Annotated in this window: 40 protein-coding genes and 2 tRNA genes; 25 read left to right on the top strand and 17 right to left on the bottom strand. The window is 63.9% G+C overall.

Annotation, left to right across the window (positions count from 1 at the left end; translation table 11 throughout):
- The coding region (locus AC2FMM_RS16895; protein ID WP_496797197.1) for an MFS transporter at positions 1-368 on the bottom strand (368 nt) is incomplete at its 3' end.
- Positions 369-504: 136 nt separating this feature from the next.
- On the opposite strand from AC2FMM_RS16895, the gene AC2FMM_RS16890 reads away from it, so the two are divergent.
- Positions 505-1,647, top strand: a complete 1,143-nt coding sequence (locus tag AC2FMM_RS16890; RefSeq protein ID WP_496797196.1) for a DUF3095 domain-containing protein — start codon at positions 505-507, stop codon at positions 1,645-1,647.
- Positions 1,648-1,654: 7 nt separating this feature from the next.
- Here the strand turns inward: AC2FMM_RS16890 and AC2FMM_RS16885 are convergent, their stop codons facing one another.
- Both AC2FMM_RS16885 and AC2FMM_RS16880 read right to left on the bottom strand, forming a co-directional pair.
- Positions 1,655-2,422 (bottom strand): HpcH/HpaI aldolase family protein, encoded by a 768-nt coding sequence (locus AC2FMM_RS16885; protein WP_496797195.1) that lies wholly within the window; start codon positions 2,420-2,422, stop codon positions 1,655-1,657.
- Positions 2,422-3,855, bottom strand: a complete 1,434-nt coding sequence (locus tag AC2FMM_RS16880) for a pyridoxal phosphate-dependent decarboxylase family protein (RefSeq protein ID WP_496797194.1) — start codon at positions 3,853-3,855, stop codon at positions 2,422-2,424. Before AC2FMM_RS16880 ends, AC2FMM_RS16885 begins: the two co-directional genes overlap by 1 nt.
- Before the next feature lie 167 nt (positions 3,856-4,022).
- Here AC2FMM_RS16880 and AC2FMM_RS16875 point away from each other — a divergent pair, with 167 nt between their 5' ends.
- Positions 4,023-4,721 (top strand): fumarylacetoacetate hydrolase family protein, encoded by a 699-nt coding sequence (locus AC2FMM_RS16875; RefSeq protein ID WP_496797193.1) that lies wholly within the window; start codon positions 4,023-4,025, stop codon positions 4,719-4,721.
- A 25-nt stretch (positions 4,722-4,746) separates the two neighbouring features.
- Here the strand turns inward: AC2FMM_RS16875 and AC2FMM_RS16870 are convergent, their stop codons facing one another.
- On the bottom strand, positions 4,747-5,991 hold the full coding sequence (locus tag AC2FMM_RS16870) for a winged helix-turn-helix domain-containing protein (RefSeq protein WP_496797192.1): 1,245 nt from the start codon (positions 5,989-5,991) through the stop codon (positions 4,747-4,749).
- Positions 5,966-6,991: a LacI family DNA-binding transcriptional regulator gene (locus AC2FMM_RS16865; RefSeq protein ID WP_496687741.1), complete on the bottom strand. Its 1,026-nt coding sequence runs from the start codon at positions 6,989-6,991 to the stop codon at positions 5,966-5,968. Before AC2FMM_RS16865 ends, AC2FMM_RS16870 begins: the two co-directional genes overlap by 26 nt.
- A 114-nt stretch (positions 6,992-7,105) precedes the next feature.
- Here AC2FMM_RS16865 and AC2FMM_RS16860 point away from each other — a divergent pair.
- Positions 7,106-7,182, top strand: a tRNA-Arg gene (locus AC2FMM_RS16860).
- Between the two features lie 421 nt (positions 7,183-7,603).
- On the opposite strand, the gene AC2FMM_RS16855 is transcribed toward AC2FMM_RS16860, so the two are convergent.
- Positions 7,604-7,690: transfer RNA gene (locus AC2FMM_RS16855), tRNA-Leu, on the bottom strand.
- Between the two features lie 211 nt (positions 7,691-7,901).
- On the opposite strand from AC2FMM_RS16855, the gene AC2FMM_RS16850 reads away from it, so the two are divergent.
- Complete coding sequence (locus AC2FMM_RS16850; RefSeq protein ID WP_496797191.1) at positions 7,902-8,885, top strand: complex I NDUFA9 subunit family protein; 984 nt, start codon at positions 7,902-7,904, stop codon at positions 8,883-8,885.
- Here the strand turns inward: AC2FMM_RS16850 and AC2FMM_RS16845 are convergent, their stop codons facing one another.
- On the bottom strand, positions 8,886-9,689 hold the full coding sequence (locus tag AC2FMM_RS16845; protein WP_496797190.1) for an undecaprenyl-diphosphate phosphatase: 804 nt from the start codon (positions 9,687-9,689) through the stop codon (positions 8,886-8,888).
- A gap of 228 nt (positions 9,690-9,917) precedes the next feature.
- On the opposite strand from AC2FMM_RS16845, the gene AC2FMM_RS16840 reads away from it, so the two are divergent.
- The 8 genes from AC2FMM_RS16840 to AC2FMM_RS16805 all read left to right on the top strand — a co-directional run bounded on the left by AC2FMM_RS16840 (position 9,918) and on the right by AC2FMM_RS16805 (position 22,139).
- A complete protein-coding gene (locus tag AC2FMM_RS16840; RefSeq protein ID WP_496797189.1) occupies positions 9,918-11,351 on the top strand; it encodes an NAD(P)-dependent oxidoreductase in 1,434 nt (477 codons plus the stop codon).
- 29 nt (positions 11,352-11,380) lie between these two features.
- A complete protein-coding gene (locus tag AC2FMM_RS16835; protein ID WP_496797188.1) occupies positions 11,381-11,818 on the top strand; it encodes a GFA family protein in 438 nt (145 codons plus the stop codon).
- Positions 11,815-16,347, top strand: a complete 4,533-nt coding sequence (gene gltB / locus AC2FMM_RS16830) for a glutamate synthase large subunit (RefSeq protein ID WP_496797187.1) — start codon at positions 11,815-11,817, stop codon at positions 16,345-16,347. Before AC2FMM_RS16835 ends, gltB begins: the two co-directional genes overlap by 4 nt.
- Positions 16,348-16,528: 181 nt before the next feature.
- The gene (locus AC2FMM_RS16825; protein ID WP_496797186.1) at positions 16,529-17,443 is read left to right on the top strand and encodes a Hint domain-containing protein; all 915 of its coding nucleotides are present in this window, start codon (positions 16,529-16,531) and stop codon (positions 17,441-17,443) included.
- A 43-nt stretch (positions 17,444-17,486) separates the two neighbouring features.
- Positions 17,487-18,227 carry a monofunctional biosynthetic peptidoglycan transglycosylase gene (gene mtgA, locus AC2FMM_RS16820; protein ID WP_496683186.1) on the top strand — a complete coding sequence of 247 codons (741 nt, stop codon included), beginning with the start codon at positions 17,487-17,489 and terminating at the stop codon, positions 18,225-18,227.
- Positions 18,228-18,285: 58 nt separating this feature from the next.
- Positions 18,286-18,951 (top strand): FtsZ-binding protein FzlA, encoded by a 666-nt coding sequence (gene fzlA, locus AC2FMM_RS16815; RefSeq protein WP_496683184.1) that lies wholly within the window; start codon positions 18,286-18,288, stop codon positions 18,949-18,951.
- 75 nt (positions 18,952-19,026) lie between these two features.
- Positions 19,027-20,064: a tRNA epoxyqueuosine(34) reductase QueG gene (gene queG, locus AC2FMM_RS16810; RefSeq protein ID WP_496712470.1), complete on the top strand. Its 1,038-nt coding sequence runs from the start codon at positions 19,027-19,029 to the stop codon at positions 20,062-20,064.
- A 71-nt stretch (positions 20,065-20,135) separates the two neighbouring features.
- Positions 20,136-22,139, top strand: a complete 2,004-nt coding sequence (locus tag AC2FMM_RS16805) for a hydantoinase/oxoprolinase N-terminal domain-containing protein (RefSeq protein ID WP_496797185.1) — start codon at positions 20,136-20,138, stop codon at positions 22,137-22,139.
- 3 nt (positions 22,140-22,142) lie between these two features.
- Here the strand turns inward: AC2FMM_RS16805 and msrA are convergent, their stop codons facing one another.
- Together msrA and msrB are read right to left on the bottom strand one after the other, a co-directional pair.
- A complete protein-coding gene (gene msrA / locus AC2FMM_RS16800; protein WP_496712468.1) occupies positions 22,143-22,655 on the bottom strand; it encodes a peptide-methionine (S)-S-oxide reductase MsrA in 513 nt (170 codons plus the stop codon).
- Positions 22,652-23,101 carry a peptide-methionine (R)-S-oxide reductase MsrB gene (gene msrB / locus AC2FMM_RS16795; protein ID WP_496683177.1) on the bottom strand — a complete coding sequence of 150 codons (450 nt, stop codon included), beginning with the start codon at positions 23,099-23,101 and terminating at the stop codon, positions 22,652-22,654. Before msrB ends, msrA begins: the two co-directional genes overlap by 4 nt.
- A gap of 144 nt (positions 23,102-23,245) precedes the next feature.
- Between msrB and AC2FMM_RS16790 the strand changes: the two genes are divergently transcribed.
- Complete coding sequence (locus tag AC2FMM_RS16790; RefSeq protein WP_496687720.1) at positions 23,246-23,767, top strand: glutathione peroxidase; 522 nt, start codon at positions 23,246-23,248, stop codon at positions 23,765-23,767.
- Here AC2FMM_RS16790 and AC2FMM_RS16785 read toward each other — a convergent pair.
- The 4 genes from AC2FMM_RS16785 to ade all read right to left on the bottom strand — a co-directional run bounded on the left by AC2FMM_RS16785 (position 23,743) and on the right by ade (position 28,444).
- Entirely contained in the window at positions 23,743-24,630 is an 888-nt protein-coding gene (locus AC2FMM_RS16785) for a DMT family transporter (protein ID WP_496742989.1), read from the bottom strand. The two genes, AC2FMM_RS16790 and AC2FMM_RS16785, sit on opposite strands and share 25 nt — an antisense overlap.
- Positions 24,631-24,763: 133 nt before the next feature.
- Positions 24,764-25,051 carry an HU family DNA-binding protein gene (locus tag AC2FMM_RS16780; RefSeq protein ID WP_005979685.1) on the bottom strand — a complete coding sequence of 96 codons (288 nt, stop codon included), beginning with the start codon at positions 25,049-25,051 and terminating at the stop codon, positions 24,764-24,766.
- 130 nt (positions 25,052-25,181) lie between these two features.
- Positions 25,182-26,645 carry an AMP nucleosidase gene (locus tag AC2FMM_RS16775; protein ID WP_496797184.1) on the bottom strand — a complete coding sequence of 488 codons (1,464 nt, stop codon included), beginning with the start codon at positions 26,643-26,645 and terminating at the stop codon, positions 25,182-25,184.
- Positions 26,642-28,444 carry an adenine deaminase gene (ade, locus tag AC2FMM_RS16770; RefSeq protein WP_496797183.1) on the bottom strand — a complete coding sequence of 601 codons (1,803 nt, stop codon included), beginning with the start codon at positions 28,442-28,444 and terminating at the stop codon, positions 26,642-26,644. The genes AC2FMM_RS16775 and ade overlap by 4 nt, the downstream gene beginning before the upstream one ends.
- 127 nt (positions 28,445-28,571) lie before the next feature.
- Here ade and AC2FMM_RS16765 point away from each other — a divergent pair, with 127 nt between their 5' ends.
- Entirely contained in the window at positions 28,572-28,997 is a 426-nt protein-coding gene (locus AC2FMM_RS16765; RefSeq protein ID WP_496797182.1) for a VOC family protein, read from the top strand.
- Positions 28,998-29,000: 3 nt separating this feature from the next.
- Here AC2FMM_RS16765 and AC2FMM_RS16760 read toward each other — a convergent pair whose 3' ends face one another.
- A complete protein-coding gene (locus AC2FMM_RS16760) occupies positions 29,001-29,885 on the bottom strand; it encodes a LysR substrate-binding domain-containing protein (RefSeq protein WP_496797181.1) in 885 nt (294 codons plus the stop codon).
- A 114-nt stretch (positions 29,886-29,999) separates the two neighbouring features.
- Here AC2FMM_RS16760 and AC2FMM_RS16755 point away from each other — a divergent pair, with 114 nt between their 5' ends.
- The 6 genes from AC2FMM_RS16755 (at position 30,000) to queF (ending at position 34,171) form a co-directional block, all read left to right on the top strand.
- On the top strand, positions 30,000-30,755 hold the full coding sequence (locus tag AC2FMM_RS16755; RefSeq protein ID WP_496797180.1) for a class II aldolase and adducin N-terminal domain-containing protein: 756 nt from the start codon (positions 30,000-30,002) through the stop codon (positions 30,753-30,755).
- Positions 30,756-30,766: 11 nt separating this feature from the next.
- A complete protein-coding gene (locus AC2FMM_RS16750; RefSeq protein WP_496797179.1) occupies positions 30,767-31,756 on the top strand; it encodes a sterol desaturase family protein in 990 nt (329 codons plus the stop codon).
- 172 nt (positions 31,757-31,928) lie between these two features.
- Positions 31,929-32,621: a 7-cyano-7-deazaguanine synthase QueC gene (gene queC / locus AC2FMM_RS16745; protein ID WP_496797178.1), complete on the top strand. Its 693-nt coding sequence runs from the start codon at positions 31,929-31,931 to the stop codon at positions 32,619-32,621.
- Positions 32,621-32,977 (top strand): 6-carboxytetrahydropterin synthase QueD, encoded by a 357-nt coding sequence (queD, locus tag AC2FMM_RS16740; protein ID WP_496797177.1) that lies wholly within the window; start codon positions 32,621-32,623, stop codon positions 32,975-32,977. The genes queC and queD overlap by 1 nt, the downstream gene beginning before the upstream one ends.
- Positions 32,974-33,693, top strand: a complete 720-nt coding sequence (gene queE / locus AC2FMM_RS16735; protein ID WP_496797176.1) for a 7-carboxy-7-deazaguanine synthase QueE — start codon at positions 32,974-32,976, stop codon at positions 33,691-33,693. Before queD ends, queE begins: the two co-directional genes overlap by 4 nt.
- A gap of 10 nt (positions 33,694-33,703) precedes the next feature.
- On the top strand, positions 33,704-34,171 hold the full coding sequence (gene queF / locus AC2FMM_RS16730) for a preQ(1) synthase (protein ID WP_068347314.1): 468 nt from the start codon (positions 33,704-33,706) through the stop codon (positions 34,169-34,171).
- Positions 34,172-34,176: 5 nt separating this feature from the next.
- Here queF and AC2FMM_RS16725 read toward each other — a convergent pair whose 3' ends face one another.
- Complete coding sequence (locus AC2FMM_RS16725; protein ID WP_496712454.1) at positions 34,177-35,121, bottom strand: GlxA family transcriptional regulator; 945 nt, start codon at positions 35,119-35,121, stop codon at positions 34,177-34,179.
- Positions 35,122-35,199: 78 nt separating this feature from the next.
- Here AC2FMM_RS16725 and AC2FMM_RS16720 point away from each other — a divergent pair, with 78 nt between their 5' ends.
- Genes AC2FMM_RS16720 through AC2FMM_RS16710 form a run of 3 tightly spaced genes read left to right on the top strand, consistent with a single transcriptional unit; the run spans position 35,200 to position 39,202 of the window.
- Positions 35,200-36,360, top strand: a complete 1,161-nt coding sequence (locus tag AC2FMM_RS16720) for an acyl-CoA dehydrogenase family protein (RefSeq protein ID WP_496797175.1) — start codon at positions 35,200-35,202, stop codon at positions 36,358-36,360.
- A 2-nt stretch (positions 36,361-36,362) separates the two neighbouring features.
- On the top strand, positions 36,363-38,426 hold the full coding sequence (locus AC2FMM_RS16715; RefSeq protein WP_496797174.1) for an acetate--CoA ligase family protein: 2,064 nt from the start codon (positions 36,363-36,365) through the stop codon (positions 38,424-38,426).
- A complete protein-coding gene (locus tag AC2FMM_RS16710; protein WP_496742971.1) occupies positions 38,423-39,202 on the top strand; it encodes a carnitinyl-CoA dehydratase in 780 nt (259 codons plus the stop codon). The genes AC2FMM_RS16715 and AC2FMM_RS16710 overlap by 4 nt, the downstream gene beginning before the upstream one ends.
- A 26-nt stretch (positions 39,203-39,228) precedes the next feature.
- Here the strand turns inward: AC2FMM_RS16710 and AC2FMM_RS16705 are convergent, their stop codons facing one another.
- Complete coding sequence (locus AC2FMM_RS16705; RefSeq protein ID WP_496797173.1) at positions 39,229-39,864, bottom strand: class I SAM-dependent DNA methyltransferase; 636 nt, start codon at positions 39,862-39,864, stop codon at positions 39,229-39,231.
- An 87-nt stretch (positions 39,865-39,951) separates the two neighbouring features.
- Here AC2FMM_RS16705 and AC2FMM_RS16700 point away from each other — a divergent pair, with 87 nt between their 5' ends.
- On the top strand, positions 39,952-40,812 hold the full coding sequence (locus tag AC2FMM_RS16700) for an SDR family oxidoreductase (protein WP_496797172.1): 861 nt from the start codon (positions 39,952-39,954) through the stop codon (positions 40,810-40,812).
- On the opposite strand, the gene AC2FMM_RS16695 is transcribed toward AC2FMM_RS16700, so the two are convergent.
- The gene (locus AC2FMM_RS16695) at positions 40,813-42,432 is read right to left on the bottom strand and encodes a GMC family oxidoreductase (protein ID WP_496797171.1); all 1,620 of its coding nucleotides are present in this window, start codon (positions 42,430-42,432) and stop codon (positions 40,813-40,815) included.
- A 303-nt stretch (positions 42,433-42,735) separates the two neighbouring features.
- Between AC2FMM_RS16695 and katG the strand changes: the two genes are divergently transcribed.
- Entirely contained in the window at positions 42,736-44,943 is a 2,208-nt protein-coding gene (gene katG, locus AC2FMM_RS16690) for a catalase/peroxidase HPI (protein ID WP_496797170.1), read from the top strand.
- Positions 44,944-45,341 lie beyond the last annotated feature (398 nt).

Raw genomic sequence — 45,341 nt, 5'->3', positions numbered from 1 at the left:
GGCGGATACTCGCGGGCAAAGATGAAATACGAGGCCATCAGAACCGGCGAACACCCGACCCCGATCAACGCCATCGCCAACGCCACGTGCAGGGGCGTCGTGGCCAGCGCGAACACCGCGGCCCCACCCGCGCCGCCGATCAGCAGCAGAACCGCCGCCGTCTGCCGCGGGCCAACCCGGTCCAGCGCCCAGCCCACCGGGATCTGCATGGCCGCAAAGACCAGAAACCACAGGCCCGAGGCCCAGGCCAGGTCCTCGGGCGTGGCGCCGATGTCGCGCGCCAGATCGGCGGTCAGAACCGCAAGGAACGCGCGGAAGAACTGGCTGAGGACATAGGCCAGACACAAGATCACCAAACCTGCCTGCATGTCAGTCTCCCTAACGTCCGCTTTGGCAGGATGCTTGGCACGTCCCGATGCCATGCACAAGCGCGTGTGATATGTTGCAATGTCGGGACAGGCACGCGGACTGCGCTAACATGATCTTGAGGTAATGGGAGGGACGATGAAAGACGCCGATCTGGGATTCTATGACCGGATTCCCGTCACGCGCGATTTTCTTGCCCTGTCCGACCCGGCGCGGTTCACGCCGGTCCCGGACGGTTGGATCGTCGGCGTGGCCGATATCGTGGACTCGACCGGCGAAATCGCCCGTGGCCGCTACAGAACCGTGAACACGGTGGGTGCGGCGGTGATCTCGGGTATGATCAACGCGCTGGGCGGTCAGAATTTCCCGTATGTATTCGGCGGCGACGGGGCCGGATTCGCCGTCGCGCCCGAACACGAATCCAAGGCACGCGCCACGCTGGCGGCGCTGCGCAGCTGGGCCGCGGCCGAGTTCGACATCGCCCTGCGCGCGGCCCTGGTGCCCGTGTCCGACCTGCGCGCGGCAGGGCACGACCTGCGGGTGGCACGCCATGCGCCGTCCTCAGGGGTGGACTACGCCATGTTCACCGGCGGCGGGCTGGCCTGGGCCGAGGCGCAGATGAAGGCCGGTCGGTACGAGGTTCCGCCCGCCGGGCCCGAGGCGCAGTCCGACCTGACGGGCCTGTCCTGCCGCTGGTCCAACAGCCCGGCGCGGCACGGGCAGATCGTGTCGCTGGTCATCCAGCCGACCGCCCGCGCGACCGAACGCGATTTTGCCGATTTGGCCCAATCGGTCCTGTCCGCCGCCGAGGCGCTGGAGCGCGCGGGTCATCCCGTGCCGGCTGGAGGACCGCCAATGAAATGGCCGCCGCCGGGGCTGGCGCTCGATGCTCATGTCTCGCGCGCGGGGCGCAACCTGGCGGTGCGCAAGGCCGCGCTGCTGGTACAGAACCTGCTGATCTGGCTGTTGTTCAAAACGGGCAAGAGACTGGGCGAGTTTGAGCCGGGCCACTACAAGACCATGGTCAGCCGAAATGCGGATTTCCGCAAATTCGATGACGGGTTGAAGATGACGCTGGATTGCGACGGCGAGACCCTGTCGCGGATCACCCGGCTGCTCGACGATGCGCGCGGGCGCGGCAAGGTTCGGTACGGCATCCATTCCCAGCACGAGGCGATGATGACCTGCGTCGTCCCCGCCGCCACCCGCGACGATCATGTGCATTTCGTCGATGGCGCCTCGGGCGGCTATGCACGGGCTGCCGCCGCGATGCGGGGTTGAGCCGGCCCTAGGCCTTCCACTTCGCGGCCAGCCCGCGCGCCGCCTGCGCCAGAAGCATCACGTCGATGCCGACCGCCAGAAACTGCGCGCCCATGTCGCGATAGGTCTGAACCGCTTCGTCATTGGTACCCAGAATGCCAGGCGCCTTGCCTGCGGCCCGGATCCGTTCCAGCGCATCGGCGATGGCCGAGCGGACCTCGGGCGCGGTGCTGTCGCCCTTGTATCCCATGTCGGTGGACAGATCGGCCGGGCCGATGAACACACCATCCACACCCTCGACCTGCAGGATCTCGTCCAGCGCGGCCAGGCCAGCCCGGTTCTCCACCTGCACCAGCAGGCAGATCTCGTCATCGGCGGTCTGCACATAGTCGCCGACCTGACCGTACATCGTCGCCCGCGACGCCGCCGCCCCGACGCCGCGCGCGCCTGTCGGCGGATAGCGGCAGGCCCGCACCAGTTCGCGCGCCTGGTCGGCGCTTTCGACGATCGGTACCAAAACGGTCTGGGCGCCGGCATCCAGCACCATCTTGATCAGCCAGGTCTCGCCCACGGGCACCCGCACCACCGGGTGCGAGCGGCTGTTGGCCAGCGCCATCAGCTGATCGCGGATCGAGCGGATGTCGTTTGGGGCATGTTCGCCATCGATCACCAGCCAGTCGAACCCGGCGGTTCCCATGATTTCGGCGGTGACGGGCTCGGCAAAACTCATCCAGCAGCCAATCTGCATTTCGCCCTGTGTCAGAGCCTGTTTGAACGGGTTTTTGGGGGCGGGCATCAGTTGTCCTCCTTCGGGGGTGTGGGCAAGGTGCGGGCGATTTGGGTGATAACGTCAAAGGCCATCCGGACGTCCTCCTCGGTGGTTTCGAACTGGCCGGCCTGGAAACGGATGACGATGTCGCCATCGACTCGGGTCTGGGTCAGATAGATGCGGCCGTCATCGTTGATGGCGTTGACCAGCCGCAGGTTCAGGTCGTCCAGATCCGCGGTGCCGGGTGGCTCATAGCGGAAAGTCCACAGGGACCACATGGGCGGGGTGACGATCCGGAAATCCGGCTCGGCCGCCAGCCGGTCATGCAGGTCGCGCGACCAGTTGACGTGGTTGCGCAGCCGCGCGCGCAACCCTTCCAGCCCGTAGGCGCGGATCACGAACCACAGTTTCAGCGCCCGGAACCGGCGGCCCAGCGGCACCGACCATTCCGAATAATTGATGATCCCGTCCTGGCCATGGGTTTTCAGGTATTCGGGGCTAATCGCCAGCGTCTGCACCAGATCGTCGGGGTTTTTCAGGAAATGCGCGCAGCAGTCGAACTGAACCCCCAACCATTTGTGCGGGTTGAAAACGATGCTGTCGGCCCGGTCGATCCCCGGCCAATAGTGGCGGTATTCGGGGCAGATCATCGCCGACCCGGCCCAGGCCGCATCCACATGCGTGTACAGCCCGTATTTCTGCGCGACTTTCAGGCACTCATCCACCGGATCGGTCGCGCCGGTTCCGGTGCCGCCGACGCACAGGATCACCCCCGCGGGGTGAAGGCCGGCGTCCAGATCGGCCCGGATCGTGGCCTCGAGCGCCGCCGGGTCCATGCCGCGCCAGTCACCCTTGATCGGGACACGCACCAGGTTGTCCTGCCCGATCCCGGCGACCCAGATGGCGCGGTCGACCGATGTGTGCACCTCGGACGAGCAATAGACGCGCAAGGGTTTCTGCCCGAACAGGCCCTGACGGTTGCCCTGCCAGTTCAGCGCCTTTTCCCGCATGGTCAGAACGGCGGCCAGCGTGGCCGAGGAGGCCGAATCCTGGATCACACCGGCAAACCCTTCGGGCAGGTCCAGCGCCTGCCGCAGCCAGTCCATCATCCGGGTTTCCATCTCGGTCGCCGCGGGCGAGGTTTGCCACAACATGCATTGCGGGGCGATCGCGCTGGCCAGAAACTCGGCCAGCACCGACGGCGCCGAGGCGTTCGAGTTGAAATAGGCGAAGAAGCGCGGGTGCTGCCAATGAGTGATGCCGGGCATCACGATCCGCTCGAAATCCTCGAATATCCCCTCGATCGGCTCGCCGGTTTCGGGTGGGGCGGGGGGCAGGGCGTTCAGCACGTCGCCCGGCCGGGTCCGGGCGCGCACGGGGTGATCACCGACGGTCTGGTGATAATGCTGTGCCCATTCGGCCACCCGCTTGCCCCAGTCCGAGAATTCACTCCATTGCATCGCGCGCCCTTCCGATCTTCGTGCGTGGTTTCCGTGACAGTGATGGACACGCTGCGGCGCAGGTCAATCGAAATTCCGAAACGGCCCCTTGCGCACCAGCGCCCGGACGGCTTGAACGTCCGTGTGTCATGCCTATGCTGCGGGCAACGGCCACGAACGGACACGCCATGACCCGACCCCTGTTTTCCCTGCCCGAACCCGTCGCGATCCCTATATCAGGCGAGGATACCACCTATCCGGTGGGGCGCATCTTTTGCGTCGGCCGGAACTATGCCGCCCATGCGGCCGAGATGGGAAACGAGGTCGACCGTGAGGCGCCGTTCTATTTCACCAAGTCCCCGCAGAACGCCACTCTGACCGGGCAGACCGTGCCTTACCCGCCGGGAACAGAGAATTATCATCACGAAATGGAACTGGCCTTGGCCATCGGTCGCCCGGTGTTTCAGGCGACGTCGCAGCAGGCTTGGGATGCCGTGTTCGGATATTGCTGCGCGCTGGACATGACACGGCGCGACCTGCAGATCCGCGAGCGCAACAAGCAGCGCCCCTGGGATCTGGGCAAGGATGTGGAAAACGGCGCGGTCTTCGCACCGCTGACCCGAGCCGCCGATTGGGCGGCGACAGATGACATTCGCATCCATCTGAGCGTCAACGGTGAGGTCCGGCAGGACGCCACCTTGTCCGAACTGATCTGGCAGATCGACGAGATCGTCATGCACCTGTCCCGGTTCTATCACCTGCGGCCCGGCGACCTGATCCTGACCGGAACGCCCGCCGGTGTCGGCCCGGTTGTCGCCGGAGACGTGCTGACCGGCGGTATCGACGGGCTGGACCCCGTCCGCCTAACCCTCGGGCCGGCGGAATAGACCCTAAGAAGGGTTTTTCAGCTGCTCAAACAGGCGCGCGAAGCCAGTCTGCGTCAAAGACGACCCGATCCAGCCCGGCAAACCGGCGCACCCGGTCCAGCTCGGCCTCGAGCCGCCGGGTGCGGGCGTGCGACCACCGGACCCCGCGCTCGGGCCACAGGGCGCGGACCCGCAAGGTGCCTTCGTCGCGATGGGCCTTCATGTCGATCCGTCCGATCAGACGGTCTTTCTCGAGCAGCGGAAAGACGTAGTACCCATAGGTGCGCTTGGCCTCGGGCACGAAGACCTCGATCCGGTAGTGGAAGCCGAACAGGCGCTGGGCGCGGTTGCGGTCGCGCAGCATCGGGTCGAACGGGCTGAGCACACGGATCCGCCCCGGCGCGGGGGCAGGGTCGGCAGCCCGGTCCGTCAGATCGGGCCGCGCAAACACGCGACGCATTCGACCATCGGCACATTCCACCTCGATTTCCTGCAGATCACCCCGTGTCAGAGCCTGTTTGCACCACTCTTTCGCCTCGGCAGGGGTGACCGTATCCCAAAAGGCGGCCAGTTCGCCCGAGGTGGCAAAGCCCAACCGGTCGAGCGCCGCGCGGCACAGCCAGTCCACCGTCGCGTGATGGTCGCACTCCATCACGCCGGGGCATAGATGGGTATCGATCACGCGCTCGGTCAGGTCGTATTGCTTTTGAAACCCTCGGCGCCCCACCACCGTCAGCGCGCCCGAGCGCCACAGGTATTCAAGCGCCGTTTTCGAGGGATGCCAATCCCACCAGCCGCCCGAGCTCTTTTTCTCATCCTGACCCAGATCGGCCGAGCATACCGGACCGTGGTCGCGGATGTGCCGCAGCACGGTCTCGAACTGCTGTTCGAACCCGTCGCGCCGCCAGTTGCGCCAGCGGGCCCGCAGCATCTCGGCGTCGCGCTGGAAGCGCAGATGCCAATGCGGATAGAACGCCATCGGGATCGCGGCGGCGTCGTGGGTCCAGTGTTCGAACAGGCCGCGGTCGCGCTCGTACAAGCGCTTGAGGTCGTTCGGCCGATAGGACGGGCGGCGCGAGAACAGGATCATGTCATGAGCGCGGGCAACGGTGTTGATGCTGTCGAGCTGCACGAACCCCAGCCGGTGGATCAGGTGCAGCAGATCGGGCCCCTTGGCCGGACCTGCCGGTTGTTCCGCCAGCGCGTGGCGGCCCATGAACAACGTACGGGCGGTTCGGTTGTCCAGCCGGGGTCGCGCGGGTGCCTCAGCGCCGCTTGAGCGTGTCGCCATAGCTGATCTTGGGCGTAAGGGTGATGCGGGTCTCTATCTCGGCGTCGGGATCGGCCCGCTTGGCGGCGATGATTTCGGCCGCCTTGCGCCCGATTTCCAATCGGCAGGCATCCATTGTCGCCAGCTTGCGCGGCAGACCCTGCAGCAGTTCAACGTTGTTGAATCCGGCCAGACCGATCTGCCCGGGCACATCGATACCTTGCTCAAGCAGGTACAGCAGCCCGCCTGCGCCGATCATGTCGTTGGAGTAATACAGGAAATCCAGATCCGGGGAGCGTTCAAGCATGGCCTTTGTCATCTCGCGCCCCTTGGCCAGGGCCGAACCGCCGGAATAGAACTCTCGGTCCTCGATCTCGATTCCGTGCTTGCCCAGAACTTCGGTGAAGCCCTCGAACCGTTTGCGCGCGCGGTGGTCCAACGGCATCTTGGTGCCCATGAAGCCGATATGCTGATACCCGGCCTTCAGGATCGCCTGCGCCATCTCGCGCCCGGCCCGGCGATGCGAAATGCCCACCATCGCGTCCACAGGCTTGCCGTCTGTATCCATGATCTCGACCACCGGAATGCCCGCCGAATCCAGCATGGCCCGCGCGGCCTCGGTGTGTTCCAGCCCGGCGATGATCACGCCCGAGGGACGCCACGAGAGCATCTCGTACAGAACCTTCTCCTCTTTTTCCGGCAGATAGTCGGTGACGCCGACCACGGGCTGCAACTCGGTATCCTCGAGCACCTGGTTGATGCCGGTCAGCACCTCGGGGAAGACCATGTTCGACAGCGACGGGATGATCACCGCCACCAGGTTCACCCGGCTCGAGGCCAGTGCACCGGCGATCTTGTTGGGCACGTACCCCAGCTCTTTCGCGGCGGCCAGAACCCGGGTTCGGGTGGCCTCGGACACATCGCCCCGATTGCGCAGGACCCGGCTGACCGTCATTTCCGACACACCGGACGCTTCAGAGACATCACGGAGGGTAAGCGGGCGTTTCGTTTCTGTTGTCACGGGGATACCTGCATTGTTGTTTACCCCGATGCTAGCGCGAACGGGGCAATCTGTTCAACTGTTGTGCAAAGGTCATGACAAGCGGGAAAAACCCGGCTAGAGAAGGCGCCGCGCGGCCCCGTGGCTCAACTGGATAGAGCAGCCCCCTCCTAAGGGGCAGGTTGCAGGTTCGAATCCTGCCGGGGTCGCCAGAAAAATCAAAATGTTGTCAAAATAGCCAACTGTCCGCGCAAAAGAACGAAATAGAGCGCGCAAGGTGGTTGGCCGGATGGTGCGATAGCCGGCTTTCCGCAGGAAATATAGATTAAAAACAATGGGTTGGGAGGAATCATCTTGCGCTCGAGCTGCTCGCCATCCGCTCCCCGTCACCCCCTGATTTGACACGTCGCCCCGGATTGCGCCACTGGAGCCACGCAGGCTCCGGAACCCTTCAGACCCACCCCCACTACCATGACGGTGTGGCGGGCTCCGCCCGTGTCCGGTTCCATCACCAGCGCATCTTGAGCCGCGAGTCCGATAGAACAATGATTTCCCGATCAACAAGCCTGTGTGGCCACATCAAGACAGCTTGCGGCAATACCGCGTTTTGGGAAATTTTTCGTTATAGGGGAATGGTGCCCAGGAGAGGACTCGAACCTCCACGTCCATACGGACACTAGCACCTGAAGCTAGCGCGTCTACCAATTCCGCCACCTGGGCAGGTGTCGTGGAGGGGCGTTTAAGCCTAGTCGCGGGGGGCGTCAACAGGATTCGAACAGATTTTTGAAAGTTTTTTTTCCGCCGCCGAAATCGGTTCGGGACACCTGGGCCAAATGCGGGGTTTTCGTCGCTTGCGCGGCGTTATTGCGCCTTGTTTGCAGCGCTTGCGGACGTTAGATCACATCAAGACCCACACAGTAGGAGCGCTGTCATGTCCAAACTGGTCACGATTTTCGGTGGATCGGGATTCGTCGGTCGCTATGTCGCGCGGCGCATGGCGAATGAGGGATGGCGCGTCCGCGTCGCGGTTCGGCGCCCGAACGAGGCCATTTTCGTCAAGACCTATGGCGTCGTGGGGCAGGTCGAGCCGATCCTGTGCAACATCCGCGACGACGCTTCGGTAGCAAATGCAATGCGGGGCGCGGATGCGGTGGTGAACTGCGTCGGTGTTCTGAACGATCTGGGTAAGAACGGCTTTGAGGCGGTGCAGGCCGAAGGGGCCGAGCGGATCGCGCGTCTGGCCGCGCAGCAGGGAATCAAGCGGATGGTGCATATTTCGGCCATAGGCGCGGATCCCGATTCCGACAGCGAATACGCGCGCACCAAGGCACAGGGCGAGGCCGGCGTTCTTACCCATATGCCCGACGCCGTCATCCTGCGGCCCTCGGTGATCTTCGGGCCCGAGGATCAGTTCTTCAACCGGTTCGCGGGAATGACCCGGATGTCGCCGTTTCTGCCGATTTTCGGTGCCGACACCCGGTTCCAGCCGGTCTATGTGGATGACGTGGCGCAGGCCGCGATCAAGGGCGTGTTGGGGCAGGCCGAGCCGGGGAACTACGAGCTGGGCGGCCCCGAGGTCAAAACCTTCCGCGAGCTGATGCAGCAGATGCTTGGGGTGATCCACCGCAGCCGTATCATCATCGGCCTGCCGTTCTGGGTGGGGCGGATCATGGCCGGGGTTCTGGACATCGTGAAATTCGTCAGCTTCCAGCTGTTTCCGAACAACATCCTGACCCGCGACCAACTGAAGAATCTGCGCCGCGACAATGTCGTGTCGGAGGGGACGAAAGGTTTCGCCGATCTGGGGATCGAGCCGGCCACGCTTGAATCGGTGCTGCCGGAATACCTGTGGAAGTTCCGCCCGTCGGGACAGTACGACGAGATCCAGAACTCGGCCCGAAACCTGCGGGCCTGATCAGCCGTAAGCGATGCTCAGCAGGACAACGCCCAGGATCACGCGATAGATCACATAGGGCGTGAAGCTGACGCTGCGCAACAGCCGCATCATCAGGCTTAGCGCCAGCAGGGCCGAGACGAAGGCGAACACGGCGGCAATCGCGCTGTCCTTGGCCAGTTGGGTATCGGCCTGATCGATCACGTCCAGCGACAGCAGAGCACCCGAGGCGAGGATCGTCGGGATCGACATCAGCATCGCGATGCGCGCGCCGTCCTCGCGGGAATAGCCCAGATGCCGCGCGCCGGTGATGCAGATCCCCGACCGTGAGGTGCCGGGAATCAGCGCCAGAACCTGCCACAGGCCCAAGATCACCGCATCGCGCAACCCCCAGTCGGCGGCCTCTTTGGTCTGGGGGCCTTTCTGGTCCATCCAGTACAGCAGCAGCCCGAAGCCCAGCATCGTCCATCCGATCACCGCCACGGACCGCATCGCGCTGCTGAGCCCGGTCAGGTGCAGAATGGCACCGACGATGACGGTCGGGATGGTGGCCACGATCAAGGCCAAGGCCAATCGCGATTGCGGGGTGTCGATGCGTCCGCGCAACGCACGGGGCAGGCCTGCAAGTGCCAGCTTAACGTCGCTCCAGAAATACAGAACCACCGCGCCCAAGGTGCCCACATGCACCGCCACGTCGATGGCCAGGCCCTGATCGTCCATCCCGGTGAGGCTGGGTAGCAAGATCAGGTGGCCCGAGGACGAGATCGGTAGAAACTCGGTGATACCTTGGATGATCGCCACCAGAATCAGCTGAAAAAGACTCATCCGCACACCTGCCCGCTGTCACGTTTTCTTTGTCCGCAATGGGTATAACTGGCATGATGAAAAGGAAAGCGCCGAGATGGGTCCGAATCGGACATAAAAAACAAAAAAATCTGGGTGCTCACGGCGCATTTCCAGCATTTTTTTGAATTTAGGTCAGTACAGTTGACTTTTCATTCGAAAAGCTGTCGCCTAAAGAAACTCGACCAAGCCAATTCATGGAGTCTGACCGTGGCCAAGCAACCGATGCTGAAATTCGTGCAGATCGATCGTGACATGCCCCAAAAGCGTGCTGCTGATGACCGCAAGGATGACTTCCACGAAATCTATGCCGAGTTCGCCGCGGAAAAGGCCGCCGAACAGGCCAGCCGTTGCAGCCAGTGTGGGGTGCCCTATTGCCAGTCGCACTGCCCGCTGCACAACAACATCCCCGACTGGTTGCGCCTGACCGCAACGGGGCGGCTGGAGGAGGCCTATCAGACCAGCCAGGCCACCAACACTTTCCCCGAGATCTGCGGTCGCATCTGCCCGCAGGACCGCCTGTGCGAGGGCAACTGCGTCATTGAACAATCCGGCCACGGAACGGTGACCATCGGCGCGATCGAAAAATACATCACCGACACCGCGTGGGACAAAGGTTGGGTCCAGCCGGTCTCGCCAGCCGCCGAGCGCCCCGAAAGCGTGGGTATCATCGGTGGCGGCCCCGGCGGTCTGGCGGCGGCGGACATGCTGCGCCGGGCCGGGATCCAGGTCACGGTCTATGATCGCTATGACCGCGCGGGCGGGTTGCTGATGTATGGCATTCCGGGCTTCAAACTGGAAAAGGACGTGGTTCAACGCCGCAACGAGCTGTTGGCCGAGGGTGGCGTGACCTTTGAGTTGAACTGCAACGTGGATGCGGCCAAGTTCGCCGAGATCCGCGCCAAGCATGACGCCGTGATCATTGCAACGGGCGTCTACAAGTCGCGGGATCTGTCCATGCCCGGCAGCGGTCTGCCCGGCATCGAAAAGGCGATCGATTTCCTGACCGCCTCGAACCGCAAAAGCTTTGGTGACACGGTGCCGGAATATGACAGCGGCCGCCTGAACGCCAAGGGCAAGAAGGTGGTCGTGATCGGCGGCGGCGATACCGCGATGGATTGCGTGCGCACCGCGATCCGCGAGGGCGCGACCTCAGTCAAATGTCTGTACCGCCGCGACCGGGCGAACATGCCAGGTTCGCAGCGCGAAACCCAGAACGCCGAGGAAGAGGGCGTAATCTTCGAATGGCTCAGCGCGCCCAAGGGGTTCGTGGGCGATGAGCGCGTTACCGGTGTAATAGTGCAGAAGATGCGCCTGGGCCAACCCGACGCGACTGGCCGCCAAACGCCCGAAGTAATCGAAGGCGCGGATTACGTCGAAGAGGCCGATCTGGTCATCAAGGCGCTGGGCTTCGAGCCCGAGGACCTGCCCACCCTGTTCGGCCAGCCCGACCTGCCCGTGACCCGCTGGGGCACCATCAAAGCCGCGTTCGAGACCGGCGAGACCGAGATGGACGGCGTCTATGCCATCGGTGACATCGTGCGCGGTGCCTCGCTGGTGGTCTGGGCGATCCGCGACGGCCGTGACTGCGCGCAGGCCATCATCGACCGGTTCAACGGCAAGGCCGCGCTTGCGGCCGAGTGACACCGCAGCCCAGCGACAGGAGCGACAGGATGCCCGAATTGCAAGGCCAATGCATGTGCGGCGCGGTCACCGTGACCGCGACCCCCGCACGCGACGCGCTGGGCGCCTGCCATTGCGACATGTGCCGCCGCTGGACCAGCAGTACGCTGGTCACTTTTCCGGCACAGCCGGGCTATGCGGCGCTGGGGCCGGTCAAGACCTTCACCTCGTCAGACTGGGCCGAACGCGCCTTCTGCGAGGAGTGCGGCTCGGCCCTGTGGTACCGGATCACGCTGCCGGGCGAGATGCACGGCCAGACACAGATCGCGGCCGGCCTGTTCGACAACGCGGCCGGCAACACGCTGAAACTTGAACTCTACATCGACAAGAAGCCCGAGGGTTACGCGTTCGCAGGTGAACGCCGCCAGATGACCGAAGCCGAGGTCATGGCCATGTACGCCCCGTCGGAAGAAGGAGACAGCCAATGACGAAATATGATGCCGATTGGGTCCGGGCCGAGGAAGCCAAGCGCAAGTGGATGGCCGAAAACGGTCTCTATTCCGAGCAGGAAGAGCATTCCTCGTGCGGGGTCGGCCTGGTGGTTTCGGTTGACGGCAAGAAAAGCCGCAAGGTGGTCGAGGCCGGGATCGATGCGCTCAAGGCGATCTGGCATCGCGGCGCGGTGGATGCCGACGGCAAGACCGGCGACGGCGCGGGCATCCATGTGCAGATCCCGGCCCCCTTCTTCTATGACCAGATCCGCCGCACCGGGCACGAGCCCAAGATGGACCAGCTGATCGCTGTGGGGCAGGTGTTCTTGCCACGCACCGATTTCGGCGCGCAGGAGCGCTGCCGGACCATCGTGGAAACCGAAGTTCTGCGGATGGGTTACTACATCTATGGCTGGCGCCACGTACCGGTGGATGTCACCTGCCTGGGCGAAAAGGCCAACGCGACCCGGCCCGAGATCGAGCAGATCCTGATCTCGAATTCCAAGGGCGTTGACGAGGACACGTTCGAGCGCGAGCTGTACGTCATCCGCCGCCGGATCGAGAAAGCCGCCGCCGCCGCGGGGATTTCAGGTCTGTACCTGGCCTCGCTCAGCTGCCGGTCGATCATCTACAAGGGCATGATGCTGGCCGAGCAGGTCGCCGTGTTCTACCCCGACCTGATGGACGACCGTTTCGAGTCGGCCTTTGCGATCTATCACCAGCGCTATTCCACCAACACCTTCCCGCAATGGTGGCTGGCGCAGCCGTTCCGCATGCTGGCCCACAATGGCGAGATCAACACGCTGAAGGGCAACATCAACTGGATGAAAAGCCACGAGATCCGCATGGCCTCGGCAACCTTTGGCGACTATGCCGAAGACATCAAGCCGATCATCGCAGGCGGATCGTCGGATTCGGCGGCGCTAGACTCGGTGTTCGAGGTTCTGGTGCGCGCGGGCCGCTCGGCCCCGATGGCAAAGACGATGCTGGTGCCGGAAAGCTGGTCGAAACAGGCGGTGGAACTGCCGCAGTCCTGGCGCGACATGTATTCCTATTGCAACTCGGTGATGGAGCCGTGGGACGGCCCCGCCGCGCTGGCCATGACCGATGGCCGCTGGGTCTGCGCCGGGCTGGACCGCAACGGCCTGCGCCCGATGCGCTATGTGGTCACCGGCGACGGTCTGGTAATCGCCGGGTCCGAGGCGGGCATGGTCCCGATCGACGAGGCCAGCGTTGTCGAGAAAGGCGCGCTGGGTCCGGGCCAGATGCTGGCCGTCGATATGAAAAAGGGCAAGCTGTATCGCGACAAGCAGATCAAAGACAAGCTGGCCGCGGCCCTGCCGTTCGGCGAATGGGTCAGCAAGATCAACGATCTGGACGAAAAGCTGGCGAAGGTCGCCGAAAAGCCGCTGTTCACCGGTGAAGAGCTGCGCAAGCGCCAGATCGCGGCGGGCTACACGGTCGAAGAGCTGGAGCAGATCCTTGCCCCTATGGCCGAGGACGGCAAAGAGGCCATCGCCTCGATGGGCGACGATACGCCCTCGGCGGTTCTGTCCAAACAGTACCGACCGCTCAGCCATTTCTTCCGCCAGAATTTCAGCCAGGTGACCAACCCGCCGATCGACAGCCTGCGCGAATACCGTGTGATGTCGCTGAAGACACGGTTCGGCAACCTCAAGAACGTGCTGGACGAGGACAGCAGCCAGACCGAGATCATCGTGCTGGAAAGCCCCTTTGTCGGCAATGCCCAGTGGGAAGAACTGGTGGCGAATTTCGATGCGCCGCTGGCCGAGATCGACTGTACCTTCGAACCGGGTCCCGGCGCGCTGAGCGCCGCGCTGGCGCGAATCCGCGCCGAGGCGGAGGAGGCCGTGCGCTCGGGCGCGGGTCACCTGGTTCTGACCGATCAGTATTCCGGCCCCGGCAAAGTGGCGATGCCGATGATCTTGGCCACCAGCGCGGTTCATTCGCACTTGATCCGTCAGGGTCTGCGGACCTTCTGTTCGTTGAACGTACGCTCGGCGGAATGCATCGACCCGCATTATTTCGCGGTGCTGATCGGCTGTGGCGCGACCGTGGTCAACGCCTATCTGGCCGAGGATTCGCTCGCCGACCGGATCGAACGCGGGTTGCTGGAAGGCAGCCTGACCGAAAACGTCGCGCGTTACCGCGAGGCGATCGACCAGGGCCTGCTGAAGATCATGGCCAAGATGGGCATCTCGGTGATCTCGTCCTATCGCGGCGGCCTGAATTTCGAGGCCGTGGGACTGAGCCGCGCCATGGTGGCCGAATATTTCCCCGGCATGACGAGCCGGATTTCCGGCATCGGCGTCACCGGCATTCAGGCCAAGGCCGAGGAAATCCACGCCAAGGGCTGGGAGAGCGGCCTGGACGTTCTGCCCATCGGTGGGTTCTACAAGGCCCGCAAATCCGGTGAGACCCATGCGTGGGAAGCGACCTCGATGCACATGATGCAGATGGCCTGCAACCGCGCCTCGTACGAGCTGTGGAAGCAGTATTCGGCCAAGATGCACGCGAACCCGCCGATCCATCTGCGCGACCTGATGGATTTCAAACCGCTGGGCAAGCCGATCCCGATCGAAGAGGTCGAATCGATCACCTCGATCCGCAAGCGGTTCGTCACGCCGGGCATGTCGCTGGGCGCGCTCAGCCCCGAGGCGCACAAGACGCTGAACGTGGCGATGAACCGGATCGGTGCCAAATCCGACTCGGGTGAAGGTGGGGAAGATCCCGCACATTTCGTGCCCGAGCCGAATGGCGACAACCCCTCGGCCAAGATCAAGCAGGTGGCCTCGGGCCGGTTCGGCGTGACCGCCGAATACCTCAACCACTGCGAAGAGTTGGAAATCAAGGTGGCCCAGGGCGCCAAGCCCGGCGAGGGCGGCCAGCTGCCCGGCATGAAGGTTACCGATCTGATCGCGCGCCTGCGTCACTCGACCAAGGGCGTGACCCTGATCTCGCCGCCGCCGCATCACGACATCTACTCGATCGAGGATCTGGCGCAGCTGATCTATGACCTGAAACAGATCAACCCGCGCTGCAAGGTGACTGTGAAACTGGTGGCGTCTTCGGGCGTGGGCACGATCGCCGCCGGGGTGGCCAAGGCCAAGGCCGACATCATCCTGATCTCGGGCCACAATGGCGGCACCGGGGCATCGCCCGCGACCAGCATCAAATATGCCGGCCTGCCGTGGGAAATGGGCCTGACCGAGGCGCATCAGGTTCTGGCGATGAACAACCTGCGCGACCGGGTGACCCTGCGCACCGATGGCGGTCTGCGCACCGGGCGCGACATCGTCATGGCCGCGATGATGGGGGCCGAGGAATACGGCATCGGCACCGCCGCCCTGATCGCGATGGGCTGCATCATGGTGCGCCAGTGCCAGTCGAACACCTGCCCAGTGGGCGTCTGTACGCAAGACGAATCCCTGCGCGCCAAGTTCACCGGCAATGCCGACAAGGTGGTTAACCTGATCACCTTCTACGCGCAGGAAGTGCGCGAGATTCTGGCCAGCATCGGCGCCCGGTCGCTGGATGAGATCATTGGTCGGGCCGATCTGTTGGCGCAGGTCAGCCGCGGGTCGGCGCATCTGGACGATCTGGACCTGAATCCGCTGCTGATCACCGTCGATGGCGCCCAGAACATCGTCTATGACCGCGACAAGCCCCGCAACGAGGTGCCCGACACGCTGGACGCCGAAATCGTGCGCGACGCGGCGCGGTTCCTGAAGGACGGCGAAAAGATGCAGCTGTCTTACGCGGTGCAGAACACGCACCGGACGGTGGGCACCCGGGTCTCGAGCCACATCGTGCAGAATTTCGGCATGCGCAACACGTTCCAGCCGGACCATCTGCATGTGAAATTGCAAGGCTCAGCCGGTCAGTCGCTGGGCGCCTTCGCCGCGCCGGGGCTCAAGCTCGAGGTGTCGGGCGATGCCAACGACTATGTGGGCAAGGGCCTGTCGGGCGGCACCATCGTCGTGCGCCCGCCGCAGGTCAGCCCGCTGCAGGCCGACCGGAACACGATCATCGGCAACACGGTTCTTTACGGCGCGACCGACGGGTACCTGTTCGCGGCTGGCCGGGCAGGCGAGCGGTTCGCCGTGCGCAACTCGGGGGCCAAGGTGGTGGTCGAGGGTTGCGGCTCGAACGGGTGCGAATACATGACCGGCGGGGTTGCGGTGATCTTGGGGGACATCGGCGCGAACTTTGGCGCGGGGATGACGGGTGGCATGGCCTATCTGTACGACCCCGAAGGCAAGGCGCAGCTGCTGATGAACATGGAAACCCTGGTGACCTGCCCCGTTACGGTCGAGCATTGGGAGATTCAGCTGAAGTCGCTGATCGAGCGCCACGCCACGGAAACCGGCAGCCGCAAGGCCGCCGACATCCTGCAGCACTGGGACGTGGAAAAGGCCAATTTCCTGCAAATCTGCCCGAAAGAGATGCTGAACAAGCTGGCCTATCCGCTCAGTCACGAGGCGACGGCGGTTCCGGCCGAGTAACCCGGGCCGACCCCGAACAAGACCTGCGCGCCGTAGCCCGGCGCGCGGGTTTCTTTTCATGCGGGCAAACGTCCGGGTGACCGCCCTCGCAGGCGGGATTATGGGCGAATTGCGCCACAAAATCATCGTGAAATCGGGCCAATCGTTCGATAAGGTCGCAGAAATCGCAGGAGCCTTGGGAATGCCGACCACCTATCTCGATCAGTTTTTTATCATTGATCCCTTCAGCCCGCCTGCGGCAGGGACTGTTATGGTGGTCCAGAAATACAATCTGATCGATCAGAATGATGACGGAGACATCGACCGGTTCGACAATGACTCGGTCAACGGTCAGGATGTTACCAATTCGTGGCCCGGCGACACAGTCACGGTCAACGTGCCCGGCACGGGGAACGTGACTTACACCGGCATCACCTTCTATCTGGCCGATGGCAGCCGCGTGTTCACTCCGACGGATGGGCAGGTGCTGCAGCAGGGCACATTGGTGTCCACGTCATTCGTTTCTTCGCAAGGTCCCCTGACTGTGCCCGGTGAGCTGGGGCCGCCCTGTTTCACGCGCGATACGTTGATTGAGACGCCAAACGGACCAATGCCGGTTCAGGACCTGAGCGCCGGCGATCTGGTTCTGACCGTCGACAACGGTGCCAAACCGTTGCTGTGGGTCGGAAAGACTTGCGTGCCGGCCATCGGAAAGACCGCACCGATCCGGTTTGCGGCCGGTGTTCTGGGGCTGGATCGGGAAACACTAGTTTCGCCGCAGCACCGGATGTTGATCGACGACTGGCGGGCCGAGTACTTCTATGGCTATCCCGAGATCCTGATCGCGGCGCATTGCCTTGTGAATGGCACCAGCGTGACCCGAGCCGAGGGTGGAGATGTCACCTATTACCATCTGTTGTTCGACCAGCACGAGATCGTGACAGCAAATGGCGCCAGAAGCGAAAGCTATTACCCCGGACATGCCCTGTCGCAATCCGAGCGGGATACCTGCCGCGAGCTTTTCGAATTGTTCCCCGAACTCGACCGTGCGGATCTGGGCATGTTGAAGACCGCGCGCCCGGTCATCCGCCCACGCGATGCGCAGCTGATCGGCTGATAAAGCCGTTCCAATATTCGGCTGCGCGGCGTATAGCGGACCCATGGCGAAGAAAGCGGCCCGCAAGAGCAGCGGCAAAAAGAAACAGGCGACCCGGCCGAAAAAGACTCGGACGCTCCTGCCCCGTATCCGGCGATGGGTGGTGCGCGGCGCTTTGGCGGTTGCCGGCGTCTTTCTGGCGCTGGTGTTGATCTATTCGGTGGTGAACCCGCCGATCACCCACACGATCTGGTCGGAATGGCGCCGTCTGGGCAAGGTCGAGCGCGACTGGGTGCCGATCGAGGAGATTGCCCCGGTCATGGCCCGTGCGGCCGTGGCGGCCGAGGATGCCAATTTCTGCCTGCACTGGGGGTTCGACGTGAACGCCATCCGAGACGCGCTGGAGGATGGCGGCAACCGCGGCGCCTCGACCATCACGCAGCAGGTGGTGAAGAACGTGTTCCTGTGGCAGGGGCGCAGCTGGGTCCGCAAGGCGATGGAGACTGTGCTGACCCCGGTGGTCGAAATTTTCTGGAGCAAGAAGCGGATCCTCGAAGTCTATCTGAATGTGGCCGAAACCGGTGAGGGGCTATTTGGGGTCGAGGCTGCGGCGCGCCGCAATTTCGGTGTAAGCGCCGCGGAGCTGAGCCCGGTGCAGGCCGCCCGCCTGGCCGCGATCCTGCCCGCGCCGCGCGCGCGATCGGTGACGGACCCGTCGGTCTATACCCGCCGGCGGGCCGCCGCGATACTGGATGGGGCGGCCACCATCCGCGCAGATGGCCGCGCCGATTGTTTCGAGGATTGAAACCCTTGCCGCTCAGCGGCTATTGCTGAGCGGTATTCACTGGATCGAATGGACTCTCATGGCGCGTTTGTTTCACGTTCCCCTTTCCCCGTTTTGCCGAAAGGTCCGTCTGGCGCTGGCCGAAAAGAAGATCGAGGTTGAGCTGGTCTCCGAGAAATATTGGGAGAAGGATCCGGATTTCCTGCGTCGCAACCCGGCCGGAAAAGTCCCGGTTCTGCGGCTGGATGGGCGGATCATGGCAGAAAGCACCGCGATTTGTGAATATATCGAGGAAACCCGCCCGGACCCCGCCCTGATGCCCCGCAAACCCGAAGCCCGGTACGAGGTGCGCCGTCTGGTCAACTGGTTCGACGACAAGTTCCACCATGAGGTGACGTCGAAGCTGTTGTACGAACGGGTGAACAAGAAGATGACCGGGCAGGGCTATCCGGACAGCAGGAATGTGAAAGAGGGCGCGCGGGCGATCAAGTTCCACCTGGACTACATGGCCTGGCTGCTGGATCAACGGCGCTGGCTGGCGGGGGATCAGATGACCTTGGCCGATTTTGCGGCTGCGGCGCACCTGTCGGCGCTGGACTATATTTCAGACGTGGACTGGAACCGCAGCCAGGTGGTCAAGGACTGGTACGCCAAGATCAAATCACGCCCGGCATTCCGATCGATCCTTGCGGACCAAGTACCGGGATTCCGCCCGCCTGCCCATTACGCTGACCTTGATTTCTGATAGGTTGGGTCAGGGGGCTGTCTGCCCCCTCTTGGCCCGTTGGGTCAATTCACCCCCGAGGATATTTTGGGCCAGATGAACAGCGCGACAGCATTGAAGGACAGGTTGGTGGCGCAGGCCCGGGCCGAGGGGTTCGTGTCGTGCCGGATCTGCCGCCCGTGGGACGTACCGGAGGTGCCTGCGCGGTTGGCCGCCTTTCTGGCGGCGGGCTATCACGGGCAAATGGGTTGGATGGCCGAGCGGACCCATTGGCGGGGGGATCCGGCGAAGCTGTGGCCCGAGGCGCGCTCGGTCATCATGCTGGCCGAGAGTTACACGCCGGATCATGATCCGACCGAGGTTCTGGGGCGACCTGATCGCGGGGCGATCTCGGTCTATGCGCAGAACAGGGATTACCACGATCTGGTCAAGAAGCGGCTGAAGCGGCTGGCCCGATGGCTGATTGCCGAGGCTGGCGGCGAGGTAAAGGTGTTCGTCGATACCGCGCCGGTGCCCGAGAAAGCACTGGGCCATGCGGCCGGGCTGGGGTGGCAGGGCAAACATACCAATCTGGTCAGCCGCGATTGGGGCAATTGGGCCTTTTTAGGGTCTGTTTTCACCACTCTGAACCTGCCGGTGGATCCACCGGAAGTGGATCATTGCGGGTCGTGTCGGGCCTGTCTGGATGCCTGTCCGACGGATGCTTTCCCGGCACCCTATCAGTTGGATGCGCGGCGCTGCATTTCCTATCTGACCATCGAGCACAAGGGGCCGGTGGATCAAAAGCTGCGCGGCAAGCTGGGCAACCGGATCTATGGCTGTGATGATTGCTTGGCCGCTTGTCCGTGGAACAAGTTCGCGGTGGCGGCCAGCGACATCCGCTATGCCGCGCGCAAAGACCTGATGGCGCCGCCGCTGGCGGAATTGGCCGGGTTGGACGATGCGGCGTTCCGGGACAAGTTCTCGGGGTCTCCGATCAAGCGGATCGGGCGCGACCGGTTCGTGCGCAACGTTCTGTATGCCATCGGCAATTCCGGGTCGGCCGAGTTGATTCCGGTCGCGCAGGCGCTGACCGAGGATCCCGATCCGACGGTGGCCGACGCGGCGCGCTGGGCGGTCGAACAACTGTCGTGAATGCCGCAAACAGGCTGGACGCGTCGGTTCAATCCGCTACACCCGTGACTGCGAACAGGATGGAGACCCCGATGGCGTTGGCTTTGGGCGTGGATACCGGTGGAACCTACACCGATGCGGTGCTGATCCGGGACGAGGAAGAGGTGATCGCCTCGGCCAAGTCCCTGACCACGCGCGAGGATCTTGCGATCGGCGTCGGGCGGGCGATCCGGGCAGTGCTGGACCGGGCGCAGGTCGCACCCGGCCAGATCTCGATGGCGTCGCTGTCGACGACGCTGGCCACGAACGCGCTGGTCGAGGGGCAGGGCGGGCGCGTTGCGCTGATATATGTTGGGTTTCGGGATGGTGATCTGGACAGGCATGGGCTGCGCGATGCGCTGAAGGGCGACCCGGCGCTGGTGATCGCGGGCGGGCACAGCCATGCCGGGGCCGAGGCCGCGCCGTTGGATACAAGGGCGTTGACCGAATTTCTGGACCAGCAGTCCGGGATTTCCGGGTTTGCGGTCGCGGCCCAGTTCGCCACGCGCAACCCCGCGCATGAGCTTGAGGTTGCGCGGATCATCACCGAGAAGACCGGCGCGCCTGTGACCTGCTCGCATCAGTTGTCGGCCAAGCTGAACGGGCCGAAACGTGCGGTGACGGCGGTGCTGAACGCGCGTCTGATCGGAATGATCGACCGCCTGATCGGCCGGGCTCAGGATGTTCTGCACGAGCTGGGCATCGACGCGCCGATGATGGTGGTGCGTGGGGACGGAGCCTTGATGAGCGCCGAGCAGGCGCGGGAACGGCCGATCGAGACCATCCTCAGCGGTCCGGCGGCCTCGATCGTGGGCGCGCGGTGGCTGACCGGAGTTCAGGACGCGCTGGTTTCGGATATCGGAGGGACGACGACCGATGTGGCGCTGATCCGCGATGGTAAACCCGCGATCGACCCGGCGGGCGCCCGGGTTGGCGGGTTCCGCACCATGGTCGAGGCGGTGGCGATGCGCACTCATGGTCTGGGCGGTGACAGCCAGGTGCATGTGGTGACCGAGGGCCTGCGCGGCGGCGTTTTCCTCGGTCCGCGCCGGGTGCTGCCGGTGTCTCTGATCGCGGCCCAGGCGCCCGAAGTGGTCCATGCCGCTCTGGACGAGCAGTTGCGCGCGACCACGGTGGGCGAGCACGATACCCGTTTCGCCCGCCGTGTGCCCGGCATCCACGCCGAGGGTCTGGGTCCGCGCGAGGCGGGGCTGTTGGAGCGGCTGGGGGACAAGGTTCTGCCCCTGAGCGCCCTGTTGCGCACCCGGATGGAAAACGGTGCTCTGACCCGGCTGGTGGACCGCGGGATCGTTCAGGTCTCGGGGGTGACGCCGTCGGATGCCAGCCACGTTCTGGGGCGTCTGTCCGATTGGGATGCCGATGCCGCGCGCAAGGCGCTGGAACTGATTGCGCGCCGGCGTGTGGGGTCAGGCGACCGGCTGGCGGGCTCGGCCGAAGAACTGGCCGGGATGATCGTGGATCAGTTGACCGAACAGACGATTTTGACCTTGTTAGAGACTGCTTTTGCGGAAGAGGCCGAGGAGTTCGGCCTGCCGCCCGAGGATCTGGCGCGCCATGTGTTGACGCGGCGGGGGTTGCGCGGGCATCGCGGTCTGCTGGCGTTGGATACGAAGCTGAACGTGGATGTGGTCGGGCTGGGGGCCTCGGCGCCAAGCTATTACCCTGCGGTCGGTGAGCGGCTGCGCTGTACAATGGTGCTGCCCGACTATGCCGGGGTGGCCAATGCGATCGGGGCCGTCGTGGGGCGGCTGACCATGCGCCGGGCGGGCACCGTGACTGCTCCGTCCGAAGGCCGGTACCGCGTGCATCTGAACGACGGGCCGCAGGATTTCCCCACGCCTGAACCCGCGCTGGACCTGCTGGAGGCTGAACTGCGGCGCGAGACCGAAAGCGCCGTGCGCGAGGCCGGTGCCCAGGATGTCCGCGTGATCGTCAACCGCGACATCCGCACCGCCCGGATCGAGGGCAAGGATGTCTTTGTCGAGGCGATGCTGACCGTCGAAGCCAGCGGCCGCCCGCGGGTGGCCGTCGGCTGACTGCTATTCTGCAGCGCTGCTGCGTTTGGGCAGAACCCAGTCCGGGCGCGGGAAGTGGCAGGTATAGCCATTGGGGATACGCTGAAGGTAGTCCTGATGCTCGGGCTCGGCCTCCCAGAAATCGCCGACGGGTTCGACCTCGGTCACGACCTTGCCGGGCCACAGCCCGCTGGCATCCACATCGGCGATCGTGTCCAGCGCGATCTGTTTCTGGGTCTCGTCGCAGAAATAGATGGCCGAGCGATAGCTCATTCCGATGTCATTGCCCTGACGGTTCACGGTGGTCGGGTCGTGGATCTGGAAGAAGAACTCAAGCAGATCGCGATAGGTGATCTGCGCGGGGTCGAACCAGATCTCGATCCCTTCGGCATGGGTGCCGTGGTTGCGATAAGTCGCGTTGGGCACGTCGCCGCCGGTATATCCGACGCGGGTGCGCAGAACGCCGGGCAGCTTGCGGATCAGATCCTGCATGCCCCAGAAGCAGCCTCCGGCCAGAACGGCGCGTTGTTCGGTCATTTCGGGTCCTCCACTTGATCGAGGTATTCGCCATAGCCCTCGGCCTCCATGTCGTCACGATGGATGAACCGCAGCGCGGCGGAGTTGATGCAGTAGCGTAGCCCACCCTGGTCCAGCGGACCATCGGGAAACACATGGCCCAGGTGGCTGTCGCCGTGTTTCGAGCGGACCTCCGTCCGGATCATGCCCAGCGAGCGGTCCTCAAGCTCGGTGACGTGGTCATGCACGATGGGTTTGGTGAAACTGGGCCAGCCACAGCCCGATTCGTATTTGTGGGTCGAGGCGAACAGAGGTTCACCCGATACGACATCCACATAAATGCCCGGTTCCTTGTGGTGCAGGTATTTGCCGGTGCCGGGGCGTTCGGTCCCGTTGCGCTGGGTGACGTGGAATTCCTCGGGCGAGAGGGCGGCGACAACCGATGGATCTTTGGTATATTTTGACATGGGTCCTCCGGCGTTATTCCTTTCCCGAGATAATTGGGGTGCGCCGCGACAAAAGCAAAGCCCTGTTTTGCCCGGCTCGCGCGATCGTGCGGGTGATCTGCCGCCGTTCTTCGTGCGTATCAATGACAAAGAGGAGGTCAAGCCATGTTCAGAATGCTGCTGTTGTCTGCCCTGTTGCTGATCGGCCGGATGGTGCAGGCCGCGCCTGTGTCCGGAGAGTTCGCTTCAATTGATGGCGGCACGCTGTCGCTGTCGGATTGGCGCGGCCAGCCGGTTCTGGTGGTCAACACGGCCTCGCAATGCGGGTTCACCGGGCAATATGCTGGGCTGCAAAAGCTGCAGGACACCTATGGATCCGAGGGTTTGGTGGTTCTGGCGGTCCCGTCGGATTCCTTCAACCAGGAATTGGAAACCGCCAGCGAGGTCAAGGAGTTCTGCGAGTTGAACTATAACCTGACCCTGCCCATGACCGACATCACCCCCGTGACCGGCCCGCAGGCCCACCCGTTCTACAAGGCGGTCGCCGCCGAGACCGGGTTTGTGCCCAACTGGAATTTCAACAAGATCCTGCTGAGCCCCGAAGGCGAGGTCGTGGCGACCTTTGGGTCGACGACGCGGCCGGACTCCCGCAAGCTGCGCCGTCAGGTCGAGGCCCTGCTGCGCTGAACCGGCTGGCGTGACAACTGCACGGCCAGAATGCCCAGCGTGGTGACCGCAACACCGACGGCATCCATTGCGCCCAACCGTTCACCCAGAAGAATCGCGGCGATCGTGACCCCGAACACCGGGTTGAGGAAATGGAAGGTCGCCGCGCGGATCGGCCCGATCCGGTTGAGCAGCAGGAACCAGATCAGCGTGGCCAGCAGGCCGGGGAACAGGGTCGTGTAGGTGAAGGCCAGCGCCAGCGGCCAGGTCGGGCGGACATAAATCGTCTCGAACAGAGGGGCGGCGATGAACAGAACCGCCGAGCCGACGAACATCTGCAGGCCGACGACCATCATGAAGTTCCCGCCCGAGGTCGCCCCGCGCACGGCCAGCGTGGCGAAAGTCAGAGCCAGCGCGCCCAGCCCGCAGAGGGCAACGCCGAACAGGTCGATCCCGGCGCTGATCCGGCTGCTCATGATCAGGGCCACACCGGCGAACCCGGCCAGCAGCCCCAGGACACCCAGCGGGCGCAACCGTTCCCCGAACAGCAGCCAACCGGCCAGCGCCACCAGCAGAGGCATGGTCGATGCGATGATCGCCGCGACCGAGGCCTCGACCGTTTGCATCGCATAGAAATTCAGACCCAAATACAGGGCATTCTGGCAGATTCCGAACAGGATGGTCGCGTACCATTGCGACCGCGTCAGGCGCCAGCTCTGGCCCATGGCCGCGGCGATGGCGACACCCAGGATGCCGGAAATCAAAAAGCGAACGGCCAGCGAAAACAGCGGCGAGGCATCCGCGACGATGATCCGCGCCGAGGTGAAGGCCGACGACCAGATGAAGGCAAAGGCCAGCCCCATGGCGATGGCGCGCGGATCCATGACAAGCCTCGTTTGAATTCCGTGGCGACTGTTCCCGATTTTCTCTGGGTCTGCAACCGGCGGATGGCACCGTGCGGCATAGAAAAAGGGCCGCGAAACCGCGGCCCCTGTTTCGTGCAACCTTGGGGTGGGATCAGCTGTTGACGCTGTCCTTCAGGGCCTTGGCGATGGTCATTTTCACGACCTTGTCGGCCTCTTTGGTGAAAGTCTCACCGGTGGCCGGGTTGCGCACCTGACGCTCGGGGCGCTCGCGGCAGTAGATCTTGCCGACGCCCGGCAGGGTCACGGCGCCACCGGCCGAAACTTCGCGGGTGATCAGGTTGGTGATCGCTTCCAGCGCCGCGTTCGCGGATTTCTTGTCGGTTCCCATTTCCTCAGCGAGAGCAGCAACCAGCTGAGTCTTCGTCATAGGCTTTGCCATTTCTTGGTCTCCTTAACGTGCCCGATCTATTGGGCCTCACCGCGTAACTGTAACGGGATATTGTGGGCGAACACAACGAATAGTAGCGCCGAACCCCCAAAAAATATGGGGATTTCGTTGCTTTTTTGCGTCAGAGGAAGGCCGTTTCGTCGAACGAGCGCAATTTCCGGCTGTGCAGACGTTCCAGCGGCATGCCCCGCAGGTGTTCCATCGCCCGGATTCCAATCGCCAGATGGCGGCCGACCTGAGTTGTATAGAACTCGGACGCCATGCCCGGCAACTTCAATTCGCCATGCAGGGGCTTGTCGGACACGCACAGCAAGGTACCGTAGGGCACGCGGAACCGATAGCCGTTGGCGGCGATCGTTGCGCTTTCCATGTCCAGCGCGATGGCGCGCGACTGGCTCAGCCGTTGCACCGGGCCGGATTGGTCGCGCAGTTCCCAGTTGCGGTTGTCGACCGAGGCCACCGTGCCGGTGCGCATGATCCGCTTCAGCTCATAGCCTTCCAGCTCGGTCACTTCGGCCACGGCGCGTTCCAGCGCGACCTGAACTTCGGCCAGCGGCGGGATCGGCACCCAGACGGGCAGGTCGTCGTCCAGCACCTTGTCTTCGCGCAGATAGGCATGGGCCAGCACAAAGTCGCCCAGGGCCTGCGTGTTGCGCAGCCCTGCGCAGTGGCCAACCATCAGCCAGGCATGTGGGCGCAGCACCGCGATGTGATCGGTGGCGGTTTTGGCGTTGGATGGCCCGACGCCGATATTGACCAGCGTGATCCCCGACCCGTCGGCGCGTTTCAGGTGATAGGTCGGCATCTGCGGCAGCTTCAGCGGCTGGTCCAGCGGCGCGTCGGGGTCGGTGATCTCGACATTCCCGGTCGAAACGAAACTGGTATAGCCGCTGTCCGGGTCGGCCAGTTGCGCGCGGGCATAGTTCTCGAATTCCGAGACGTAGAACTGGTAGTTGGTGAACAGAACGTGGTTCTGGAAATGGTCCGGATCGGTGGCTGTGTAGTGGGCCAGCCGGGCCAGCGAGTAATCGATGCGTTGCGCTGTGAACAAGGTCAGCGGGCCGACGCCATCCAGCGGTTCGTGCACACCGTTGACGATGTCGTCATTGGTGGTGGTCAGATCGGGCACGTCGAACACGTCGCGCAGGGTGAACACCGCCGCACCCTGATGCGGAACCACCAGATCGGGGTTGCCGGCCACGGCGAAATGCACCGGCATCGGCGTGGTCGATGGGCCGATGGTCACCGGCTGGTTGTGGTTCTTGATCAGCAGCGCGATCTGCTGCGTGAGGTAGGACCGGAACAGATCCGGCCGGGTTACCGTCGTGGCATGGACCCCCGGCTCGGACACGTGACCAAAGCTCAGGCGGCTGTCCACATGGGCGTAGGACGCCGTACGGATACGGATTTCCGGATAATAGGCTCTGTACCGGACCTTGGGCGCGCCGCTTTCCATCGCCTCGGCAAAGCCTTCGCACAGAAAGGCGGTGGCCTCGTTATACAGCTCTTCCAGCCTCGCAACGGCTGCGGCGGCATCGGTGAAAATCTCGGGGTCCCGTGGTTCGGGCGTTGTTATTTTTGTCATGCGAGGGGTTCCAGAAGGTCAATTTTTTCGAATGTGCGGACATCCACCAGTCCCAGATCGGATATCCGCAGTTCGGGGATCACGACAAGGGCCAGCAGCGAGTGCTGCATGTAGGCATTATTCAGTTGACAGCCGCAGGCCTGCATCGCCTCGACCATCTTCTGCGCCTTGGCCGCGACGTCGGAGGCCGGGCTGTCGGACATCAGGCCGGCGATGGGCAGTTCGACCAGCGCCAGCTCTTCGCCATCTCGGAAGATGGTGATGCCGCCGCCCACTTCGGCCAGACGATTGGCGGCCAGCGCCATCTGCTCGCGGTCGGTGCCGACCACGATCATGTGGTGGCTGTCATGCGCCACGGTCGAGGCCATGGCCATCCGGCCCTGATAGCCAAAGCCCGAGACGAAGGCGTTGGTGACGCCGCCCGTGGCCCGGTGCCGCTCGACCAGCGCGATCTGGCAGACATCGCCTTCGCCCTCGACCAGCCCGCCGATGATGGGCAGCTCGGCCTTCAGCGCCTGAGTGGGGGCCTGGTTTTCCACCACGCCGATCACGTTGGCGCGGACGCGGTTGGCGCCCTCGGGCGCGGGGATCTCGAAATCGGCGGCGGTCAGGGCATGGCCCAGATGTACTGTGTTGCGCGCCCGGTCGGGCCAGTCGTAATGCGGGCAATCCACCTTGATCGCGCCATTTTCGGCCACCACCTGTCCGCGCGCGATGACCATCTCGATCGGCAAGTCGGTCAGGTCCGAACTGAGGATCACGTCCGCCCGGCGGCCCGGCGTGATCGAGCCGATCTCGCGCTCCAGCCCGAAATGGGTGGCGGTGTTGATCGTGGCCATCTGTAACGCGATCAGCGGGTCGCAGCCACAGGCGATGGCATGACGGACGACGCGGTTCATGTGGCCCTCGTTCACCAGCGTGCCCGAATGGCAGTCATCGGTGCACAGGATGAAGTTGCGCGGGTCCAGTCCCTTTTCGGTGACGGCGGTGATCTGGCTTTCCACGTCATACCAGGCCGAGCCCAGCCGCATCATCGACCGCATCCCTTGTCGCACGCGGGCAATGGCGTCGGCCTCGCAGGTGCCTTCGTGGTCATCGGCCGGGCCGCCGGCGACATAGGCGGCAAAATCAGGCCCTAAATCAGGGGATGCATAGTGTCCGCCCACCGTCTTGCCCGCGCGCTGGGTGACGGCGATTTCGGCCAGCATTTTGGGGTCTGCATGGATCACGCCGGGAAAGTTCATCATCTCGCCCAGCCCGATGATGCCGGGCCAGGTCATCGCCTCGGCCACGTCTTCGGCGGTGATCTCATAGCCGGTGGTTTCCAGACCCGGCGCCGAGGGCGCGCAGGACGGCATCTGGGTAAAGATATTGACCGGCTGCATCAGCGCTTCGTCATGCATCATCCGCACGCCGTCCAGCCCCAGCACGTTGGCGATCTCATGCGGGTCGGTGAACATCGACGTCGTGCCATGCGGGATCACAGCGCGGGCGAACTCGGCCGGGGTCAGCATGCCGGATTCGATGTGCATGTGCGCATCGCACAGGCCGGGGATCATGTGGCGGCCCTTGGCCTCGATGATCTGCGTGTCGGGGCCGATGCAGTGGCTGGCGTCGGGGCCGACATAGGCCACGCGTCCGGCGGCGATGGCGATTGCATGATCGGGCAGCGCCTCGCGGCTGTGTACGTTGATCCAGATCCCGCCGCGAATGACCATGTCGGCGGCTTCGCGGCCGGCGGCAACGGCGATCAGGCGGGGGGCGACGTCGGGCCAAGAGGGGAAGGGTGCGTATTCCATGGCACAACTTTCCCGAATGCATCGGAAGGTGCAACCCCTGCCGTGCCACCTTCATGAAACCGTCATCCGGCCTGGTCCGGGGCAGCAAATGCTTGATCCGCGCCGCGATGCGGGGTCTGGTAGGGGCATGGATTACGAAACCATGGATGCTGACAGTTTCGGCCGCAGCCTGCGCGGGATCGGGCTGAACCTGCTGGTGCGCGACGTTCCAACGGAATGCGCTTTTTTAGAGACTGTTTTTGGTCTGAAATCCCATCAGGTGACGGCGGATTACGCCATCGTCACCTATGGCGATCAGGTGTTTCAGCTGCATTCGGACGGCACCTATCATTCCAACCCGCTGCTTGGGCTGGTTCCCGAAACGCCCCCGCGCGGTGGCGGGATCGAGATTCACTTGTACGACACCGACCCGGACGAGGCGGCGGAGCGCGCCCGGTCCGCTGGCGCGGTCGTCCTGCAGGAGCCGACCGACAAGCCCCATGGCCTGCGTGAGACCTATATCCTGTGCGAGAACGGCTATGCCTGGGTCGCCAGCCGCCCCAAGGACGGCTGAAGGTTAGGCGCGGTGTTGCTCGGCCGCGATTTCCGCCCTGATCCACTCGGCAAAGGCCACGGCACCCGGCGTCTCCTCGGCCTGGGGCGACAGCAGCAGGTAATAGGCTTCGGGCATCGGCGCGCGATGCTCGAACGGCGCGATCAGACGGCCTTCGTCCAGAAGGCGCTTTGCGATGGTATCATGGGCCAGGCACAGCCCGCCTCCGGCCATCGCGACGGACAGGCCGACCATATAGGTCGTGGCGTAAGTAATCGGCGGATTTGCCCAGTTTAGACCCTGATCTTCGGCCCAGCTGACCCAGTTCGACAGAAGGTTCGAACAGTCGTACAGCGGTTGCTGCTGAAGGTTTTCCAGCGTGACCGGATAGTCGGGGGCACAGACGGGGTAGTAGTGATCGCTGCGCAAAAGCTCAGTGCGGACCGTGTCGGCCGGGCGCAGGGAATAGCGGATTTCCACCGCCGCGCCTTCGGCCATCTCGCGCGGCTCCCACAATTCGGTGAAGATGTTCAGGTGAACATCGGGGTGCAGCGCGCGGAACGCGGGCAGGCGGGGGGCCAGCCAGTTCACCGAAAAGGTGATGTTGCACTGCACCTGAACGGTATTTTCCTGTTGCCCGGTCACGGCCTGGGTGCCGCGTACCAGCGTCCGGAACGCTTCGCGCACCACGGGCAGATAGGTGCTCCCGGCCTCGGTCAGTTCCAATGCGCGGGGGCGACGGTGAAACAGGGGCTGGCCCAGATAACCCTCGAGTGACTTGATCTGCTGGCTGACGGCGCTTTGCGTCATGTTCAGATCGCTCGCCGCGCCGGTGAAGGACAGGTGGCGGGCCGCGGCCTCAAAGGTCCGCAGCCAGCCAAGCGGGGGAAGAGGGTTCCGAGGTTTCATAATCCAATCATAAGCTCAGCTAATGCCAAAACGCCAATTTTTTCGTTGGTCAATTGCGCCCCGGCCCGGCACGGTTTGTATCAGCCCTCTGCCCAAGCCGAACGGAGCCTCCGGATGAGCGTCACCAATCTGAAGCCGAATATCGACCATTGGCAGGAGCGCGTGGACATGGCGGCGGCCTTCCGTTGGACCGAAAGGTTGAACATGCATGAAGGGGTCGCCAACCATTTCAGCCTTGCCGTGAACGAGGGTGGCACGCAGTTCCTGATGAACCCGAACCTGATGCATTTCGCGCGCATCCGTGCCTCGGACCTTCTGCTGCTGGATGCCAACGATCCCGACACGATGAGCAAGCCCGGCGCACCGGACCCCACCGCATGGGGGCTGCATGGCTCGATTCACCGCAGGTGTCCGCATGCGCGTTGCGTGATGCATGTGCATTCGATCTTTGCCACCGTCCTGGCCTCCTTGGCCGACAGCACCCTGCCGCCGATCGACCAGAACACCGCGACCTTTCACAACCGCTATGTCATTGATGACGAATTTGGCGGTTTGGCCTTTGAAAGCGAGGGTGAGCGTTGCGCCGCAATGCTGCAGAACCCGAAAAAGAAAGTCATGATCATGGGCAACCACGGTGTGCTTGTGATCGGCAGCGACGCGGCAGATGCCTTCAATAGACTCTATTATTTCGAGCGCGCCGCCGAGACCTATATTCGCGCCCTTCAGACGGGCCGGCCGTTGCGGCTGCTTTCGGACGAGATCGCCGAAAAGACCGCGCAGGAGCTGGATAACTATCCGGGGCAGGCCGAGGCCCATCTGCGCGAGATCAAGGCCGTTCTGGATGCCGAAGGCTCGGATTACGCCACTTAGAGGGTTTTGCCATGACCGATGCCTCGCATGATCCCGAAGCTGCCCGCTGGCACTATCGGCCATCTGATCCAGTGGCGTTGAACCCTTTGTTCAGCTGGCCGCCCAGACCGATGGCGGTAGTGAAATGGTACAGCGGTGCGTGGTTGCAGATCACTGCGCTGACCCTGTGCATGGTGTTGGCGCTGACAGCTTATGTGCTTTTTCTGCCGCCGCTCGAGGCGATGCAAAGCTTCGCACCTGGTTGGATGTTCCGCATCTGGCTGCTGAACATGGTGCCTCAGATCCTTGTTGCGGGTGGGCTGCATTGGTGGCTCTACATGCGCAAGGGCCAGGGTATGTACAAAAAGTTCGATCGCCGCGACCTGACGCGCAACAACGGCATCTTCACCTTCAACAACCAGGTCTGGGACAACATCTGGTGGACGCTGGGCAGCGCCATGACGGTGGCGACCGTCTATCAATGGGGCATCTACTGGGCGATGGCCAACGGTTGGGTGCCAACCGTCTCATGGGAACAGGCGCCGGTCTGGTGCGTGGTCTGGATGCTGTTCATCCCGATGTGGTCCGGGCTGCATTTCTATTGGGTACACCGGCTGGAGCATCACCCGAAACTGTTCAAGCATGTGCATGCCGTGCATCACCGGAACGTCAATGTTGGTCCGTGGTCGGGCATCTCGAACCACTGGTACGAGAACCTGCTGTATTTCACGACCTATTTCATCCACCTGATAGTGCCGTCCCACCCGCTGCATCTGCTGTTTCACGTCTATTTCCAGCAGGTCAGCCCGATCCTGTCCCATTCGGGGTTCGAGAAGCTGAAAGCGGGGAAAACCGAAGCGGCGCGCGCGGGGGATTTTTTTCACCAGTTGCACCACCGGTATTTCGAGTGCAACTATGGCACTTCCGAGATTCCCTTCGACCGGTGGTTCGGCACCTATCACGACGGCTCGGCCGAGGCGACGGAACGCACCCGCGCCTACAAGAAAAGGCGGTTCGGCTGAAGGGCACCAGCCGAAACTCAAGGTGTGACACCGTCTGGACAAGCCGCCGATGGGCGGCTTTCCGTTTTGAAGGGTCTTTACCTTTCCGCGCGGGGTCTGATAGACGCCGCTGGTCCGGATGAACCGGGCGCCGGTCGCAGCCTACCCGGCTTACAAAACAAGGATCTGAAAAGTGAAGACAATCGTCATCTGCTCGGGCGGACTGGATTCGGTTTCTCTGGCGCACAAGGTTGCCGCCGAAAACGAACTGATCCGCCTGATCTCTTTCGACTACGGTCAGCGTCACCGCAAGGAAGTCGAGTTTGCCGCCCGCTGCGCGGAGCGGCTGGGCGTGCCGCATGACTTGATCGACATGAGCCATATCGGCAAGCATCTGTCGGGCTCGGCCCTGACCGATGACGTCGACGTGCCCGACGGGCACTATGCCGAAGAGAACATGAAGGTCACCGTGGTCCCGAACCGCAACGCCATCATGCTGGCCATCGCCTTTGGCGTGGCCGCCGCCAAGCAGGCGGATGCCGTGGCGACGGCGGTGCATGGCGGGGATCACTTCATCTACCCCGACTGCCGGCCGGAATTCACCGAAGCCTTCGAGGTCATGCAGACCAAGGCGTTGGACGGATATGCCAATGTCAGGCTCTATACGCCCTTCGTTCACATCCCGAAATCGGCCATCGTGACCGAGGGCGCAAAGCACGGCACGCCGTTTGCCGACACCTGGTCCTGCTACAAGGGCGGCGAGACCCATTGCGGCCGTTGTGGAACCTGTGTCGAACGGCGCGAGGCGTTTCACATCGCCGGTGTCGAAGACCCGACCGTCTATGCCGATCCCGAGTTCTGGAAAGCCGCGGTGGAGGGGCACTGATGTTCCGTATCACCAAGGAATTCCACTTCTCGGCCTCGCACCAACTGTGCCACCTGCCCGACGACCACCCCTGTGCCCGTCTGCACGGCCACAATTACATCGTCGAGGTGGAACTGGCCGCCGAGGAGCTGGATGAAAATGGTTTCGTGGTGGACTACCGCGATCTGAAGCCGCTCAAGACCTATATCGACGAGGAACTGGATCACCGGCACCTGAACGATGTGTTCGGGCATGACATGGTTACCTCGGAGTGGTTGGCGAAAGAGATCTATGACTTCTGCAAGGCGCGCTGGGCGCAGACCAGCGCGGTGCGGGTCAGCGAGACGCCCAAGACCTGGGCGGAGTATCGGCCGTGAAACCGCTGCGCATCGCCGAGATCTTCGGCCCCACGATCCAGGGCGAAGGCGCCGTGATCGGGTTGCCGACCGTCTTCGTGCGGGCGGGTGGCTGCGATTACCGCTGCAGCTGGTGCGACAGTCTGCATGCGGTGGACAGCGCCTATCGCCATGACTGGACGCCGATGACCCCCGAACAGATCTGGGCGCAGGTCGAAGCCCTGTCCGGCGGCACACCCCTGACCGTGTCGCTGTCGGGCGGCAACCCGGCCATTCAGGATTTCGGCCCGCTGATCGCGCTGGGCAAATCCAAGGGTTATGACTTCGTGATGGAAACCCAGGGCTCGGTGGCGCAGGACTGGTTCCGCGAATTGTCCACCCTGATCCTCAGCCCGAAACCGCCCTCGTCCGGCGAAACCGTCGACTGGGCGCGGTTCGAGGACTGCATCGCCCGGGCTGAGGGCGCGCCCACCGTCATGAAGATCGTGGTCTTCGATGATGAGGATTACCGCTGGGCCCGCGCCGCGGCCGAGCGGTTTCCAGCGCTGCCGCTTTATCTGCAACCGGGCAACCACACCCCGCCGCCACCCGACGCCGAGGATGCCGAGATCGACATGGACGGGATCATGTCCCGCTATGAATGGCTGATCGACAAGACCCTCGGCGACCGCTGGTTCACCCCCACCATCCTGCCGCAGCTGCATGTCCTGATCTGGGGCAACAAGCGCGGCGTATGAGGCTCTAACAATGGCAAACCAAGACATCTACGCAAACCTGACCCAACTGGGCAGCAAGACCGACCTGCCGAACTCGCCCGAAGAGGCGGTGCTGGAGCGGGTGCCGAACCCGCAGGCCGGCACCGATTATGCCGTGCGCTTCACCGCGCCGGAGTTCACCTCGCTCTGCCCGCTGACGGCGCAGCCGGATTTCGCGCATATCGTGATCGACTATGTGCCGGGTGACTGGCTGGTGGAAAGCAAGTCGCTCAAGCTGTTCCTGGGTTCGTTCCGCAACCATGGCGCGTTCCACGAAGATTGCAGTGTCACGATCGGCAAGCGGCTGGAAGAGGTGCTGGAGCCGAAATGGCTGCGTGTCGGCGCCTATTGGTATCCGCGCGGCGGTATCCCGATCGACGTGTTCTATCAGACCGGGCCGGAGCTGCCGGGCGTGTGGATCCCCGATCAGGGCGTTCCCACCTATCGCGGGCGCGGCTGACCGCGTTACGAGGCCGCCCGGATCGCGCGCGGCGAGGTGCCGAACTCGGCGCGGAAAGCGCGGGTCATCGCGCTGGGGTCGTCATAGCCCGCGCGCAGGGCGATCTCGCCGATGGGCAGATCGGTCTCGGATACCAGCTTGCGGGCCAGGTTCAGGCGCAGGCGGCGATAGACCTGCGCGGGGCTGGCCCCCAGATCGGCCCGCATCCGCGATTCCAGCGCCTTTTGCGAGCGGCCGACGCGCCGTGCGACCTCGGGGATGGGCAGGGGCGTTTCCAGATGTTCCTGCATCAGCGCCAACGCTTTGTTGACGAAGGCGCTGGCCGACCCGGCCCCGCCCATATGTGAACGGGCGGAATCGCGGGTCATGAACAGCTGCGCCACTTCCAGCGCCAGTGCCTGACCGTGATCCCGCCCGATCAGGTGCATCACCAGGTCAAACGCCGCCATCGCGCCCGAGCAGGTGATGCGGTCTCCGTCGATGACATAGCGTTCGCGGTAGGTTTCCACCTCGGGGAAGCGTTCCGAGAACCCCGTCAACTCCTCCCAGTGGATGGTCGCGCGATGCCCGTCCAGCAAGCCGGCCTCGGCCAGCAGCCAGCTGCCCGTGTCCATTCCGGCCATGATGCGGAACCGTTGCGCGGCGGCGCGCAGGCTGGCCTGCATGCGCCAGCCGCCGTGATCGCGAAAGCCATAGGATGGCATGACCGCCAGCAGGTCGCCGGACACGTTGCCGAGCCTGTCATGCGGCGACACCTGAAGCCCCGAGGATGAGGTCACCGGCCCCGCGTTCAACGACAGAAACTGCCACCTGTAGAGCGTGCGCCCCGACAGCGTGTTGGCCGCGCGCAGCGGCTCGACTGTGTTGGCCAAACAGTGGTTCGAAAACCCGTCGAACAGCAACACGCCGAAATGCTGCATCGCAGAGGTCGATTTAGTCCATTTCTGCATATTGAATGTCTATTACTGCATGAAAACGCGCGCAAGACGGGTCAGGCTGTTCGCAACATCTGCACTTGGAGAACCACCATGCAATTCGGGCTGTCCGAAGAACAGGAAATGATCGTCTCGACCGTCCGCATCTTTGTGGAAAAAGAGATCTATCCCCACGAAGAGCTGGTCGAGCGCACCGGAGAGGTGCCGAAAGAGATCGCCGACGAGATCAAGCGCAAAACGATCGAACTCGGCTTCTACGCCTGCAACTTCCCCGAAAGCGTGGGTTGCGCCGGGTTGAACCACCTGGAATTCGCGCTGGTCGAACGGGAACTGGGCCGTGGGTCGATGGCGCTGAACCATTTCTTCGGGCGGCCGCAGAACATCCTGATGGCCTGTCAGGGCGATCAGGTCGAACGCTATCTGATGCCCGCCGTGCGCGGCGAGAAGATGGATGCGCTGGCGATGACCGAACCGGGCGCGGGTTCGGATGTGCGGGGCATGAAGTGTTCCGCCGTTCGTGATGGCGGCGATTGGGTGGTGAACGGCACCAAGCATTTCATCTCGGGCGCGGAACATGCCGATTTCATCATCGTCTTCATCGCCACGGGCGAGGATCAGACGCCGAAAGGCCCCAAGAAGCGCATCACCGCCTTCCTGGTCGATCGCGGCACGCCGGGGTTCACCATCCGCGACGGCTACAAATCGGTCAGCCATCGCGGCTACAAGAACATGGTGCTGGAGTTCGACGACTGCCGCCTGCCCGACGCGCAGGTGCTGGGCGAGGTCGATGGCGGGTTCGAGGTGATGAACACCTGGCTTTACGCCACCCGCATCACCGTGGCCGCCATGTGCGTGGGTCGCGCGCGGCGGGCCTTCGACTATGCGCTGGACTATGCCGCCACGCGCGAACAGTTCGGCCAGAAGATCGGCAAGTTCCAGGGCGTCAGCTTTCAGATCGCCGACATGATCACCGAGATCGACGCCGCCGACCTGCTGACCCTGGCCGCTGCCGACCGGCTGGACAAGGGCCTGCCCGCCAACCGCGAGATCGCCTCGGCCAAGCTTTTTTCCTCGGAGATGCTGGCGCGGGTGACCGATGCGGCGATCCAGGTGCATGGCGGGATGGGTCTGATGGATGACTATCCGCTGGAACGGTTCTGGCGCGATGCCCGGGTGGAGAGGATCTGGGACGGTACCAGCGAGATCCAGCGCCACATCATCAGCCGCGACCTGCTGCGCGCGTTGGGAGCGTGAACATGACGCCGGGCCTGAGCGGCGCGGCGGATGTGCTCACGCCGGGAAAACTCGCCGCGCTGAGGCGGATGCTGGGGTTTCGTTCGCTGGCGGTGATCGGCGGGGGCGCTTGGTGTGCCGAGGTCATCCGGCAGGTGCGGAAACTGGGGTTCACCGGTCCGGTCTGGCCGGTGCATCCCAAGGCCGACGAGGTGGCGGGCGAGCGCGTCTTTGCCACGATCGAAGACCTGCCCCAAGCGCCCGACGCGGCCTTTGTCGGCATCAACCGCCGCGCGACCATCGAGGCGGTCGAGGTTCTGTCCCGCATTGGCGCAGGCGGGGCTGTGTGTTTCGCCTCGGGCTTTACCGAGGCGCTGGCTGAGGATGCGGACGGGCCGGACTTGCAGGCGCAGCTTGTGGCTGCAGCGGGGGACATGCCGATCCTCGGCCCCAACTGCTATGGCTTCGTCAACGGACTGGACCGGGTGGCGATCTGGCCCGACCAGCACGGGATGCGCCCGGTGGAGCGGGGCGTCGCAATTCTGACGCAAAGCTCAAACATCGCCATCAACATGACCATGCAGCGCCGGGCGCTGCCGCTGGCTTTCATGCTGACCTGCGGGAATCAGGCACAGTCCCACCAGGCCGAAATCGCCATGGCCCTGCTGGAGGATGACCGGATCACCGCCATCGGTGTGCACATTGAGGGCTTTGGCGACCTGCGCAAATGGGAGGCGCTGGCCGCCCGTGCGCGCGCGCGCGGCGTGCCGATCGTGGCGCTCAAGGTGGGTCGGTCGGAACATGCCCAAGCCGCAACAATCTCGCACACGGCATCGCTGGCAGGCGGTGATGCCGGGGCGCAGGCGTTTCTGGACCGGCTGGGAATCGCGCGGCTGAACGCCGTGCCCGAGTTTTTGGAAACTCTGAAACTGTTGCATGTCACCGGGCCGCTGGACGGGACCGGAGTGGCGACGATCAGCTGTTCCGGTGGCGAGGCCAGCTTGGCCGCCGACATGGCCGAAGGAACCGGCCTGCAATTTCCGCCGCTCACCGCGGATCAGGTTTCGGGCCTGCGCGCGGCGCTGGGGCCGATGGTGGCGCTGGCCAATCCACTGGACTACCACACCTATATCTGGCGCGACGCTGACGCGATGGCACGGGCGTGGTCGGCGATGACGGGGCCGCATGTGACGATGACGATCTCGATCGTTGACTACCCTCACACCGATGCCACCGATTGGGACTGCGCCACCCGTGCGGCGTTGACCTGCGCGCGCGACACCGGTCGCCCCTTTGCCGTGGCTGCGACCTTGCCGGAACTGATGCCCGAGGACGTAGCCGAGCGGTTGATGGCGGGCGGTGTCGTGCCTTTTGCCGGGCTGCGTGAGGCGCTGGCGGCGACACGCGCTGCAGCACGCCCGCATCCCGAACCGCAGGAGCCGGTTTTGCTGCCCGCCGCCAATGCGGCCACAACCGTTCTGACCGAGGCCCAGGCCAAGGCCGAACTGGCCGCTTGCGGCGTGCCGGTTCCCCGCTCGGTCGTCGCGCGGGCGGATCGGGCGGAAAAGGCGGTGGACGGTCTGAGCGGACCCTTTGCGGTGAAAGGCGTTGGCCTGGCGCACAAATCCGAACATGGCGCGGTTCTGCTGGGCGTGGAGGCGAGCGAAATCGCGGACGCCGCCCGCCGGGTGGGCACCGCCGACGTGCTGGTCGAGGAAATGGCGGCCGGCGGTGTTGCGGAACTGCTGATCGGTGTCACGCGCGATCCGGCGCATGGGTTCGTGCTGACCCTCGGCGCCGGGGGCGTCCTGACCGAGATCCTGCGCGATACCGTGTCGCTGCTGGTGCCCTCGGATCGTAACGCAACCCGGGCGGCGCTGGGCAAGCTGGCCTGTGCCCCGCTGCTGGCGGGCTATCGCGGCAAGCCCACAGCCGATCTGGATGCGATTCTCGACGCCATCGACGCGGTGCAGTCCTACGTGATTGCCAATGACGACACCGTCAGCGAAGTTGAAATCAACCCGCTCATCTGCACCGCGACGGGCGCGGTGGCGGTTGATGCCCTGATCCGAAAGGCAAGCTCATGAACCCAGTGAAGACCAAACGCGACGGCGCCATTCTGGAAGTCACCCTGGACCGGCCCAAGGCAAACGCGATCGACTTGGCCACCAGCCGGGTGATGGGCGAAGTGTTCCGCGACTTCCGCGATGATCCCGACCTGCGGGTGGCGATCCTGACGGGGGGCGGAGAGAAATTCTTTTGCCCCGGCTGGGACCTGAAGGCCGCGGCTGAGGGCGATGCCGTGGATGGGGATTACGGGGTCGGCGGTTTCGGCGGCTTGCAAGAGCTGCGGGACATGAACAAGCCGGTGATTGCCGCCGTGAACGGGATTGCCTGCGGCGGCGGGCTGGAGCTGGCCTTGAGTGCCGACATGATTCTGGCGGCCGATCACGCCACCTTTGCCCTGCCGGAAATCCGCTCGGGCACGGTGGCGGACGCGGCCAGCGTCAAGCTGCCCAAGCGCATACCTTACCACATCGCGATGGAACTGCTGCTGACCGGCCGCTGGTTCGACGCCGAAGAGGCGCATCGCTGGGGCTTGGTGAATGAGATCGTCCCGGCCGACCAGCTGATGGACCGTGCATGGGAGCTGGCTCGCCTGCTGGCCAGCGGCCCGCCGCTGGTCTATGCCGCGATCAAGGAGATCGTGCGCGAGGCCGAGGATTCCAAGTTCCAGGACATCATGAACCGCATCACCAAGCGGCAGCTGCGCACGGTCGATGTTCTCTATGGCTCCGAGGACAATCTGGAAGGCGCCCGCGCCTTTGCCGAGAAACGCGACCCGGTCTGGAAAGGGAGGTAGCGGCACACGAACTGGCCTGACGTCGCTCAGGCCTTTTCGAACAGCGCGATATAGGCGGTGTCGTCCTTGTTGGGGCCTGCGGCGAGGTCGCCGTAGATGCGGACCGGGGTCAGGGTCAGATGTTCCATCCGGCCCTCGGCCTGCAGATTGTCGAAGGCGGTTGCGAATCCCAGCGCCTCGAAGTGTTTGGCGTTGATCGACAGGCCGAATTGCGCCCCGGGCCGGGCCACCCGCAGCAGGGCGGGCAGAACCTCGGGGCCCAGATGGCCGTGGGTGAAGGTGCCCGACGACACGATGCCCGAATAGCTGTCACGTGGAACCGGGATGCCCTCGTTCAGGTCAGCCTCGATCGCGTCGCGGTAGATGTCCTTGCGCATGGCCTTGTCCAGCATCTCGGCGCTGATGTCGGTGGCGTCGATCGGCCCCACGCCCAGATCGGCCAGAACCGCGCCGCACAGGCCGGTGCCCGCGCCCACATCCAGCACCGGACCCTGTCCCCCGGCGCCGACAAAGGCGCGGGCGGTTTGGATATGCAGCTGGTAATCCTCGCGCGCGGCGAATCCGCGATCGTAATCTCCCGCCCATTCGGCATAGAGCCGTTTGTTGTCTGCCGGAGTTTTCAGCGCATAGGCCGCGTGCAGGCTGGGTTTGTCATCACTCATCACACCATGAAGGCGCAGGCGGAGATTCGAATCAAGTGCGTCCATCCGGCGCTTGCATCCCGCCCGCGGCGCGATCAACAAGGGGCCATGACTGGAACGCTTTTTTCATTCGGGCACGGCTATACCGCCCGCGCGCTGTCGCGCTGGCTGGCCCCCAAGGGTTGGCGCATCGTCGGAACCACCCGCGATGCCGCCGAGAAAGACGCCATCCGCGCCACCGGGGCCGAACCGCTGGTCTGGCCGGGCGAGGACCCCGATCTGAACGGGGTCACGCATCTGTTGATTTCGACCGCGCCCACGGCCAAGGGAGATCCGGTTCTGGCCGCCCTGCGGGATGAGCTCGCCGCCCGCGCCGGGCGGTTCGACTGGGTCGGGTACCTGTCGACCACCGCCGTCTATGGCGACCACCAGGGCGGTTGGGTCGATGAGTCCACGCCGGCGACCCCGACGGCCGAGCGCGGGCGCTGGCGGTTGCAGGCCGAGCAGGACTGGGCCGCAATTCCCGGCCTGCCGCTGCACATCTTTCGCCTTGCGGGCATCTACGGGCCGGGGCGGGGGCCGTTCTCCAAGCTGAAGAAAGGCGGGCTGCGGCGGATCATCAAGCCGGGGCAGGTGTTTTCGCGCATTCATGTCGAGGACATCGCACAGGTGCTCGAGGCGTCGATGCTCCGTCCCGATCCGGGCGCGATCTACAATGTCTGCGATGACGAACCGGTGCCGCCGCAGGACGTGATCGGCTATGCCGCGCAGCTTCAGGGGCTGCCGCTGCCGCCTGCGGTGGATTTCGATACGGCCGACCTGACGCCGATGGCCCGCAGCTTCTACAACGAGAACAAGCGCGTTCGGAACGACCGGATCAAGACCGATCTGGGCGTGAAGCTGAAATACCCCAACTATCGCGTGGGCCTTGAGGCGCTGCACGCGGATCAGGCGTTGAACGGCGACTGATCAGGCCACATCCGCCAGGATCATGTCGGCGGCCTTTTCCGCGATCATGATCGTGGGCGCGTTGGTGTTGCCTGAAACCAGCGTCGGCATGACCGAAGCATCGACCACCCGTAGCCCCTGCATCCCGCGCACCCGCAGCTGTGGATCGACCACCGCCATGTCGTCCACTCCCATCTTGCAGGTGCCCACGGGGTGATAGATCGTATCGGCCCGCGCGCGGATATGGCGTTCCCAATCCGTGTCGGTCCGGGCGGTGTCGGTGCCGAACATTTCCTTGTGGCGGTATTCGGCAAGGGCCGGAGCCTCGAGGATTTCGCGCGTCATCCGCGCGCCCTTGATCATTGTGTCCAGATCGCGCGGGTCGGACAGATAGGCCGGGTCGATCGCCGGGGCGGCAAAGGGGTCGGCGCTGTGCAGCGAGACGGTGCCGCGGCTTTCGGGGCGCAGCTTGCAGATATGGCAGCTGAACCCATAGCCCAGATGCAGCTTGCGCGCGTGGTCGTCCACCAGCGCGATGGTGAAATGCAGCTGGATGTCGGGGCGGTCCAGATCGGGAGAGGTCTTCAGAAAGGCGGCGCCTTCCGCAAAGGGGGTGGCAGCCATCGACACCCCGGTCTTGCGCCACCGCATGAGGTGTTTGATCAGCCCCACCGTACCGGCGGCGCCGATGCCGAAATTGTCTGTGTCCTTTGTCTTGTAGGCCAGGATGAAATCCAGGTGATCCTGCAGGTTCTTGCCCACGCCTGGCAACGCGTGGCGGACGGCGATGCCATGCGGCGTCAGGTCCTCGGGGTCGCCGATGCCCGACAGCTGCAGCAGTTGCGGCGATTTCAGCGCGCCCGAGCAAACCAGAACCTCGCGCGTGGCGGTGACGGTGAGGTCGGCGCCCTTACTGCCCTGGCGATAGATCACGCCCGTGGCGCGGTGGCCGTCAAAGGTGATCTCGCGCGCCTGCGCCCCGGTGATGACCGTCAGGTTCGGCCGGTCCATGACTGGAAACAGATAGGCCGCGGCGGCCGAGCACCGCTCGCCGTTTTTGGCGGGGTCATGGAACTGGGTGACTTGGTACAGCCCCGCGCCTTCGTTGTCGCCGCGATTGAAATCGTCGGTCACCTTGTGCTGCAACTGGGCGGCGGCCTCGACGAAGGCGCGCGTGATCGGGCGTTCTTCTTTCTGATCGGACACCTGAAGCGGGCCGTCGGCGCCATGCAGGTCATCCGCGCCGCGTTCGTTGTTCTCGGACCGTTTGAAATAGGGCAGAACGCTGCCCCAGTCCCAGCCCTCGCAGCCCAGATCGGCCCAGCCGTCATAATCCTGCCGTTGCCCGCGCACATAGAGCATCGCGTTGATCGCGCTGGATCCGCCCAGGGCCCGGCCGCGCGGCTGATAGCCCTTGCGGCCGTCCAGCCCCGGTTGCGGCACCGTCTCGAAGGCCCAGTTGTTGATCCTGGGTCGCCCCGGCAGCATTGCGACCACCCCGGCGGGCATTCGGACCAGAATGCCGTTTCCGCCCCCGCCCGCCTCGAGCAAGCAGACCCGCGTGCCCGGATTGGCGCTCAGACGGTTGGCCAGCACACATCCCGCGGACCCTCCGCCGACGATGACGTAGTCGAATTGCATGGCGATCCTCCCCTGTGGCCCGCGCGGTGTCGCGCGTCACAGCCCGCAGTTTGAAGCACCGGCCGCAAAAGGCAATCTGGGCGTTGGGGAACGCCGCGTCATGTGGATGGGGATCGGTTTGAAGGAACCCGGCAGAGCCATAATCAATATCTATCAAATCAATCCGAAAACAAAATTTTTTCTCATGGCTGGGATTTGCTATGACTCGGGGTATTCCAGCGGACTGCGGTCCGCCCCTTTTGACGTGCCATTCGCACGGTTGCCTCGCAAACAGACTGACACCAGCCAGGATCGGAGATTGAGATGGACGGAAGCGACACCCCCAACACGGGCCAATGCCCCATCATGCACGGCGCCGGAACCCGATCGAATCGGGACTGGTGGCCCGACCAGCTGAACCTGGCGATCCTGCATCAGCACCAGCCGGTCAGCAATCCTCTGGGCGCCGATTTCAACTATGCCGACGCGTTCAAGAAGCTGGATTACCAGGCGCTCAAGCAGGACCTGTATGATCTGATGACGGATTCGCAGGATTGGTGGCCGGCGGACTATGGCCACTACGGCGGACTGTTCATCCGCATGGCCTGGCACAGCGCCGGAACCTATCGCACCGCGGATGGTCGGGGCGGGTCCTCGACCGGTTCCCAGCGGTTCGCGCCGCTCAACAGCTGGCCCGACAACGGCAACCTGGACAAGGCGCGCCGCTTGCTGTGGCCGATCAAGCAGAAATACGGCAACCAGATTTCCTGGGCCGACCTGATGATTCTGGCCGGCAACTGCGCCATCGAATCGATGGGCGGCAAGACCTTCGGCTTTGCCGGCGGCCGCGAGGATATCTGGGCGCCCGAGGAAGACATCTATTGGGGCCCCGAGGCCGAATGGCTGGCCACCAGCGATACCGAAGGCAGCCGTTATACCGGCGACCGCGAGCTGGAAAACCCGCTGGCCGCAGTGCAGATGGGCCTGATCTATGTGAACCCCGAAGGCCCCGACGGCAAGCCGGACCCGGTGGCCTCGGGCCGTGACATCCGCGAGACTTTCGCGCGGATGGCTATGAACGACGAGGAAACGGTGGCGCTGACCGCGGGCGGCCATACCTTCGGCAAGATGCACGGCGCGGGCGATCCCAGCCATGTGGGCCCCGAGCCCGAAGCCGCCCCGATCGAGGCGATGGGGTTCGGCTGGCTGTCCACCTTCGGCAAGGGCAAAGGGCGCGACACTATCACCAGCGGGCTGGAAGGTGCCTGGACCGCGAACCCGATCCGGTGGGACAACGGCTATTTCGACGTGTTGTTCAAATATGATTGGGAACTGGTCAAAAGCCCGGCCGGGGCTTGGGTCTGGACACCCAAGGACATCCAGCCCGAGGACATGGCTCCCGATCCGGAAGACCCGTCGAAGCGGGTTCCGATCTTCATGTCGACCGCCGACATGGCGATGCGGATGGATCCGATCTATGGCCCGATCTCGAAGCGGTTCCACGAGAACCCCGAAGAATTCGCCGATGCCTTCGCGCGCGCCTGGTTCAAGCTGACCCACCGCGACATGGGCCCCAAGATCCGGTATATCGGCCCCGAGGCGCCGGACGAGGAGCTGATCTGGCAGGACAACGTGCCGCCGGTGGATCATGACCTGATCGACGCGGAGGATATCGCCGATCTCAAGGCCCGGATTCTGGACAGCGGCTTGTCGATCCCACAGCTGGTCTCGACCGCTTGGGCGTCGGCCTCGACTTTCCGCGGCTCTGACAAGCGCGGAGGCGCCAACGGTGCGCGGATCCGGCTGGCCCCGCAGAAGGACTGGGCCGTGAACGAGCCGGAAAAGCTGTCCCAGGTGCTCTCGGTCCTCGAAGGCATCCAGGCAGCGTTCAACGCGGCGCAAAGCGGAAACAAGAAAGTGTCGCTGGCCGATCTGATCGTTCTGGGCGGGGCCGCCGCCGTCGAACAGGCCGCCGCTGCCGCCGGGCACAAGGTCGAGGTCCCCTTCGCCCCGGGCCGCACGGACGCATCGCAGGAGCAGACGGATGTCGAATCCTTCTCGGTGCTCGAACCCATGGTCGACGGGTTCCGCAACTATCAGCGCCAGGAATACAGCGTCTCGCCCGAGGATCTGCTGGTGGACAAGGCCCAGCTTTTGACCCTGTCGGCGCCCGAGATGACCGTTCTGGTCGCCGGGCTGCGGGTTCTGGGTGCAAACCACGGCGGATCGACGCATGGCGTGTTCACCGACCGGGTCGGAGCGCTGAGCACCGATTTCTTCACCAACCTGCTGGATATGGGAATCGAGTGGAAACCTGCGGAGGACCAGCCGGGCGTGTATGAAGGCCGCGACCGGGCCACGGGCGACGTGAAATGGACTGGCACGCGCGTCGATCTGGTGTTCGGCTCGAATTCGCAACTGAGGGCGATTTCCGAGGTTTACGGGCAGGCGGATGCGGACGGCAAGTTCGTGTCTGACTTCGTCGCCGCCTGGACCAAGGTGATGAACGCGGACCGGTTCGACCTGGTCTGAGCCGCAGGTTCGCTGACCCATGGAGGCCGCCCCGATATTGATCGGGGCGGCCTTTTGTATTGCTGCGAATGCTCCGACCCATGTCCCGACAGCGGATTCCCACTGCGATTCCGCGCTGCGGCATCATTTGCGAAAGTTTCTCGGGGCGAAACGGGCGTACGGTTGGATGAAAGCTGCATGATGAAGTCGTTAATTAAATGTAATTTAATAGAAAAATCGTCATCTGAGAAAAAAATGGAAGTTTTTTGAAAATGGGTCTTGCAGGTCCCGGACCTAATCCGTAAATACCCCTTCACCGGCGCTGGTGAGGCGGTGGTGACGGGCTGGAGAGGCGGCCTGACGGACTGGAAAGACGGTTGTGACGCTCAGGAGAGACTGGGGCATCTTGAGGATTTGTT

Source organism: Ruegeria sp. BHSC043 (genome assembly GCF_059612985.1).
The sequence above is the reverse complement of the archived record's forward strand: the minus strand, read 5'-3'. Positions and strand labels throughout refer to the sequence as shown.

Bases quoted from the DNA above. Each gene is read 5' to 3' on its own strand.
- AC2FMM_RS16755 (WP_496797180.1), top strand. From the start codon at position 30,000: ATGAGCGTCACCAATCTGAAGCCGAATATCGACCATTGGCAGGAGCGC.
- katG (WP_496797170.1), top strand. From the start codon at position 42,736: ATGGACGGAAGCGACACCCCCAACACGGGCCAATGCCCCATCATGCAC.
- AC2FMM_RS16765 (WP_496797182.1), top strand. From the start codon at position 28,572: ATGGATTACGAAACCATGGATGCTGACAGTTTCGGCCGCAGCCTGCGC.
- queD (WP_496797177.1), top strand. From the start codon at position 32,621: ATGTTCCGTATCACCAAGGAATTCCACTTCTCGGCCTCGCACCAACTG.
- AC2FMM_RS16825 (WP_496797186.1), top strand. From the start codon at position 16,529: ATGCCGACCACCTATCTCGATCAGTTTTTTATCATTGATCCCTTCAGC.
- AC2FMM_RS16700 (WP_496797172.1), top strand. From the start codon at position 39,952: ATGACTGGAACGCTTTTTTCATTCGGGCACGGCTATACCGCCCGCGCG.
- queG (WP_496712470.1), top strand. From the start codon at position 19,027: ATGAACAGCGCGACAGCATTGAAGGACAGGTTGGTGGCGCAGGCCCGG.
- AC2FMM_RS16725 (WP_496712454.1), bottom strand. From the start codon at position 35,121: ATGCAGAAATGGACTAAATCGACCTCTGCGATGCAGCATTTCGGCGTG.
- AC2FMM_RS16695 (WP_496797171.1), bottom strand. From the start codon at position 42,432: ATGCAATTCGACTACGTCATCGTCGGCGGAGGGTCCGCGGGATGTGTG.
- AC2FMM_RS16835 (WP_496797188.1), top strand. From the start codon at position 11,381: ATGCCCGAATTGCAAGGCCAATGCATGTGCGGCGCGGTCACCGTGACC.
- AC2FMM_RS16790 (WP_496687720.1), top strand. From the start codon at position 23,246: ATGTTCAGAATGCTGCTGTTGTCTGCCCTGTTGCTGATCGGCCGGATG.
- AC2FMM_RS16785 (WP_496742989.1), bottom strand. From the start codon at position 24,630: ATGGATCCGCGCGCCATCGCCATGGGGCTGGCCTTTGCCTTCATCTGG.
- AC2FMM_RS16850 (WP_496797191.1), top strand. From the start codon at position 7,902: ATGTCCAAACTGGTCACGATTTTCGGTGGATCGGGATTCGTCGGTCGC.
- AC2FMM_RS16805 (WP_496797185.1), top strand. From the start codon at position 20,136: ATGGCGTTGGCTTTGGGCGTGGATACCGGTGGAACCTACACCGATGCG.
- AC2FMM_RS16875 (WP_496797193.1), top strand. From the start codon at position 4,023: ATGACCCGACCCCTGTTTTCCCTGCCCGAACCCGTCGCGATCCCTATA.
- AC2FMM_RS16760 (WP_496797181.1), bottom strand. From the start codon at position 29,885: ATGAAACCTCGGAACCCTCTTCCCCCGCTTGGCTGGCTGCGGACCTTT.
- msrB (WP_496683177.1), bottom strand. From the start codon at position 23,101: ATGTCAAAATATACCAAAGATCCATCGGTTGTCGCCGCCCTCTCGCCC.
- AC2FMM_RS16845 (WP_496797190.1), bottom strand. From the start codon at position 9,689: ATGAGTCTTTTTCAGCTGATTCTGGTGGCGATCATCCAAGGTATCACC.
- AC2FMM_RS16715 (WP_496797174.1), top strand. From the start codon at position 36,363: ATGACGCCGGGCCTGAGCGGCGCGGCGGATGTGCTCACGCCGGGAAAA.
- gltB (WP_496797187.1), top strand. From the start codon at position 11,815: ATGACGAAATATGATGCCGATTGGGTCCGGGCCGAGGAAGCCAAGCGC.
- AC2FMM_RS16885 (WP_496797195.1), bottom strand. From the start codon at position 2,422: ATGCCCGCCCCCAAAAACCCGTTCAAACAGGCTCTGACACAGGGCGAA.
- AC2FMM_RS16870 (WP_496797192.1), bottom strand. From the start codon at position 5,991: ATGGCGACACGCTCAAGCGGCGCTGAGGCACCCGCGCGACCCCGGCTG.
- AC2FMM_RS16880 (WP_496797194.1), bottom strand. From the start codon at position 3,855: ATGCAATGGAGTGAATTCTCGGACTGGGGCAAGCGGGTGGCCGAATGG.
- AC2FMM_RS16775 (WP_496797184.1), bottom strand. From the start codon at position 26,645: ATGACAAAAATAACAACGCCCGAACCACGGGACCCCGAGATTTTCACC.
- fzlA (WP_496683184.1), top strand. From the start codon at position 18,286: ATGGCGCGTTTGTTTCACGTTCCCCTTTCCCCGTTTTGCCGAAAGGTC.
- AC2FMM_RS16710 (WP_496742971.1), top strand. From the start codon at position 38,423: ATGAACCCAGTGAAGACCAAACGCGACGGCGCCATTCTGGAAGTCACC.
- AC2FMM_RS16720 (WP_496797175.1), top strand. From the start codon at position 35,200: ATGCAATTCGGGCTGTCCGAAGAACAGGAAATGATCGTCTCGACCGTC.
- AC2FMM_RS16890 (WP_496797196.1), top strand. From the start codon at position 505: ATGAAAGACGCCGATCTGGGATTCTATGACCGGATTCCCGTCACGCGC.
- ade (WP_496797183.1), bottom strand. From the start codon at position 28,444: ATGGAATACGCACCCTTCCCCTCTTGGCCCGACGTCGCCCCCCGCCTG.
- queF (WP_068347314.1), top strand. From the start codon at position 33,704: ATGGCAAACCAAGACATCTACGCAAACCTGACCCAACTGGGCAGCAAG.
- mtgA (WP_496683186.1), top strand. From the start codon at position 17,487: ATGGCGAAGAAAGCGGCCCGCAAGAGCAGCGGCAAAAAGAAACAGGCG.
- AC2FMM_RS16705 (WP_496797173.1), bottom strand. From the start codon at position 39,864: ATGAGTGATGACAAACCCAGCCTGCACGCGGCCTATGCGCTGAAAACT.
- msrA (WP_496712468.1), bottom strand. From the start codon at position 22,655: ATGACCGAACAACGCGCCGTTCTGGCCGGAGGCTGCTTCTGGGGCATG.
- AC2FMM_RS16750 (WP_496797179.1), top strand. From the start codon at position 30,767: ATGACCGATGCCTCGCATGATCCCGAAGCTGCCCGCTGGCACTATCGG.
- AC2FMM_RS16780 (WP_005979685.1), bottom strand. From the start codon at position 25,051: ATGGCAAAGCCTATGACGAAGACTCAGCTGGTTGCTGCTCTCGCTGAG.